The sequence below is a fragment of the Sphingobacterium sp. GQ94 genome (genome assembly GCF_059758715.1).
In genome coordinates, this window is sequence record NZ_JCAXEC010000004.1 from 115,344 (window position 1) to 173,014 (window position 57,671).

Consider the following 57,671-nt stretch of genomic DNA (forward strand, 5'->3'; position numbering starts at 1 on the left):
TAGTCTCTTTTTTCGCAGGGAAATTAAAATCACATAGTTCAATAACTTATCCATCATAAGGTTATACACTTTTTAAACGATAAAACCGATCAACGAAATTTAAGGGAAATTATTAATTTTATCTTTAAAGCACAAAATCCAGGATATTAATCAGTAATAGACACATATAATGAACAAATCAACACTTGCTTCCCTATTCTTATTGATCTTTTTGAGTCTTGGAGGATTTGTACGCGCATTTCCCCAAGCGCGGACCTCCTCCCCTAAACCAAATGTTATTCTAATCGTTGGCGAGAGTCACCGTCACGATGCGTTGGGAATCGCTGGGAATCCATTTATACAGACACGCAATCTGGATCAGCTGGCTAGGTCTGGAATTCAATTTAAAAATGCCTATGTAACTACAGCGATTTGTACGGTCAGCAGGGCTTCCATATTAAGTGGTCAACACCGGTTCAAACATGGCATAAATGACTTTTCAACTGGATTCACAGATTCTGCTTTTCAAAACACGTTGCCTATGGTCCTTGGTGAGAATGGTTATCAGTTAGCTTGGATTGGCTCTTTTGGTGTAGGTAAGAATCCCAGCATTTCCTCATTTGATTTATGGGATCCAAATATTCCTTGGATGGAAAATGGAATTCATCAGACAGACAATGTGGCGTTGAAAGCAAACTCTTGGCTGGAAAATTATGATTCGGAATCTCCTTTCTTTATGCAATTGAACTTTTATTCTGCTCATGAGATCGATCCTACAGAAGATAAACCTGCATACTATTTAGTTCAAGATAGGTTTAAGAATCTTTACGAAGAGGTAGAGGTACCTTTTCCTGCCTCTGGGGATTCAGGAGTTTGGAATTCATTTCCAGATTTTTTCAGAAACGATGAGAATATTGCCCGTAAAAGATGGTATGGATTTTTCTCTAATCAGGAGCTGTTTCAGAAAAGCAGCAAGGATTATTACCGATCACTTACCGGGGTAGACCAGGCGATAGGGGAAATATTGAACAAGCTAAAAAAATTAGGTATCGATAAAAACACCATTATCATCTATACCAGTGATCATGGTTTTTCCTTAGGTGAACATGGGATTATGGGAAAATGGTATCCTTTTCAACCCAGCATTAGAGTTCCTTTAATTATTTATAATCCATTTGATGAACATACGAAAGGAAGACAAGACAGTAACTCATTTGCATTGAACATCGATATTGCCCCCACGATCTTAAGCATGGTAGGATTGCAAGCACCACAATCGATGCAAGGGGTTAATCTGATAGATCAATTCAAAGGAAAAATCGATAAACGTGAACAATATTTTTATGAGCATTCGGTCATAGGTTCACCGGGTCTACCAGCTAGCGAGGCTTTGGTAATGAAAGATTATAAATACATTAAGTTCACAGAGCATGATTTTGAGATTTTGTATGATTTAAAAAACGATCCCCAGGAGATTATAAATGAAATCGATAATCCCAGATACAAATCTGTGCTCAATACGCTTAGAGCAGAATTTAAAAAAGAAAGAAAATTATCTGGCGAAATTATAGTAAAGCTAAAAAATAAATAGTCTTTGGCAATCAAAAAAGAAACCCATCTATGTGCAAATGGGTTTCTTTTTGTGTATGGATAATAGGTCTATTGCAGACCTTAATTATCAGTTTATCGAAATTCGTTATGAGAAATCACCCTTGTTAAATCTATGGTTTTTCCTTTAGCACTCCAGATCACCAATTTATTATCGTTCAACATCTTTAATTTTAACGTCTTGTGAACTTTGAACTCATCACTTGTTAACTCCTTTTGAAGAAACTCCACAGATAGAGTTTTGCTATCCTTAGTATAATCCACAATTCTATAATGCAAGTGGTATGCCTCATCTATAGTTTTACCACTTCTGGTTAATCTCACCATGTTATTATCCATAAATGTGATATTTTTCAACATTCCGTTATTCGCTTTCCAGGAGCCTAGCAAAAACTTTTCATAATTTTTAAGACTATCCATATTGCCTGCAAATGCCCACGTGGAAATTAAAAATATCAGTGTACCTAAGATCGTTTTCATAATAATGAGGATTTATATAGTTGATAATAAATTATTTAATATATACCGAATATTTTCACAAACGCGATCGTTGCTTATTATTCTATTCATTTTTAGCGCTAGAGCCAATACATAAAAATAAGAAATTAAAACAAAAATTCACTTATCCGCTTTATGATTAAAAACAAATCATCCTAAATTTAGTTTCGCTCCCTATCGCTTTCCAACTAACTTTTATTTTGAATTAAACTGATTCTCAAATATATCCAGTATAGATTAATCAGGTCTTACTACCAGATAAATCCAGTTAATTTTATCGGAAATTCATGAGGCGATTTCTTGGGGTAAAATGAACATGGTATAGTGTTTCAGCATCTGCTATAACTTTTTCCTAAAATATCCCTGAAAATTATCTTGAAATTTTATCCCATTTTTCAATTTGTATTTACTCAATTTATTATGCAAAGTTAATCCTCAGAAACCAAAGTGTATGTCTGGTCCTATTTTTTGCAGCAAAAGCATAATTTATATTTGGTTTAATCATCTCTTTTTAGATATGATTATCAAAATACAACGTTGAACTCATATTTTCTTTGGCCAAAATTTATTTTAAAAGAAGCCATCTTTCAAGGCTTAATTTTTATTTTACTAGCAATGCCCTTAAGCTGATTTCGGCTTTAAGAACATTACCTACTGGACACATTCCTTTTGCTTTTATTGCCAGTTCCTGAAATTGCTCCTCTGCAATACCAGGTATCTTAGCTTTTAATGAAAGGTCTGAATTTGTAATACTATTGTTTTCTAATAATAATTCAACGGATGTTTCCAGTCTTTCCGCATTAAACCCCGCCTGTGAAAGAATAAAACTTAGGGTAAGGTTGAAACAGGCAGCATGTGCAGAGCCCAAAAGTTCTTCAGGATTAGTCAGTGCCGTTTCTTCGCTTTTTTTTGCAAAAACAGGTTTGAACGCTACATTATGCAATGAGGAATGTTCGGCATCTATCTGTCCTACGCCCTCTTTAAAACTTCCTTGCCATACGGCCGTGATCTTTGATTTCATAAAGCTGTTTATTTAAATGATGATATGGATATAAGGAACTCCGGGGCAATTGGCGGACGATGTAGAGACCTCCCAATGTATTGGAAATTTTTTCCCATTTTTAATTTATGTTTATTGCTTTTCTAAATTCCGCAAGGGGGCGCCCCAACTAAAAAGCTAAACACATTCTGGGATATTGTAAAATCAAACTTTAACCCGACTTTTCTTCTTGCGTGATCTATTCAGACTGATAGAAATTCTTCAGTATTCTTTATTTCAGCGTAAAAGAATGCGAGTGCAGCAAGGAATGCATTGTGCACATCTTCTGCTTTTATATTTTTTCCGTGGATTTCAAGGTCACGCGAAGCACAGGCATCACCAATTACAGTACACTTGTATTCAAAATCAAATGCGGCTCTGGTGGTTGCATCAACACACATATGTGTCATCATCCCAGTGATGACCACTTCGGTTACTTCATTTTCTTTTAAAAAATCTAAAAGACCTGTTCCTCTGAAACTATTTGGATAGCTTTTTTGAAATACTTTTTCTCCATTAAGTGGTTTTACATTTTGATGGATTTCCACACCATGTGTCCCCAAAGCCATAAATGGTGCGCCATCGGGACTTACGTGTTGAATGTGTGCAATCGGAAGGTTCTTCGCTCTAAAGTGTTCGAGCACTTTATGTGCGTTAACGCTCGCTTGTATTGGATTGACTAACGGTAAAGCTCCATTTTCAAAATAATCATTCTGAATATCGATTACGATTAATGCTTGTTTTCTCATAATATTTTACATTATTGTTATAACACAAAATTACAAGGATACCCGAAATTAGATACTACCAAAAAGTATATAAGAGATACCATTTTGATAACCTAAGAGCATTTCATTTGAAATTGAAGCTAAAAAAACTAAGCGATAAATTTTAGATTACTGGAATTACGGAACATCTAAAGTATGCTTGCTTATTTCAAGTTTTCCAATCCGAAAGAAGCTAGTTTATCCACAATAGGCAATGTCTTTAAACCCAATTCAGTCAAGCGGTATTCGACTCTGGGCGGAATTTCGGGATAGGCCTTTTTAGATACGAACTTGTTTTCTACTAAAAAGTTTAATTCTTGGATTAGCATTTTTTCACTAATATTAGGAATGCACCGTTTAAGTTCCCCATATCTCAAAACTCTTTCATTTATTTGAAATAATATTAGTAATGTCCATTTACCACCTAATAATACCAATGATTTTCTGACAGGACAGTTCTCGTCTGACTTGTTAATTATTTTTTGAGTTTTTTTCATCTGATAATCACTATTTCTAACCTCTTGGTAAGTACACCACTAATAGGTAAGTACTTGTACAAAGGTAAGTAATGTTCTAATTTTACACAATAAACATTTAAAAACAGAATATTATGACTGCTAAAAAAGTAATAATGGCTTATGCTGAAGCCTTATCAAAAGGCGATATTGCGACCGCATTTTCATTTTTCAGCGAAGAAGTTCAATGGCATCAACCCGGAAATAATCAATTTTCGGGGTCGAAAAAAGGTGCGGACGAAATCGGTAAGATGATTCGTGGCATGATTGAGGTTTCTACTGGAACATTTACCTTAACGCCCAATGGACAATTAATGGTAAATGGTAATTTGGTAGCAATGCCCCTGCGCTTCAGTGGTACTATTGATGAACGTAAAATGGATATGGCGGGTATTGATTTGTTTAAAGTTGAAGCTGAAAAAATTACAGAGGTCTGGTTATTTTCCGAAGACCAAGAAGCCGAAGATATCTTTTGGGGGAAATAATCATTAAATTGTTTGATACAAAAAAAAACAAATAGCACTCATTCCGGAGTGCTATATACCTCATATTGTTTCAGCACATGCTAAATATTATTCCTAAGATATCCCTGAAAATTATCCTGAAATTCTAGCCCGTTTTCCAATTTATATTTACTCAATTTATTATGCAAAGTTAATCCCCACAAAACAAACTCGCTGAGAAAATAAATGTCTTCTTTTTTTGTATCCGGATGATACTTTTGGATTAAGCTCTGGATGGGATCTACCTGTCCCAAGGTATTTTGATATTCTAAATCCCCTATTTCATCGGGTAGCTGAATTCCATCTGAATTCAAAAACCATTGTACAATTTCATCGTAGGGATATCGCTCATTTTCCTTTTCCAATTTTTCTATTTTGGGAAATAAGGTTGGGAACAAGGTTTTGATCGCACTTTCAATTAAATGTATTGCTACACTGGAGGCACCCTGTTGTTCTCCTTCATAGACCAGTTCTACCTTTCCCGTAATGGAAGGAACAATTCCTGCAAAATCGCTCAACCGCACCGAGGTAACTGAATCTCCATTTTTTAGCATGCGTAATTCAGCGGTACTTAATAAGTTTTGAAATGCTGTAATTCCCATTCTCGCACTAACTCCGCTTTTTTCATCGATGTACTCACTAGCGCGCGCTTCGAAACTGATTTGCTCCAAGATATCACGAGCTAGCTCTGGCACGTAAATCTGCTCCTTTTGCTGGACTTCCAGGCCTGCTTCCTGCTCGGTGATCGTTCTGGCTACCGCCACTGAAGTGGGGTAATGTGTAAGAATCTGAGAACCTATACGGTCTTTCAAGGGTGTCACAATACTCCCTCTGTTGGTATAATCCTCAGGATTGGCCGTAAAGACAAACTGTAAGTCCAAAGGCAACCGCAATTTAAACCCGCGGATTTGTATATCTCCCTCTTGTAGTATATTAAATAGAGCAACCTGTATTCGCGCCTGTAAATCAGGTAATTCATTAATCACAAATATGGAGCGGTTGGCACGCGGAATCATCCCGAAATGGATCACCCGGTCGTCCGCATAACTGAGTCTCAAATTCGCCGCTTTGATGGGATCTACATCTCCGATCAGATCCGCTACCGTTACATCAGGTGTCGCCAATTTCTCGGAGAAACGTTCGTCCCTATGCAGCCAACCAATGGGCGTGTTATCGCCTTGCTCTTTGATTAACTCCACAGCATAACGGGAAATTGGTCGATACGGATCATCATTGATTTCAGAACCTTCAACGATCGGTATATATTCATCCAATAGATTCACCATCAGTCTTGCCAATCTCGTTTTTGCTTGACCACGAAGTCCTAATAAATTGATGTTATGTTTGGATAGGATGGCTCTTTCCAATTCAGGAATCACCGTATCCTGGTAACCATGCACCCCTTCAAAAACCGTTTCACCCTTACGAATTTTCTCAATCAGGTTTTGACGTAATTCTTCTTTTATGCTTCTAGGCGTATAATCTGCACGTTTTAGCTCTCCAAAAGTTTTAATCTTCGTATAATCCATTTATTGTTTGTTATTATAATTCAATAGTTTATCGTATTCTCTTTTTTCGATTATTCTCATAATCTTCAAAAATCATTTCGCCTAGACCACCCAACCCCGTATAGTATGCTTTGCCACGATTGGAAGCCGTAAATTCATCAACAAACTCCTGAAGATATGGATCCGAGGTGATCATAAAAGTTGTGATTGGAATTCCCAGTTTCCTGGCCTGTCCAGCCATGCTGTAGCATTTACTGGTGATTAGAGGATCTAAACCCATAGGGTTCTTGTAATACGTTCCATCTGGCATTTTCAAGCAGCTAGGTTTTCCATCGGTAATCATGAAGATCTGCTTGTTTGCATGACGTTTACCTCGCAGTATATCCAAAGCCAGTTGCACACCAGCAACGGTATTTGTGTGAAATGGTCCTACTTGCAGGTACGGTAAATCTTTGACCGCTATAGGCCAGGCATCGTTACCAAAAACGATCACATCGAGCGAATCTTTTGGGTAGCGTGTCAGAATTAGCTCGGACAATGCCATAGCTACTTTCTTGGCAGGCGTGATCCGGTCTTCTCCATATAAGATCATACTGTGGCTGATATCAATCATTAGCACAGTACTCATTTGCGATTTAAATTGCGTGTCCTCTACGACCAAATCATTCTCTAACAAACTGAAATCACCAATCCCATGGTTGACCTGCGCATTTTTCAAGCTCTCAGTCATGGATATTTTTTCCAGACCATCACCATATTGATAACTTCTAAAGTCTCCTGTATTCTCATCACTTCTTCCAGTGTACTTGGTGTTGTGATTGCCAGATTTCCCTTTATGCATTTTCCCGAAAATCTGATCCAATGCAGTTTTGCGCAATGCTTTCTCCATTTTCGAGCTGATCTCCATGCCCGCATTTCCACTAAAATCCAAACGTTCTTGAATATAGCCCTTGGCCTTGAGATCTTCTATGAAATCGTCTATTGTATACTCAGGAGTGGTCAACTGATACTCTTTGTCCACCTGTCTTAACCAATCGATAGCCTCCTCAAAATCACCTGAAGTATAAGTTATAAGCTCTTTGAATATCTCAAACAACTTATCAAAAGGACTCTGAAAAGGTTTTTCATATTGCTTGAAGACAAATCCTTTATTTCTCTGCGTATTGTTCATCTTTTTTGTTCATTGATGAGCCTAATTTTATCTTCATGAACCCGACTGTTCGAACTCAGGACAATCACGACAAGCTCATATCTTAAATCTACGATATAAAAATCTTTATTTCAGAAGGAAATATCATAATACAATCATTTCTTCATCTGTTAATAAGGTATGACAAGCAAAAAATAGCGCGATTTAGGATTAAAGGATTGGAATTATCGCTTGAAAATTAGGATCGGTATATAACCAGATCATGCTAAAAAATTATTTAAATTACATCTTTTGTATAGAGAAAAATTATGATAATCTTCAAAACAATACAAAGATTCAACGGTTGCAATTGTTAACTTTTTTAGTATTTTTACACTAAATATATTAGTATGGAAAGACTGGAAGAGAAACTCAAGATCTTAGCCGATGCTGCAAAATACGACGTAAGTTGCAGTTCATCAGGATCAAAAAGAAAAAACACTGGAGGTATAGGCGATGCTTCATTTTCTGGTATTTGCCACACCTACACCGAGGACGGACGTTGCGTCTCCTTACTAAAAATATTATTAACCAACCATTGTATATACGATTGTGCATTTTGTGTAAGCCGTCGCAACAATGATGTCCAACGGGCAGCATTCACCGTAGAGGAAGTCGTGGAATTGACCATGAATTTCTACCGGCGCAATTATATTGAAGGACTATTTCTAAGTTCCGGTATTTTTAAAAATGCAGATTATACGATGGAAAGATTACTACGCATCGTCAAGAAATTACGAAACCAGGAACGCTACAATGGATATATACACCTTAAAACAATTCCTGGAGCTAGTGAAGAACTCATTCAAGAAGCCGGTCTATATGTAGACCGGATGAGTATCAATCTGGAGCTACCGACCGAGGCCGGTCTTAAACTAATGGCACCTGAAAAAGACCATGCCTCAGTGAAACGTCCATTAGCATTTATAAATAACAAGTTGATACAATTCAAAGACGAAAAAAAACTTATTAAACATACACCAAGTTTCGTACCTGCAGGGCAAAGTACTCAAATGGTTATTGGGGCGACACCGGAAAACGATTATGAAATAATGCGGGTCGCCAATGATTTTTATAAAAATTATAATTTGAAGCGCGTTTATTATTCAGGTTATATACCCATAACCAATGACCATAAGTCACTACCACAAATTGGTAGTGCTCCACCTCTTGTTCGTGAAAACAGACTGTATCAGACCGATTGGCTACTGAGATTTTATGGTTTCAATATTCACGAAATTTTAAATACCTCTTTTCAACATCTGGATTTACAGATCGATCCCAAGCTAAGCTGGGCCCTACGTAATCCACAATTTTTTCCTATCGACATCAATACTTCTGACTACTGGATGATCATCCGTATTCCTGGCCTAGGAAGACAAACTGCTATGAAGATCATTCAGGCCCGAAAATTTGGTAAGCTTAGGGAGTATCAGGTCAAAAGAATGGGTATTGCATTTAACCGGGCCAAGCACTTTATGGTTTGCGCGGACACCGTAGCTCCTTTTGGAAGCATTGAAATGAATAAGGTGAGACAACACATATTGAGCAGTTCTAAATCTCCAGCTATTACGACACAGCAGTTATCATTATTTTAAGATGGTCTATATTTATGATGGTACTTATTCGGGTCTTTTAAGCGCCGTGTTTACAGCATTTGAATTCAGAGAATTGAAGGTAAACATCGCTACAAAAACGGATTACCAAGATAGTTTATTTGAGGCCTCAAGAGAAATCCTTACCGATCGTAAAAAATCCGACCGCGTTCACAAAGGACTTCTCAAGCTCCTCCCTACGGACAAAGCCTTAGATTTTTGGAGAGGATTCCTTTATGAGGATATAAAGATGAATCAAATTCTATTTAAACTCATTATATCTGTTTTCCAAGGTTCAACGCATATTCTTCAGAATTTTGGGGATGAATCTGTTTTGCAATTTAAACAGGCCGTGAAAAAAGTGAATAGAGAAAAACACAGGATGAAGGCATTTGTTCGTTTTCGGAAAAGCGCAGATGGTATGTTTGTATCGGTCGTTGAGCCTGACTTCAATGTATTACCCTTGGTCGTTCCATTTTTTAAAAACAGATATACTGACCAATCCTGGCTCATTTATGACAATAAGCGGAAATATGGGATCTATTATAATCTTCATCAGGTGAGCGAGGTCACCTTGAGCGAGGGTGAAAAGGCGCTACAAAGCGCCACGGAGGCCATTGAACTTGATGCAAAAGACAAACGCTATGAGAAAATGTGGGAGAGTTATTTCCAGAGCACAAATATTGAAGCTCGAAAAAATTTAAAACTACATCTAAGGCACGTCCCTAAGAGATATTGGAAATATCTTCCTGAAAAAATGAGTAATCTCGACATCTCATAAAGTTGTCGATAATGCTGTAAATTGAGTTATAATCATGTTCTCAATGGTATTCAAGGAATTCGGCTCCAAAGTTACGCTGGAAAGCTACCTTTTTGTCCTTCCATTTGACATTTGTTGGGATGAATTCAGCTCATCCTCCATTCGACAATAATTATTCGTTACAGCTTTAGGAAGGTTTAGCCTTAATTTTGTAAATTTGGCGCATGGAACAGCAGGCAAACAATCCATTACATGGCAAAAGACTAGATACTATTCTCGAAGAACTACTTGAATATTATGGTGGATGGAAAGGATTAGCTCAACAGGTGAGAATAAATTGCTTTGCTGAGAATCCAAGTATTAATTCGTCACTAAAATTTTTGCGTAAAACACCTTGGGCCCGTAAAAAAGTAGAGGATTTATATATTGAAGTAATTGCCAAGTAATGCGTTGTGTACTGGAATAAATCCATCGCATACCATTTTTCTGAGTAAGTTTTTATGTTTACTGGTAAGCTATATTCTCTACTACTTTTTAAATTCAGATCAGTATGAATGATTGATATGTCAATCAAAAACATCCGATATGATTGAAATATCAATCATATCGTGTTCGCAATCTCACAATTAAATCATACTTAAATTAACAAAAATCTAAACCCAGGGAATCGATGCGATTTGTAATCCTTTTTTTAGATATACCTTTCTTTAATCATATTTATATGGTGAATCTCATGTCCAATAATAGACTTAAGAAAGTCATTAAGTGAGAGATCATACTGTTTGGCCTTGCCTTTTACTGCCAGTTGACTTCTCGATAATGACTCAATAAAACTAATCGACGCCCTCCTTACATTCTCAAAGTCAGTGAGTAGTTGTTGGAATGGCAACTCTTCAAAACGGCTGTTATCGACCAAGAAGTTTTGGTCATAACCCCATAGCTCCACGGACTCATTTCTACTGAGCAGAAATGCTCGATACATCTTTATCCGCTCATGATCCGTAATGTGACCAACGATCTGTTTGATACTCCATTTCTCTGGTGCATAACGATAAGCTGCTTTATGTTCACTGATTGATTTTAGAAAAGCAAAGGTAGATGGTGAAGAAAAGAGTAGCCTGCAATCCATTTCCTTAACAAGGTTAAAATAATATGGAAAGCCATCTTTTGGTGTATAGTCCATTGAGTTCTAAATTGTTTGAGATGTACTCTAAATTACTTTTTTACTCTGGAAAGATCATATTTCTACACAGAATTTTATTGATACCACCATAAACGATGCTTCTGGAGTACAGAGTAGTTACATGCGCAAATCTCCAAAATAAGGTTGCCTTTATTTTGGAGATTCATTTGCAGTCTATAAGAAACCAAAAATGATCGACTATAAATCAATTGGAAAAGGATCCACGAACCGCAGCTTTTTATCAAACATGTAATATTCATCCTCCTTTAGCAAACACCTTTGTAACTCGCCAACCATTTTCTCTTGATCAATATCTTGCCCAATAAACACAAGCTCGTTCATCCGATCGCCCCACTGTGTGCTCCGACTCTCCAGGTAAACCTGATTGTCAACAAAACTTTCATAACGTATCCGTTCGGAATAAGGCATGCTTACCCACCACAGACCAGAGTTCTCTAGCCTGGAAGAACCGCCTGCCTGTGAAAAGTTTAAAGCTTCATTGGGTCTGGAAGCTAGCCAGAAAAGGCCTTTCGCGCGAATAACACCAGCCGGGTACTCATTGTTTAGATAGTTCCAAAACCGCTCCGGATGGAAGGGCCGCTGATCTCTGAAGACAAAAGAACTGATTCCATATTCTTCAGTTTCTGGGGTATGACTTTCCGCTTCCAGCTCCTTTTGCCATCCCGTCGAGCTCTGGGCCTGTTCAAAATCAAAAAGCTTCGTATCCAGGATCTCTTGAAGCTCTACTTTTCCAAAACAGGTATCGAGTATTTTTGCACCTGGGTTTAATTTTTGAATAGCAGCCTTTAAAACACCAAGAGTTCCAGGCTCTACCAAATCCGTCTTATTCAGGACAATGACATTCGCAAATTCTATCTGGTCGGTAAGCAAATTCACAATCGTCCGCTCATCACCTTCCATATCGGTCAGATTTCGGTCCTGCAACAACTCATTGGTGCCAAAATCTTTAAAAAAATTGAAACAATCCACCACCGTAACCATCGTATCAATGTAACTGAAGCGGGACAAATCTATCCCGTTATCCTGATCAATATAGGAAAAGGTTTGTGCAACAGGGATTGGCTCACTGATACCTGTACTTTCTATTAGCAGATAATCGAATCGACCTTCACTCGCTAGCTTTTCTACCTCGATCATTAGATCTTCCCTCAGGGTACAGCAAATACATCCATTACTCATTTCCACGAGTTTCTCTTGGGTACGCGATAATGTTTCTTGCTCCTCAATCAATCGTGCATCTACATTCACTTCACTCATATCGTTCACGATTACCGCGACCTTTAGACCCTTTTTGTTGTGTAATATATGGTTGAGAAGTGTGGTTTTTCCTGCACCAAGAAAACCGCTTAAAACTGTAACGGGAAGTTTTTTTGTCCCAACCTTCCGTTTATTTTCCAATAGTAGTGTCTGTGACTCCATATATTTTAGTATTGATAAATTTATTTACGACCTTTCAACCATCTGCAAATAATACACTGGCCATCACCAGTACTGTCTTTTTTCACCAGCTATTTTTTACTACAAGCATAAAGCAGCCTAATATGATGAACTTTTGTGTTTGGGTCAGTTTTGGGAATTTATTGTTCACACAATCATGTGTAAATTCCTGGTCAAATTATTATCTCAATCAAGCAAAATGCAATTCTCAACTTCTCAAAATGCTTGTGGACTCGTTAATTATGTGTAATTTTATAGCAACACTGTTGCAAGATAATAAAAATAGCTTTTTAATGCAACATTGTTGCTTTAAATATTTAAGGATATGAGAAATACGCAGGCCAGGACAGAAATATTAAAAATGATAAGCGATTCGAAAATCGCCTTATCCCATGCTGAAATAGAAAAGAGATTAGATGGATTGTGTAATAGAGTCACGACTTACAGAGTATTAGAGCGCCTGGAAGAACAGGGATATATCCATAAATTTGTCAACATCGACGGTCGTCTTAATTTTGCCGCCTGCCATAATTGCAACGATCAGCATCATCATGATCACGCTCATTTTAGTTGCGTGGAATGTGGTTCTGTGACTTGTCTTGAAAAGGTGGAGCCTATTTATCAGTTACCACCTCAATATCAGGTACAGGAATTTAATTTTACCTTATCAGGAGTATGCCCCAGTTGTAAATGAAGAGCTAAATTACGCTCTTTTATACTTAAAATGCCGGATGTTTATCCATATCCGGCATTTTGTTTAATTGCATATTCTTTTTTTATTCCTAAAAAAAAGAAACAATACCTTCCCTTGAGCAACGCAGATTACTTAAGAGCGGCCATTATCCCCTTGCCCATCTTGCTAGGAAACCAAGACCAAACACAGCGATCAACATAAGGATAATTTCCCAATCTAATTCTTCCTGAACAAGGTAGTTCACATCGGCCTTTGATAAAACTTCTTCTTCCATTTTATACCCCTTGAGTAGTAAAGGTTCAGCATTTCGCGCAACCTTATCAAGCTGTTTATCAATAACCTTTGGAGTTTTACCTGAATCATGTTCTCTAGCTCCGCTTACCGGAGTTGACGTTTCTAACCTTTGGGCCGGCTGGTTTGGCTTTCTCGCGAGCTTCTGTATGTGCCCGAGCTGTTCATACAGACCATCGAGAGTCCCCTGGCTATCCATAATACGTGTCCGCTGCTCTAGATAGGAAAGTAACTTATCGTTACCACAGATGAGATCCGAGCAGGAAAGCCCGGTTTGTTCCACTGTTTCCAGGTAAGCCCTGGTCAATTCATTTATCGTTTTCTCATCTGGCTTCCAATAGTCTTTACGTACTACCTCCAACATTCTGGCTAACATGTTCTGATAAGCATATACATTGTCCGCATCTGCAAAACGTTGCTTGATATCCAACGCGTATTTGTCTTCTACATATACCTGGTGCCAATCTTGCCAGTCCTGCGCGCTTATGGCCTGATCCGTTGTGGCCTGCCATCCCCACATATTATCTGCGATTTGCCCTACCATCCTAGCCCCTGCATAGCCTTCATCCAACATCCCTTTTATCCAGGTTGGATTCAGGTACCGTGTATTCATTTCCCTTCCTATAAATTTATCCAATGACTCTTGACGCATACTTGAGGGATCTGTTAGGTTGCTTACCATCACGTCAGGCTCTGTACCATCCAGTGTTTTTATAGCCAAAGTCATCCCTCCTAGATATTGAAAGAAGTCGTCGTTATCAAGAACACCATACACATTGCTTGAGCGGCTATGAACTACGGTCTTTGTACCCGATAGCGCTTTCTTAAAAAGCGAGAGAGCAAGCTCTTTTCCTGTTATTTGTTGCACTTCGCTTTCATCAGCACCCCAAAATCCCTGCCCGTAAAGATGTCCCGACCGGTTGAAATAAACCTGCGCGACTTCCTGGCTACTTTCCCATTTCTCAGAGGCCTGCACAGCGTTGTCAACACCAATTCCATAGGTACCGCTGGCCGCTCCAAATAGCCTGACCAAAGCGAGACGCTTGCGCAGACCCGCATCTTGCACACCTAAGATTTCCAGCTGGTTTTGGGTTGAATCCGCGTGTTTACGAATGAAATTGTCTGCTTCTGGAGATTCATAAGCCATCGATACCGCTTGATCCAACAGATTCATCATCTGGCCAAACATATCCCGATACAATCCAGAAGGCGTTATCACTATATCTAGGCGAGGTCTGCCCAGAGTCTCCCGAGGAATCAACTCCAATCCCTTCACTTTTCCAAATCCGTCATAGCTTGGCCGAACTCCGAGCAAGTTCAGGATCTGCGATTCCATTATACCCTCATGACGTATAGTTTCCACCGACCAAAGATTAAAGGCTACCTTGTCCGGATAGTTACCCTGATGCTTCTCAGTATATTGTTTTATTAACTGCTCGGCAAGTATCTTTCCAGCTTCATATATTTCAGGAGTGGGTATACGTGAAGGATCAAAAGCATAAAAGTTCTTTCCAGTTGGTAAAGCATCAGGATTTCGCAAAGGATCATTTCCTAAAGCCGGTTCAATATATTTACCATTCAATGCATCGAGTAAAGCTTGCATTTCCGCAGGACCGCTCATCGTGATACGGTTGTAAAACTCTCCTACTAATGCCTCCCGCTGCCCGTTCGTCAGGTTTTTTTCTCGACTGGCCATGGCCAAAGCTGTCATGTGGGCCTTTTCAGGGCCCGGCGAAACCCCAAATGTATGCATACCCATTGGTGTTAGCTTTTCATTCAATTCCTGCAGATAGTGCTCCAATCGTTGTATATCGGTATCCCTAACCGCTATGGTGATACCGAGATCACCTAATATATTGGCTTGCTTTGCCCAGCGATTTATGGCTTTCAAATGTGCATCTGCCAAAAGCGGACTCTTTCCAAGGGCTGTCGTATAATCGTTTATCGCACCAGAGAGCTCTCGCAATTCAGGGCGTAAACCGGCTTGTTGAAAAGGAGGTGTTAAGTGATCAATAATTACCGCCCCACCTCTCCGTTTAGCTTGTGTGCCTTCACCCACGTTATCCATGATATATGGATAAATGTTTATCATAGCCCCTAATAGTGCATCGGGTGCATCATCTGCATCAAGGCCTGCCTCACGTCCTGAAAGCCATTCCAAAGTACCATGTGTTCCCAAATGAATAAGGGCGTTGGCCTGTTGTTGTCTTTGCAGGTATAAATAGAAGGCGATGTATTGGTGATGAGGTGGCAGGCTGACATCATGGAAAAGCGCCTCCTCATTTTCATCCCATCCCCTGGCCGGTTGAGGCATCAGGTGTACTTTCCCGAAGGTTACTTGTGGAAGCACAAAATAGCGCTGATGCTGCTCATTTGTCCAAACCATAATATTTGCTGAATCCGGCTCTCCCCATCTTGCTACTACTTGCCGCTGGAGCCGTGGGTGTAATTCAGCAAACCATTCTTTATACTTTTCTATAGAAATCAATACGGGGTTGTCTTCTTCAACCATGCGCGAGAGTTCGCCAGGTGCCCAGGTACCTATGTTGCGCCCACCTGCCATGATGCGTTCAAAAATCACCTCTTCGGTTATCTGCTTGGGTCCCAAATCATATTTCGATTTCTGTAAAGCGCTTATAATGCTGTGCATACTCTTAGGGAGCACGTTTAAATAGCTTGCACCAATGTTATGCTTTCCCGGGTGTCCATTGTAATAGATAAGTGTTATCTCTTTTTCCGCGTTGGGTTTAGTTCGCAAAGTTGTCCACGCTTTTACCTTTTCCACCAAATGGTTTATTCGTCCAGGGAGAACCGTTTTTTGTTTAAAATGGTTGCCTAAGCTATCCACTACTGTTTCCTGAGTGGCCATTACGGTAGGCTGAACCTGCCCCATGATTTCGGGCCGGACCAAGGCTAAACTGCGCTCTGCTATAGTAATCCCTGTCTTTGAGGCTTCCCATTCTGTTTTACTTTGCGAGAAGGTGATTCCGTTGATGACCGGAACACCCAATTGGGCAAATGCCTTTGCCAATTTCTCAGGCGAACCTCCTGGAAGGGAGGAAAAATTAACCAACACTTCTATTTGTGCCTTTGAATCCGTATCCATACAGAACTCAATAATAGCCTTTTCAAGTGGAAAACCATAGAACAGCATAACGTTGAATCCAGCATCGGAAAGCCCTTGCGCATAGGATCTGATATAATCATCCTGCTGCGTTACGAACTCGTACCGAAAGCCATATAAGCCGATCCAAGGCCCATCAGGTGACGCGCTAGCATAGGCTTCTCGGAAGGTTTCCAAATCTCGATGAAGCTCGTCCGTTCTCCAGTCGATGATGGCATAATCCGGATATACTAACGGATCCCGAAGTACAAAAGAAGTACCCAAATGTCTGTTGCAAAGGAGCTGGACCATTCGTGCAATATTTTCAGGGCTGGGATTCTCAAAATACGAATCCAATAACGGATCGAAACGCATGCCTAAGGCCTTATAATGGGCTGCCTCTGGTGTAGAACCAACGGCATAAACTGCCCCTTGGCCAGCAACTACGGCCTCCAACTGCGGTGAAAAGCGTTGCATCAATTGTGCTGTATGGACATAGCAGACTACAATATCGGAAGAGGCTATAGCAGCTTGTCTGCTTTGTGCAGTTAGGATTTCAAAGCTATCCGTAAAACCCGGTGTGCTTTTCAAAAGCCCGATCGCCCGAGCCACCGGCTTACTGTAGTTATCCGAGACCAGCAGAGCAATGCGTTTAGGTGCTCCTTGCTGCTGCGCCATAGCGGGCATTTGCAACAGCCAAGAGAACACCAGCAACCACATGAACAAACGATAAAGTCTTTTCATTTAATTTTCTGGGATATAAATCACCTGGCCATCGTCTAGCTGATAAGCCGTACCAAGACGTTCGCCTTGCCCAGCAGCTTCCTCAGGTGATATTTTTTTAACCTTAATTTCTTTGCCTTTCTTGCTAATGATCTCGATTTGCCCTTCCCTATTTTTCTGGGTCAAGGTCAGTTCGGTTTCTGGATTAAATAGATCCAGTACATTCAAGGCGGACATCAAAGCAACAATCATCGCTACAATAAGCACGACGCTGATGTCAAATAAATTCGCAACACCACTAATGGGATCCTCAAGCGGTGTATGCGCGTTACCTACTTTACTTCTATTCAATAATCTCATCTTTATCCTTTCCTTTCGATTTGTGTTGCATATGTTTTTTGCTTGGAAACTGCGGACCTCAGCTTTCGCTCCACCATGGCCTCACAAACCAAAAAGTCGCGTGATAACCACTGCTCACGCTTTAAGGAAATCAAATAGGAGACAATACCACAGAGCAGACCAATAATTGTTGCTGTGAAGGCTGTTACCATGTGGTTGGCCATGGCAGACATATCACCGGATGATAGCGTAGAGAGAGATTGTCCCATTGGGATCAATGTTCCCACCAAACCAAGCGATGGTGCAATTTTAACTAGAAATCGGATTCGGTCCAACTTGGCATTTTCAGCCTTCTCCCACCCTTGCACCAGTTCGGTAAGGTTAATATCTGCTTGTTCCTCATCAGCAAGCAGTTGGGATATTTCTGTTTCATAATTTCTTAAAAACGTCTGCGATCTATTTTGCGTCTTGCGTGAGCAGTACTCCCAAGTGAAAGCTCCCAGAGACCACACCACCCACAGCACCATAAGCAAAAGGCCTAAAAAAACCGGTAAATGCAATAAATTTCCGATCTGGAACAAAAATTCTTCAATAAATTCTATCATGATTTTTATATTTTTTTTACAATTGATAATTAACACCCAAAAATAACGTACGACCAGGCGCATAGTAATAGCTCGTAGGGGACGTATAACTGCCATAATACAGCTTGTTGAATAGGTTGTTAATGGTGAAGTTTACCCCTATTGGTCCAATATGCTTTGCCAGTTTCAGATCGAGTATACTAACCGTTTCCATCTTCTTCTCTGCAGTGTTTTCCAGATCGCCAAAAAATGATCCCGTATGTCTTCCCCAGATACTGATATGTCCAATACGAGGGTTGTCGTATATAAGAGCACCCGAATAAATATTACGAGGATTATCGCTCATTTGCTTGCCTTCATACTGTGGGTTTATCTCGTATTTTTTGATTTCTGACTGGTTGTGAAAGTAGCTCGCCTGTAGGGATACAAAAGGCAAGAAATTATATTTCGCAGAACTTTCAAGTCCCCAAAGATTTACTTTACCAATATTGATATACTGTCTTACCGGCAAATTTCCCGGATCAAAGTAATCAGGAACTTGTGAGGCGTCAATCAGCACGGCTGCCAAAAAATCACTATACTGTGAGCTGTAAATCGTGGCTGAGAGCTCCAAATAATCCGAGAACTGGAAATCTACACCAAAATCTATGGAGTAACGCATACGTTCTGGTTTAAGGTCCGGATTACCTAAACGAAACGAGGACCCCAGTGGAGTAGCATTGTACATATAATATGCGCTAGGTGCCCTGAAACCTGTTGCATAAACTGATCGCAGACGCAGCTTATCAAGCAAATCGTAAGTCAACCCCACTTTGGGTGTAAACACAGAAGAGCTTGCATCATCGTAATTGATAACAACCTTATCACCTGACATGTCATCCATAAAATGTCCGTTACGGTTCGCCCAGTGGTCAAATCGCAAGCCCAGATTGGCGTGTAATTTGGGGGTGAAACTGAGGTCATCGTTCAGGAAAAATGAGATAAAATCCTGTCTTCCACTAAAATTTTGATTTCCTTTCTGCGGATAATGTTTACTGGATACTACTTCCGTAAATCGAAGCTCAGCACCTAAAGTAATATCGTTATGCCATACACGGTGGCTCAATTTAGCAATCATACCATAGGTATCCAGAGGAACACGTGAGGTGTAATTTGTATTGTTAAAGGCGTCCTCCCCTGTATTCCAGCTCAATGCTTGTGAAGAACGATTCTGAAGGTTATAATAAACCAGGATATCCGGTGCAAAATTAGCTTGGGTGTTTTGATAACGTAATTGATAGTTTCCCGTCATGGTGCGATCTTCGTAAATAGTTGCCGTTCCAGATATTGGTTCCTGCTGATTAAAATCGGCTGTTGCTACCATAGTTGCTCCACTGTTAAAATCATACCTCAACTTCGTATTCACATTTAGAAGTGTCATTTTTGGCTTTTGATAATAATCATTCCATAGGCTATCGTTCAGGTATTTATAACCATCAGTATGCTTGTATTCTGCAAACACAATAGCACCCCATCGCTTAGCGAAACGTTTTCCAAGCTTTATACTCGCCTGGTAGGTGTTCATCGATCCATAACGAAAATCAGCACCCAGGACAGGCTTGTCCTCAGGTAGCTGAGTCACCAAATTTATAGTTCCACCCATGGAACTAGAGCCATAAATAGAGGAACCTGGACCGCGCACCACTTCCACACGTTCGATACTATTGGCCGCTAAACTATTCCATTCAGAGACCCCACCAGTATACGCATCGTTAATGGGTACGCCATCTTTAAGTACTAAAGTGCGGTTGGCCGATCCAGTACCGCGCAGGATAACACCGGTATGCGTACCTGTCGTTGTTAAGCCGCGATTCCGCTCTACCATCACACCGGGGATAAAGGCCAACGCATCATCAATGGATTGTATTTGCCGCAATTCAGGAGAGCCCTTTTGCAGCACCGATACACTGGAAGAAATTTGTCGAAGCTCTTTAGGTAAGGTAGATGCTGTTACTGTGACTGCATCCAAAAACTGAGGCTTTCTTTTAAGTAACCAATATAGCGTTTGCCCTTCACTGGCCGAAGGTTTCACGGATTCTGTTAAATGCATGTAGCTCATGTGCCGCACTTCGATGTCGATCAGCTTGGTAGGCCGTAGTCTGAACTCACCTTGCTTATTGCTGATAGCAATTATGCCTTTACCACGCTGAATTATGGATGCTCCTTCAACAGGTGTTCCTAGAGAATCTTTGAGTTGAACGATAATGTCAAGAGACGATTTTTTTTGATCCACTTGAGCGGATCCGACAAGAGCTGATAACAGCCCGATCAAAAGACAAGTAAATTGCCGAAAACGGAGTACGGCGACAGAATTGGTAAGGTATGCGTTATACATAAAAAGATTATAAATTATTAATGCAATTATGTTGCAATAATAAGTATAATAATTTTTAAACGCAACAATGATGCATTATAAAAACTTGCTGTTTCATATAAAAAATATATAAGGAACTATAGCGATCAAAGGTGCATTCACAAAAGCAGACGATCAGTAGATCTAAGAATAAATTTTTCCGTACTCTCGCTATTATTGGTGAGACTGCCAAACTCAGCAACCATCTCTCAAACATAGCAAGAGATATCGGTAAGTTGGATCCCGATCCTGACACAAGTTTAATCACCGCTAGCGTGGCTACTGTCCTGACGCTAATCAATGGCGGCCTGCAATAGACAGAAGCTTATATGGCGACTTAACACGGCTGTTCATGCAACAAACAAAACATCCCGCTTGAAAGAACGGGATGTTTAATGTAAAAGCTTTTCTTTAATTTTTATAAGATTAGTTTAAAATGTTTATCTGTAAATAGGATAACAACTGCTGCAATACATCCAAACAGTGCCCCATAAAAATAATTGTAATCCTGGTGGGCAAAATGAGCCGTTAAGGCCCCTACAGCAAAAAGGAATAGCCAGATTACTGCGGCATTCTTGAGTTTATGATTAAAAATGCCGAGGATTAAGAGAATCAATCCGAGAAGTTCTCCAATTCCTATCATAATCGTCCATATTTCATTGAAGCCCAGAACTTTCATTCCATCCATCATATTTTTTTCTTTAAACACTTTAAAAAGACTTGCATATCCAAATAGATACACATAATAAGCAAACGCTAACCAGTGAACTCCTTGTAAAATCATAATACTTTTGTTTTTTTAACAAATCTATTATGTACTTTTACTTTTAACAAGTACATACAAAATAATTAGGTACTAACAAAAATGTATGAAATGAGAAAAAACAACTCTAGCAATACTATTAATAAAAATTTATTAGCCGCCAATTGTGGTATGGCATACACAATTTCGGTATTGAGCGGCCGATGGAAGCTAAGCATTTTAGGTTTTCTACTGAATGGCGATAAACTTCGGTATAGTGAATTAAAACGAAAAATGGAGGGAATTTCCGAACGGATGTTAATTAACCAATTAAAGGAATTGGAGAAGGATGGGTTAATCAACCGGATATCACATCCTGAGGTTCCGCCACGGGTTGAATACCAATTATCAGACAAGGGTAAAACCTTAGAAAATATACTCATCCAATTGAGTACCTGGGGAGAGCAATATGTAGAATAAAAAAAGTACAATTGATCGCAAACTCTCCTGTATATCCGAGCATTTCAGTTCGGGCTTCTCGAATATTCATATCGTAAGATTTATTTTCTCGGCTTCTATTTTTTAATGACCGAACTCGCTTTAAAACCACTAGTGCAAGTAATAGAGTTGTTCTACTTTTACTATACTTTTGACAACCAACTCTATGGGTGCCATATGTATCATTCCCAACCCTACTCCGTTTTTTAGGGAAATTCAGGAGTATGCCTATACTTGATTGTTAGCCAATATTAACTGTCAAATCATAAATTTCCATTAATTAAATTCTTCTAGTATATCGTTAAAGACATGAATAAAAAATCTAGAATTGCTTATTCTCTTAAATATGGTCTCTGTTAATGCATTTTACAAGCTTATGTAGTATTTGTTTTAAATCTCTGCTATAACAAGTTAGTTTGCTGTTAAAATTATTATATTCATACAATCCTAAGAAAATCAAATTTATGAAACCAATATTTTCAATTTCAAAAATCAAATTATCAACACTCTGTCTTAGCGCTATGCTTTTCGCTGGGGCATCAATTTCATATGCGCAAGAAGCACAAGTGAAGCTTTTTGCGCATAGAGGTGGCGCTCATGAGTATGATGAAAACACCCTTTCAGCTTTTGAAGAGACTTACAAGAAAGGAATAAGAGGGTATGAAACTGATATTAGAAGAACCAAAGATGGTAAACTTGTAATTTTTCATGATGATACCTTTAAGCGTATCGTTGGCATTGAAGGTGGAATCGAAGACCTTACTTTGGAAGAAGTGAGAAAGCTAAAAACCAAGAAAGGAAATACGATTCCGACTTTGGATGAATTTGTAGCATTCTTTAAAGATAAACCGGGCGTTTACATTGAGTTTGAAATGAAAACCAATAAGCCTATGTATAGCGAAGCTGAGTTGTATACATACTGTGATGAGATTTATCAGAAAGCCTATTCAAATAAACCAAAGGGGTCAGATTATGTATTAACTTCTTTTGATAAAAGACCTTTGCAATATTTGAAGAAAACTTACCCTGATGTAGATTTGTTATTTATCAAAGGTGAGGCACTCTCACAAAGTGTGATTGACGAAGCCAAGGAAATGGGCATTAACAGAATTGGAGCTAGTGTTCATGGTACCAGTCGAAATATGGTATTAGATGCCAAAAAACAAGGGATAACGGTAAGTCTATGGCCAGGAAGATCTGTTCATGATTTTCTCTTAGGTGTTTATCTGGGTAGTGATTATCTCTGTTCTGATGTACCTATTGCAGTTGCGGACTGGGTAAAAGCAAATGCTCCTCATATAAAAATCAATTAGTGCTTTTTGGCTTGTGTTAGGAAGTTTTTATCTAATAAGAAAAAATATAAAACACTATTTTCAATATGTTACTAACAAAAGGCTGATTTTCTGTGTTATTTTCAATCGTCGATATTACCATTCCAAGTTCCGAAATTCACTGGTTTAACTGGAATCATTCCTAGTTCTTTGTCGATCATGGCGCATCAGTCCGTCGATTTTTAATTCCTAATACCAGTCCCAAACTTCTTTCTTTACCTAGCTCCTGCATATCCCCGTTCTTTGGTAATAAAATCTCTAAAACTTTAGATTTTATTTTTCAGGGTCCTCCTCTTCTTTTATGCATTAGATACATTCAATTTCTTTCTGGTCTTTCGAGCTGTTTTTTGAAAGTCATTGCAACTATAGAACTTTAATGTGATCAAAAAAGGCTGAAGTTCGTCTAAAAAAAATAAAATCTAAACGTGAAAAAAAAGTAAAATAATATAAGAACAAACGTTTGTTCTTGTATTATTTTCATTACTTTAGAGGAACCATAAAAATCAGATTTATTCAATCTTGGTTTATAAATTATAAACACATGCCAATCCTTAGTAATGTATCAAGTAGAACATTTAAGATTTTAGAATTTAAAATCGCTTGGTCAATCCCTTACCCAATCGTTTATTATCAACGACTAAAAACACTTGAAATTTGCAAACAGATCCGCCAAAAACCACCTGATTAAAAAGTACATCACAAACATTAAACATGAAATAAACAAGTATCATTGACATTCATTAACCCAACTAACAAACCGAACGTATGAATATTAACTTGCTTGCACGATATATGATCGTGCTGACATTATTACTTGCATCCATTACATCTTTCGCCCAAACAAAGACTGTTTCGGGAAAGATAACAGATGAAATGGGCAGTCCCGTTGTTGGGGCTACCATAAAAATTAAAGGAAGCTCAGCTGCCACTTCTTCTGGAAGTGATGGCACATTTACGTTGGATCATTCCCTTGATTCTGCTGTATTAGAAGTGTCTTATATTGGTTATATCACCCAGGAGGTACCGGTAACTTCTAACGAATTATCCATTACCCTGCAACCAAGCTCTGGACAAGATTTAGATGAGGTGGTAGTTGTAGGATACGGTACAGTCCGTAAAAAAGACTTAACCGGATCTATTGTATCCATTAATGAAAAGAATTTTAATAAAGGAATCGTAACCAATCCTGATCAATTAATTCAAGGGAAAACCCCTGGTGTTATGGTTATTAATAACACGGGACAACCCGGAGGATCAGTAACTGTTCGGATACGCGGAAACTCATCGATTCGAGCCGGAAATAATCCGTTGTTCGTTCTAGACGGAGTACCTATGTCTGGGAATTCTCCCTTACCGAGTGGTAGAGGCGATTTTTCTTCAGATCGTGGGAATCCACTAACCTACCTAAATCCTGGAGACATTACCAGCATGGATATTTTAAAAGATGCTTCAGCAACAGCTATATATGGCTCACGCGGGGGTAATGGCGTAATACTTATCACAACAAAAAGAGGTAAACCTGGTGAGCCAGCCATATCAGTAGGCGTATCCACGGGAACTTCCAGAATGCGCGAATATCCTCAGATACTGGATGCTAATCAGTTCAGAGATGCCGTGAATTTCTACACACCGGATGAAATTGATGATGTCGATTTTGGCGGTAATGAAGATGCGTTTAAAGCAATCTCCCGACATGCTATTACCCAGAACTATTATGCAGATATAGCTGGAGGAACAGAAAACGGTAGGTATCGCTTGTCAGGGGGGTACATGGATCAACAAGGTATTATTATAGGATCACAGTTGAAAAAATACACGACAAATTTCACGGGAAATTTCCGTTTTCTAGAAAGCAAAAAACTGGGATTAGACTTCGCCTTGTTTGCTACGCAAATGAACAATAAATATGCGCCAGTGAATGCGATGGTAGGTTCTCAAGGGAATCTGATCTCACAAGCATTGCAATGGAATCCAACCCGTCCCTTGAGAGACGAAAATGGTGAATTGACATTCGTTAGTACTACCACTAGGAATCCGCTAGCGAGTATTGAGGCCTTCAAAGACCAAGCTGTGACAAACACCATTGTCGCTAATATCGCTCCATTCTATAAAATTACCAACGAGTTGGAGTACAAGTTTATGTACAGTATAATGAGGCAAATAGGAAATCGAAAAGGTATGTATCGGGCTGGAATAATTAATCCAAGCAATGCAAACAATGAAGAAGCTTTTATCTCGAACAATGCGGAGACAAACCTACAAATGACTCATACCCTGACGTACAACAAACAAGTTACGGACAAATTGAGCATCAATGCGGTTGCGGGTTATGAGTACCTGAACTACGATTTTGAAAATAACATGAGTTACGGTCGGGGATTTCAATATTTAGGACTGGATTACTGGGATTATATGCAGTATACCGCTATAAATACGCGCGATATTGCTTCATACCGAAGCCCAACCAACCAATTGCAGTCACAATTTTTAAGAGGTGCATTCAATTATATGGATCGTTACCTGCTTACAGCAACAGTAAGACGGGATGGTTCCACAAAATTCGGAAAAAACAATAAATATGCTATTTTCCCATCCCTAGCTTTTGCTTGGAATATAGCTGAAGAAGATTTTTTAAAAGGCAACGAGAATATCAATCAACTTAAGCTGCGCTTAGGTTGGGGGAAAACAGGTAATCAGGAATTCCCTTCCGGAGCCGCGTTGAATCGATTTGTTTTTGGAACTGGAGTTTACAACCAAACTAACATCAAAAATGATGATTTAAAATGGGAAACCTCTACCACATTCAATGCTGGCCTAGATTTCTCTTTATTTCAAAACCGGGTTTACGGATCGGTAGATTATTTCCATAAAAGCACAACAGACGCCTTGTTTGAACAGACCCTGGCTCCCCCTGGTCCAAGTGGACGAATCTGGGTGAATTTAGATGGTGAGATTATCAATAAAGGTGTCGAGGTCGCTGTAACGGGAAACATTATAAATCAAAATGATTGGAATTGGGATCTTTCGGCAAATGCTACTTTTCTAAAAAATAGTGTGACTGGTTTATTAGGATATTACGAGACAGCTGCGTTACGAGGTCAGGGGTTCTCTGGTGTGACAGGCCAACGGATGGTAAACAACCAACCGTTAAATGTTTGGTACCTTGCTCAATATGAAGGAATTGATCCGACAACTGGAACCAGTTTATACAAAGGCTTAGATGGTAGCATCAGTACAGAAAATGATCCAGCAACCAATAAATTCTACGTGAATAGCCCTAACCCTGGTACTTTGGTTGGTATTTCTACGAACGTAACTTATAAGAAAATTAGCCTGGGGGTTAATATGAATGGTGCATTTGGTCATTATTTATTTAATAATACTGCGGCAACCACTTTGGGAATTAGCAATCTGTCTTCCAGAAATATTGGGCAATCATTCTTCGACACCAGCGTAAAAGAATCGACCTCCAATTCCGCAGCTCCATCTACTCGATATCTTGAAAAAGGAGATTATATGAAACTCGCTAATATGACTTTGGGGTATAAGATTGGGAATATTGGAAATGCATTTAAAGATGTAAACATTTCCCTAACTGGACAAAATCTATTCATTTTGACCAAATATACAGGCTTTGATCCGGAAGTAAATACTGATGGAGCCTCAGGAGGAATAGCTTCTTTAGGTATCGAATACCTGCCTTATCCGCCTGCTAGAAGCATTTTATTAGGTGTTAACTTTTCGCTTTAAATAAAAAAGAATGACTATGAAATCAAAATATTTAATATACACAACGATAGTAGGTGCCTTGATCTTGACCACATCCTGCACCAAGCTTGAGGAAGAATTCAGAGGAGAATTGGAAGAAGGAAGCGGCGAGGTTGTAGATCCGGCAGCCCTTTTAACCTCCTCCTATACAGCTTTTAATGTTCCATATCAACAAGAACAAAGATGGGTACTTCAGGAAATATCGACAGATGCAGCCATGGCACCTACACGTGGTGGGGATTGGGACGATAATGGTATGCACCGGTCAATTCATCTGCATACTTGGAATGCGGATAACGGCTATATGAATAATACATTTGTCAGCTTGGGAACTTTAGTTTTCAATGCAACAAATGTGTTGAGGTTTGATCCCGACGAGAAACAACAGGCTGAAGCTCGATTTATCCGCGCAGTAGGCATATTTGACTTTATAGATTTATTTGGTGTAGCCCCTATTCGAGAAGGTGAATCCCTGGAAGATTACCGGATTCCACCAAAAGTCATGCAACCCGAAGAGGCTATGGAATATATCATTAGTGAGATAACAGATATATTACCTGACCTTGAAGAAGGGAGTACGAAATCTGCTTATGTAGCCAACAAAAATGCAGCTAGAACCTTACTCATGAAAGTGTACTTAAATAGAGGTGCATTTGCAAACCGGCAATCCCCTACCTTTGACCCTGCCCACATGAACCGCGTAGTCGAACTGGCCAAAGAAATTACTGCATCAGGGGTATACAAAATTTCTCCTGCAGGAAAATATTTCGATAATTTCGCGCCCGATAACGATCAGAAGTCTACCGAAAATATCTTCACGCTATATAATCAAAATGGAGTACGTGGCGGTAATGTGGATCGCACCTGGAATACGATTGCCCACTATAACATGAACCCAGGTGGTTGGAATGGCTGGTGTACATTATCAGATTATTACGACAAGTTTTCTGCTGCGGATGAAAGAAGAGGTATCTATTATAATTATCCTGCAGATACAACCTCCAACAGAACCAAAAGCTTTAAGCGACAAAATGTTGGTTTCTTTGAAGGTCAACAATATAACTGGTCAACAAACAAACCTTTGATGGCAAGAAATCCAGCTAATTCGCCATTGGTATTCACCAGAGAAGTAACTATAAGAACTTCAGGTGCCACTTTAGAGACAGCTGGAATCCGTCCAATGAAATACGCTTTTGATTATGCCAGCAACGGACAACGTAATAACGATTGGGTGGTATATCGTTATTCAGATGTGTTGTTAATGCAAGCTGAAGCAATATTGAGAGGAGCAACAGGAACTCCAGCTGAAGCTTTACTTTTAGTGAATTCCATTCGCGCGGAGCGTGTTGGGACTCTACTACCCTCGCTTACATTGGAAAGTTTACTTGATGAACGTGCTAGAGAACTCTACTGGGAAGGTTGGAGACGTCAAGACTTAATCCGCTTTGGAATGTTCTTGCAAGCATGGCAGGAAAAAGATGCAGATCCAGATCCAAAAACCTTGGTCTATCCTATTCCGAGTCAACAAATTGCTGTAAACCCGAACTTAACACAACATCAAGGTTATTAAAAAGCATCAATAAAAATGAAAAAGTCTCCCTTGCTGGAGACTTTTTTACTCAGTTAATTTTGATCGAGTAGATAAAAGGGAACCTCATCCCTAAATGCAACAAAAAATCGAGTTAAACCCAAAGAAAATGAACCAAAGAAAAAGTAGTTAAAAACCGACCGAAGAATGAGTAATTACTAGACCCTTATACATTAGAATTTCTTGGTCCCAAAAACTGATCTTGGCAAAAACTAGGTAATGAATGGTGGGAACTATTTGAGACAATGAAGATGCTAAGCACGCTGGAAGTTCAGTAGGAAGTACAGTAGGAAGTACAGAAGGTGAGTTTTAAGTAACATTTTTATATGAATTATCTTTTGCAAGTTTTTTTACGTTTTCTTTTTATACTATTCGAAATTTAAGAATGAAGTACCTTGGTTTGGAGCATTAAGTGTTTTAACTGTCTGTAGTTCAACTATTATTCTCGCAATTTACAAGCGTTGGGTTTACGTAAAATATGGACAAATATATTGGATTTCCCTGGACGTCATAAAAAATCGGGGCGAACGAGTAACAGCCAACCCGAAGGTTCCGTTGTTTCTTCGTTGTCAAGCATTTCCACGCCAAAAACTTGCCTCGGAGCAATAAAAGACAGTAAGCCTTCGTCAAAATCATATTCCTGCTGACCATATCTGAACATTCCACATACATTTCTTTTTAAGCCTATGGTGTAAAAATCCTGAATCCAGGTTACCTGATTATTTTCAATCGAATTTACCCAAAAACACGCTAAAAGTGGAGCGAGAAGTCTACGAACAGCTCATTCTTTTTTTAAAGACCTTCGAAAACATATTTTATACTGTTTTAAGCCCCCTAATTTTAACGTATAACTTAATTAGATGGTAAAATAAAAGCCCTTAAAAGGGCTTAAATCTATCTTGTTTTTATAAAATTACAGAGTTGTGCAACGGTTACCGGTGTTCTCAATAGTTCTTTTGCTGTTTTATTAAAGGCCATCTTAATTCATTAAATGTTTGACAGAAAATCTTCCAAGGTCATCTCTTTGTCCAATCCAAATTTTTGTTTTAACCGATACTTAAACATCCGTACGCTTTGAGGTTCAATGTGCAGCGCTTGAGCGATTTGTTTGGTGGTCATTTTGAGATACAAGTAAGTGCAGTACTTCAGATCGAGCAGTGTGAGTTTTTGAACGGCTTGGTCACTTAGCCGCTTAAAAAAATCGGGATGAAGTTCCTGTATCTGCATTTTGATCTCTTCAAAATCGGAATGTAACAACATTTCCTCTTTGATCAATTTCTGTATATGGCCAGCCTCACCGCTTTGTATCTTATCATGAATCTGTTTGAGGGTATCGTTCTTTCGATCTATGATCAATGTATTAGCCAATACTTCCTTTTCCAGCTGTTGGCGTCTTAAGTCCAATAATTCCTGCTCCACGGTCATACGTGCCTGCTCTTCTTTTTCCAACATCAGTTGTATATGTGCCTTTTGTTCGGCATCTTCCTTTTCCCTTGCTAATTTCTTTTCACGTTCTATCGAATACCGTAGCCTGAAATGATACGACACAAACATAAAAACCAATCCGAATAACAAAGCAATGGCAATTCCGCCATAAAGATAATTCTGTTTCCTGCGAAAATCCTCACGTTCTTTCAACAGTTCAAGCTCTTGATCTTTCTTCTCAGTTTCATATTGCACTTCTAGCTTTTGTGCATTGAAAAGCTGTTGTTCGTTGAATGACTTTTTTAGTAAGTCTTCGGCTCTTAACTGATAGGTTAAAGACGCCTTTATATCATTTCTCTTTTGGACAAGAGCAGCCAGCTCTTTATTCACTACATATTCCAATTTGTAATGGTTTGAATTATCATCCATCAATAGATTCAATCCCTGTAATAGATAGTGCTCTGCAAGGTCCAGATTGCCCTTTTGGTGGGCAAAACTGCTTTTAATACCATATACATTGATCCACTTCTCGGAAGATGCCTCCTTGTTTTTTAGTTTCTCTTCGGCAAGCGCCAAATATTCAATAGCCTTCTGTTCACGTTCTTTTATATCCTCAGTTGAATGATCCAGATAATAATTGGCTAAATTAATGCAAGTGATTGCGAACGTATTGCCACTAACTTTCCCCGGATTTTCATACTGGAGGAGGAAAGACTTATTCAAATAGTAGTAACTGCTATCGAGCGACGACTGTTCTTTGTTTTTTCGATACCTCGCCAGATACATACTCGAAATACCGTTATTTGCATTTGCCTGAAGATTTATATTGCCTACCTCGATTGCATATTTCTGTGAATTTCGGATATATTTCTCCATCTTTTCAGCAGCATCCCATTTACTGTAGGCGCCATATAACAGGTAATTGAGGTGGTATTTCGTGACCAGATCTTCTTGGCTGTCTTCTACATATTGGAGACCTGCAAGTGCGTCTTTTACTACAGCATCAGGAATACCCATCGTGTTGTTTAAGTAGGCTTTGGCCCTGTATGCAGCAGCCAATGAAACATCGCATTTTGATTTTCTGGCACTTTCCATACTTAAATCGATCAGGCGCTTTGCCGTCAGCAGGCTGTCCATAGCGACATATATACTGCTTTTATAAGCATACAGATAAGCAAGGTCAGCGGGAGCAATGGTCGATTTAATTCCTTCATTCAAAACTTTAATCGCCTCACGCGTTTGGTTTTGTAATTGGAATTGCTCCAATTTAGTCAATGTCACTTTTGTCGAGGGCAAGATATGCTGCGCTTTTACGGACGAACAAAGCAAAAAAATAATTAATGGGTATAGTATATAGTTCATTTTCGCGCTGCTTTATCTACAATAAGAAACAAAGTAATGAAAAAAGCAGTACATATCCGAACAATACCCTCTTAAAACAGTCATCATGAATATTTATAATCAACTGATAATCAATAACAAATAACACATGTAGATACTTTGTATATACAATTATAAAAGCTGTAGATGGTTTGTTAAGGGTGAAGAGAATGATTGTTTGTTTCTTTATACCGATTTTTGTTCAAACAAAATTTATATAATTATGACTCCCAAAGTTCAATCTATTTTAAGCTACATTGGCATTTTATGGCTGGTCGCCTATTTTGGTGGAAAACAAGAAAGAAATGACTTGAGCAAGTACCATTTAAAACAAGGTCTTGGACTGTGGATAATCGCTGTAATTTTTAATATCGCAATATACATTGTTGTACTAATCATCCCTTCTCTGGTTACAGTACTTAGTAGTTTTAGTATTATTTTTTTGATCTTGATGATATTCGGGATCATCAATGCCGCGAATGTGGTCAAAAAACCTTTGCCCGTCATCGGTAAGATGTTTGAAGAAAAATTTGATTTTATTAATCAGTAAAACAGTTTAGTGCCTTTCAAATGGAAAAGAGAATGATGAATCAACAACAAACTCTGGATCTAAAATTTATTCCGAATGTCAATAAAGAAGAATTTGAGGATGTACTTTTAGATTGCAAACAATCCTTAAAAGGGAACCTGTGGGTAAGGATCCCGGCACTCTTATTGTTTTTAACTATTGCCGGCTATAATTTTTTTATTGCAGGAAAAAGCTATTCCATTTCAGATTACAATAACATAAAAAACACAATGGTTGTTATCCTCGGTTTTATTGTTATTGTCTTGATTATAGCTGCTATTATGATGATAAAACGTCAGCTTTCCGCATCAGGAGTTTAAAAAAGAAGTTAATTTCGTACTGAAATCCTTTGTCGGCGGACGTGGAATTTAAAGGTTATTTATAGAGAACAATTACTACAAACTTGTAATATCAACAAAAAAATTATGTGGATAAAAGTAGCAGACATCAGCCTTAAACAAGTAGACGCAAACCATTTGGAAAATCCGAAAAACCCCGACACTCCAATGGTGCTCGATTTATTCCAGCGGCAAATCGGAACTGCATTTTGGATTGTTTATAACAAGAAAGTTTTTCCTCAATTTTTAGATACACAGTACGGAAAAGTTATTCCAAAAAGAAAGTGGACGGATAAAATGAAAACTTTTGCCCAAAGCGAAATTGAAAAAATGCCTCCACAAAAAGGTCGGATTAAAGTAACCGTTTTTGGTTGGCTGTTGCTTTTGTTCGCCTTTGGCACAATGGGATACCTTGCTTACGAAGGCTTGCAGGCTCCTGCAAAAGCTGCAAAATTTAAACAAAGAATAGCCGAAGCATCCACTGTTCACGAAGGTGATATTTATATGGGCCGTATAGGAGTGTATAAAGAAAAAGGAAACCCACTGGGGATGAAAGGTGCTTTTGGTTTTTTTAAAGTGGTGAAAATCAACGGAGATACCTACCAGATTGCAAGAAGCGTGGAAATGAGCAAAACCGCTAAGCCTAAAGAACAATTGAACAGTACCGATTTTGAACAGGAAACGATTGCTGTTAAAGCAAAAGAATTGGAGGCTTATCATAAATCATTTGTTTCACAGGATGGGCTTGTAGAAATTTATTTTAACGAAAAAAAAGAATAAAATGTGAGCGATTTCAAATGATAGACATATGAAATATATAGCGAAGACATTAGGGTAGACTTCCCCGTTTTGGTAGACTTCCCCGTTTTTCAGACCAATTAAAAATGTTAAATTAGTTGTGTTAAACATTATGAAGAAGAGCAAATTTTCGGAACATCAAATTGTCAATATTCTAAAAGAATATGAATCAGGAAAGTCTACAAAGGATATCTGCAGAGAGTACAGCATATCCGCACCAACATTCTATCAATGGAAGCAAAAATATGGTGGTATGGATGCCCAACATTTGAAAGAGTTAAAAGCATTACAAGAAGAAAACAGCCGTTTGAAGCGTATGTTTGCAGATTTAAGCTTGGATCATCGTATTTTAAAAGATATAATCGAAAAAAAGCTCTAAAGCTTTGTGAACGTAAAGAGCTGGCAGATAGTGTTATTGAATCAGAGGGGATCAGTATTCATAGAGCTTGTAAAATTGTATGTATGAGTCGCAGTATGTATTACTATACTCACAAAAAAGACGATCAAATAGTCATCGACAAACTTATGGATTTATCATCGAGGTATCCTACGTTTTGAGACGTATTTTGGTAAGATCCGAATGGAAGGTATTCTCTGGAATCGTAAAAGAGTTCTTCGAGTGTATCGAAATATTAATTTAAAGCTTAGAGTGAAACGCAAACGCCGTCTTCCAACAAGAATTAAAGAGCGATTATTTGTCCCAGGCGCGGCTAATGATACATGGTCGATTGACTTTATGAGCGATTCTTTGGCTAATGGAAGAAGGTTTCGAGTAATCAATATTATTGATGATTATAATCGAGAAGCATTACTCAATGAAGCTTATTATTCTATTCCTGCAACTAGGTTGGTGCAAAAAATAAGAGAAGTATTACTTCATCGAACCAAACCAAAACGTATACGAACAGATAATGGCCCAGAATTCATCTCTAAAGTATTTAAAGACTTTTGCGAGGAACAAGATATTGAAATACAATATATACAACCAGGTAAACCTGCTCAAAATGCATATATCGAACGTTTCAACCGTACATTTAGAGAAGACGTTTTGGATGCGTATCTATTTGAATCTATAAATCACGTTAACGCATTAGCGTATGAGTGGCAAATTGATTACAACAGTAACCATCCACATAAAGCTCTAAATGGATTAAGTCCTTGGTTATTTGCTAATGAAGCTTTGGTTTCTTAAAGCGTATTTTTATATTTATTCACTGTTTGAAAAAGGGAAAGGCTACAGCATAATAAAGATCTTTCCACCATTTTGTATCATTTAGGAATATTATAATTGCTGCCAATGGCAAAATCAAAAGCAAAATGTAATATATGTTATTACAACACATAATCTAGGTTTATAAATAATTGAATCAGTTAGTTAATAATAAAAAAACATAAAAAACTAGCAAGAGCTAGTTTCGCTATGCTATTGCTGCTAATAAGTAATTTCATCTATGGGGTTATTTTTGTGTCGTAACTTTGTGCTATAAAAGTATATGATCTGTTTGTACTTGGATTGTTTGCAAAATAAAGAACGTATATACTGTCTCCCACTTCATATTCTTCATTTGTTGTGTGTCCTGCGAATCCCGTGTCGTTTACCTGAAACTTATAATCTATATTTATAGTTCCTTTCGCGCCTACCTTCTTCCTGGAAGTAACAATGCCTTTACCAAGCTTACCTTTATTAGCTAATTGATAATTTTCGATTGTTTTTTCGCTCGCTCCATAAATAAAACGTCCTATTAAAAATAACATCAATAATGTCAGGAGATGTATCTTTCGTGTTTTGATATATAGGTACCAATTAGATATTTTAAAAAAAGAGCTATGCTTACTATACTCGTTATTATTCATCTTCAATCTTACTTATTTATATCAAGCAAAGTCCAGCAAATATCCACACAATAAATAATGCAGAGAAGTTTGAAAAATCACTTATTAGCGAGTGTTTAGGGAAGTTGTATCTGCATAAATCGACCAATGGTTTCTTTCATTTAACTTTATCCGATAATTACCAATCTGATAATAATCTACTTCCATAAGGGATATAAAATTTTCCTTCGGATAAATCTTTTTTAGCTCAAATCCATAAGCATGGCCTTTTTTGATTTCATCATTATCATTCACTCCTCCTACTCTTGGATAAATTATCGTGAATATAGAATCATTCCGGGCTGCTTCTATAACATATACACTATTAAGCTTAGTAATTTTCGATACTTTTAGATTGCCGTTATTTACTATTTTGATATTATCAGCTTGCTTTATACTACTACACGCAGATAATATTATTAAAACGATTGGTATATTTTTTTTTATCCACATAATTGATAATTTTAATCAGCGGATGCTATCCGTATGAAAAACCTTTCCCTTGATCGAATACTGGCTACGTGTGTTGCCAAACCGATCCAAAGTTATAACTCTTGAGGTAATTGTTGGTTGCAGGGTTGCTCGATTATGTGCATCAATATAAACTTGATTAGTCACGTTTCCAAATTTGTCTATTGAAGCATGTGGTGTACTCATACCACTATTCAACGCGATTTTTCCACCTTCGAAGCTTTCTGTAACTTCGTGCATCATTAGTTGACCGATATTTCCAGTTATTGCATCACCACGTCCAAGGATATCGGGATTTACTTCTTGTCTAGTGTCCACTCTAACAACATTTCCTTGACTATCTTTAATTACGTTGTTTCCCATAAAGGCTCCTCCAATATGCATATGATTTGTAGATGTCGAATTTCCAGGGTTAGCGAACACGGAGACGTTAATCTTATCACTATTTCTTGGAACCACAATAATTTCTTGCTCACCTCCATTACAACTAAACATCATGAACAAAACTATAAAAACCGAAATTATTTTCATCATTTAAAGTACTCTTATTCTTTCTTATTCCATTCCTCTACGGGATAATTATTTTTTCCTTGTTTAACACCTGTAAAGGTACCGTCATTATTAAACTGAACATTCACGTTCACTTTGAATAATGGTTTTTTATTATCGCTGTATAAATCTAATAAACCTTCTCCATTTGAGCACCCAAAAAGAGCTTCGTTATACTTGATTAATCAGTTAAGTCAAATAGCTTTGGTAAACGGCTCACAGAAGTGAGAAAAGATAAAAAGATGTCGCAAGACGAAGTGAGCAAACTCGCAAAGGTTCACGGTGCTGTGATTGGCAGATATGAAAGGGACGAGGTAAAACCGTCCATTGAGATGGCCACGCAGTTGGCCGAAGCTCTCGAAGTGTCTCTGGGTTATCTGGTGGGTTCTACAGATGTGCTTTTGGAAAGAAGTATCGTAAACCGTGTACTCGACATCCAGAAACTGAAAAAGACCGAAAACAACACGTCTTCACCCTTCTTGATGCTTTTATCAAGCAGACCAAGATGCAGGCTATTATGTAATATGCAAAAAGCGGAAAGATTTACTGGACGGAAAAGTAGTTTCTATAAAACAATAAATGCCCAATAGAACATTTAACCCAACCCCAAAATAAATTATAAAATATTGCTCTTTGGACAAACAGGGAGGACAATTGCTATTATCTAAACAAGGCTCGCACAAAGGTTGAAAGTACTTGTATAGAAAGAATAGTACTGCGTTAATTATAAAAAATTTGAATAAACAACTGTTAATCACTTTATTTATTTGGCCTGTTTGTGTCAATTTCATACTTAAATTCTTTACCTGCGTTATTCTTATCTTTTGACCACACGTCATAGGCTTTCATTGCGTCTCCAACAATTCCATAAGGTGAAATTAAGTTAAATTCTCCACAAGCTTATCAACCACATTCCATCGTCCGTTCTCTGCGTCATTGGACCTTGTACGTAGTCGTACAGTTATTTCACTCCATATACTCTTTTGCTACTTCTACTAAATTATTATTATCATGCACTCCACCATTTATGTGAATAAAACCTCCTGTAAAAAAAACATACAAAACACTGTACTTTATTAAATCTTGATCTGATTCATAAAATTGTAACGGGTTCTCACCATACGAGTACTTATCCTTAAATTTAGGAAACCCAAACTTCAGGTTGTATTGCCAAACAGACCGGTCTAACTCAAAAATAAATTCAGACTGATCTTTCAGCTCATCATAATCGAACAAGATTTCTCTATTAATAGCTTTATTTATTAAATGACCTATTGAGTCGCTAAATTTAAACTTCTTATCTAAGACAAGACAAAGCCTCCTCAACGTAATACATGCTAATCTATCATCGTTCAACACAACATAGATTTCTTCTCTACCTAAAAAATCATGCTCATAATCTCTCTCATTATTAAAGGTATGTAAGATCTCATCATTTACAGATCCTAGCTTTTTGTCACAGTTCTTACCTTTCGACCCACAGCTGGTAATTCCAAAACTAATAAATATAAAAAGAGACAGAATTGTTATTAATCTCATCATTTCTTGAAGCTTTTATCATTTGTTGAATTTTCTAGATTTTTCCTTAAAAACATTTTTCCTTCGTATGTCAATCTTTCAGGAATATTGTATATCCGTCAAAAATACATTTTCATTATGTAGTGCCTCATTTCAGCGGGAATACCTTCTTAATTAGACGAGATATTCCAGCCAAGTGTTGTCTAGATATATTGTAAGGGAATAATTTGTGTAATTTTCTTTTATAAATGTACATGTCTATTTACTTTAGGTCTTTTTGGTAGGTATACAATGTATAAGCTATCACCAGTTTCATACTCTTCATATATAGTTTCGCCCATAATTTCCATATTATCAACTTGAAACTTATAATCATACTTATAGTCCATTTGGGTCCCACTTTCATCCTAAATTAAGGAACTTCAACATAGACGATCTCTCCCTCCATACACTTGATCGTGACCAATGAAGATTCTGAAATGATTTCTTCAAAAAAGCTTGGAAGTAATATTTTTTTAACAATTCTATAATCAACATAATTAACTACAAGTATTTCTAACTCTGTAATGATCCAAATCCCTCCCTTAATGAATCTAATATCATATAAAAGATAATCTAGTTTAACAACCGATCTGAAAGCTTTTTCCCCAAATTTAATAATTGAAAACATCTGATCAATACCTAAACAGTAAAAGCTATTATCATAACCTTTTACAACAGGATCTATAGTATCGCTTTGCCATGAAAATTTAAAGCTTATTGATCCATTTGTAATAACACCAAAGCGTCTCGCTGATTTTTCCTCGTGAAATAATGTAACGCAGTCTAGTTCGCTAAACTCAACAAATGAAATTTCTTTGTATATTATGCTCATCCTTATTTAAAAATTCTTGGAATAATAGTAGAAACTGACGGCTTACCCACCATTTTCCCTACTTCCTAAAAAAAACCAACCATTATCTCGTCCTGAAAAAACTTTACAGATTTAACAATCCTTAAAAAATATTTATAGTTTTTTCATAGAAATTATTTTTTCTGTCCCTTGTTATTATCTTTCTGTCAACCTCTGTAAACCTAATTTACGGGAACTCCTAAGCTACCTGCTTGTATGGTTTGTTGTCAGATAGAATTGAATATATGATTTTTTATCCCGACAAAAAAAAGTATAATACTTTAAATATTAGTAAGTTATATGACAAAAAAATACAAATTAAAAACAAAGATTATTTTAAAAAAATAATTTAGGTAGTTTTATTGAGTTAGTTTATTTCTGTCCAAAGATTCTAAGTTAGTTAGGACTTCAATTATACAACTAATTTCCTTTATTTTCGAACATTAAAATCGTTAATATTATTTAACTTTAATTCTGCTATTTCCTTCTTACATAATTCAAAAGATGTAAATCAAAACAGGCAAGGCCACCACGAGGGTTAGAGGAATAAGTTGTAAATTAGTTTCACTAAACCAATTGTTATAGGCCTAATTAGAACAGGACAAACAAAGTATTCTCTACGCCCTCGATGCAATGATTAATAACGTGAAGCTAAAAGCTATTCAATAAAAAAGCCCGGAATTAGCGGGCTTCTGTTTTTATAGTTCGACTACTTTCATAAGAATTTATGTAATAGCCACAAGAATCATTGGTAAAATGAAGTCCATTATTGGTTATTCCATCAATCGAACGGATAGGATACAAATTGATCTGTGAATCTTCCGAGATATTTTTTATTCTCAGTTGCTCATAATGTAAATCAATTGCCCATCTACCTTGTAAAAGTTTTAGTTTGTCAATATATTTCACATCCTATATTTACATCAAACACAATAATTATGTCAGGATCAGTAAGAAAAAGTAAAATATTCGGAATCACTACAGCTGAGACAGAAAAGCAAGATAAAAGACGATGGAATAGAACTTTCAGGAAAGTTTGTAAAAAACTAATCCGTCTCGAGAAAAACGCCACAGTTAAAATTCAAGGCGTTACTGACGTTTGAGATGGAGCAAAAGAAGGAAAGCAATATTTTCACGGGGCTACAAAAAAGGATATGAGAAAATAGCTGACAACTTAAATCTTGGTATATCCTGATAGTATTGCGAGATATCTTCCCAGGCTTAGCATTTCTTTTGATTAGTTAGTGTTGTTTCACTATTTATGATTTATGTGTTTTTTAATTATCACTATACAATTCACTTGTATAATTTAAAGGATTTGCACGGTAAATCCTCAATAGAAAGGGATTGGTAAAAGATTTTGTATATTAGTTTGCCAATACAATTATTACTAACAATTTAAACCAAATACTCTAAATGTCAAAATTTAATGAACTAACTCTAACTAATTGGACAAAGTCACCAAGTGAAAGCGAACAGACTAAACTTGAAAATTCGGAAAGAATGGTTAGAGAAGCAATTAGCTATAATGAAAAGCTTAAACATAAATCTTCAGAGACGTTTGGACAGGGATCTTATGCCAATAACACAAACGTTCGTCTAAATAGTGATATAGATATTAACGTTCAGTATACAGGCGGTTTTTACTACGACTTACCTACAGAAAAAACCAAAGAGGACGTTGGAATAACACCTATTTCATACACGTTTACAGAATTTAAAAACGATTATAGAAAATGCTTTAATAGAAAAATTTGGGCGTAATGAAATTGTATGAAATGATAAGTGTATAACAATCAAAGGAAATAGTTACCGAATAGAAACAGATGTTGTACCGAATTGGAACTATCGAAAGTATTCAACTGACGGCTCCTACGTCCTTGGAGCTAAATTCTTTTCAAACAAAGGATGTGGGGTTACTAATTATCCAAAACAACATATTCAGAATGGAATAAATAAGAACAACAATACATCGAGAAGATTTAAAAAATTAAGGGTTCAAAAGGAAGTCAAGGTTCTATAACATAGATTCTTTATTGAATAATTTTTTCGAACTATAAACCAAATAACAAGTATGAAAAAGCAAAGGTTAAAAGAAATTTCATTCGATGAAATTCTTAATCGAGAGGAGATGCAGGAAATCTTTTTTGGGTTTGGATCTGGGTCTGGATCTGGAAAAGGTTCTGGATCCGGAACAACTCCACCCAATTCAATCTGTATAGCTACCTGTCCCTGTCCTGATGAAAGTACTTATCAAATAATGATAGGATGCCTTCATGATTGTAGGGCCGTAGATAACCAAGGAGTGGAATGTCTGGATGCAGAAGGTCAACCAAGTGGTTCCACAACCTGTCATGGAACAAAATCGAGGTGTTTCCAATCTTATAGCACCTAACCATTGGTTTGAAAAATTTTGGAATTATGAGGATAAAAATTATCTGGATTTCGTTTTTGATCGCTTTTACTTATGGAACCCGTTGTTCCGGCCAGGTGATACAGGTTCAACTTCATCAGAGGACGGGAGCTGAAAATGGAAGGACTATCATTAAGGCATACCCATCCAAAGGATATCATAAGATTGATGGGCTCGATTCAAGTAGATTTGATCTTTGGCAGCTATATAGCTTCTCATTCAATTCAGATCAGGCAGCAGTCGAAAGGGTTGGATTGGATTACCTGTCCGAGATTGGCGAAAAGATCGATAATAGATTGATCTATATCGACGGAATCCCTAAAAACAACGTACTGGCATTCGTTGGTATCGGAAAGGACAGCATGATACACGTTGCTGTCGATAAAAACAACAACAGTGACTTGTTGGATGAAGAATGGCATACGTTTAAGAAAAATGCGGATAAAGAGAAATTTGAATCCGATTACATACCTTTAACCTGTGATATTTCATATTTTGATGGGAACAAAATACGGGATACCATCCTGTCCTTTGAACTCAATGTGGTCAGACCTCCACAAGGTTATAGCGGTATTCCGGGAATCAGTGATAAAGATACTTTAAAAAAGTTATGCGAAATCCAGCTGATGAAGATCTCATACAAAGAAGGAAAACTGGATTATAGGGGAAAGACCTACAGAGTAAGGATATCAGACCCTACCTATAACCTCTATCCGTTTGATCAGGAATATTCCCTAGTGGTAGAGGAGCTGTCTTCTGATGGAAAATCATCAAGTTATACCTATCAATCCGTTTCGGACGATCCGGTACGTATCGGCCTTGGTCTCTTTAAAGTTCCTGACAGGGTCAAAGACAGGATCAGCTTTACCTATTTGAGGGATGCTCCTCCAGAGAATGGCCAAATTGGGAGAAAATTACCTTCAAGTTCATTCATTGACTTGGCCAATGGAAAAAAAATCAAAACTATCCAAGCAGACGGGAACCGTTATCTGATTCTGGACCTGTGGGCGAGTTGGTGCGGCCCCTGTATTTCGGCAATGCCCGAACTTCTATCGGTCAGCAAGAAGTTTCCTTCCGAAAAAGTTCGGGTTGTTAGCCTGGCCATTGACAAGCCTGAAAACATTGAAAAGATCCAGACTATAATCACAGAAAACGGTTTAACCTGGCCACAGTACTATCTGGATTCAGAAGGAACTGGTTCCGTTTTCCTCAAAGACATTGAGATACAATTCTTCCCGGCAACATTCTTGATTTCCCCGGAAGGACTTGTCCTCTATAGGGGTGTATCCGTCAAAGCGCTCGAAGAAGTCGTTAAAGAGCTAGAATCAATAATGACAGAAAAGTATAATAAAGACAATTGGAAATGAAAATTAAAACCTTCATAATAAATCTCGAAAAGAGAACCGATTGAAAAGCTCACATTCTCAATTAATTTATTGGAAGAAGTGATTTTGTTATAAATGTAATTCCAGCTATCGAAGATGTTAAAGGGAGTAGTGGCTTGTGGTCGACTATTACTGAAATTGTAAGGAACAGGATCGAGGAAAGTGACGATCTTATCCTTTTGGTTGAAGATGATCATCAGTTTACGGTCCATTATGACCTCGAACAGTTTTTCTACAATATTCAACGGGCCGATGAACTGCAAGGACGTCCTGCTCGGAGGAATATCTTGGTTCGATGACGCAATCAAATTATCCGAATCCCTTTTTCATATCAATACTTTCAATGCAACCCAATTTGTAATCATTTACAGACGATTTTTTGATAGATTAAAGGCAGGACTGGACACTTCAAAAGGCACCGAAGATATCAATTTTTCAAAACTAGCTAAAAAAAGGCTGTCATCTATCCTTTTATTTCCCATCAGGCCGAATTTGGTTATTCGGACTCCACCCCGACGAAAAGCGAAGAGGGTTACGTCAGCCAATTGTTCGTCCATTCCGAAAAAAGGATCGGCATGAACAAAAAGATAATGCAACATTTTAAACAACTGTTCCACGAAAACAAATGATCATGAAAACAACTGGTTCTAATGAATCTTCCGGTACCTCAACTTATATTATGAACTTTGGCTCTTTTGATCCCGAAAAGGAGAGGAAAAATATCGAGGAACAATTCGGGTCAAGGCAAGAGTTCAAAATGCACGGATTTCCCACATATAGAAAGATGGGGGCTCTTGTTGACATCTGCAGGAGGTCTATGGACAACGAGGAAGATTTTGTTATTGTCTCGAAAAGTTCCTTTCAATTTAACGAATCGTATTCTTTTGGAGAACCCACTGATCATATTCAAAACGCGTATACGTTGGGAGCAAAATTGCTTTTGGGGCCGATTGAAAGGTACAGGGATGCAATTTATCTGAAACAGGGGCTATTTTGCGTCCATACCATTGGAAAAACTCCATTTTTGTTCTCTTTAGGGAAATATTTGAAGATATGATTGCCACATTGGAATATGAATTTGTTTATACATTTGACGTGATGCTGTCATTAATTACGAGCAACAAATTTATCATGGCCCCAAATTTTGGTCTAGATTCGTCTGGGGTAGGAAAATATGACTTAGAGAGCACAAAAAATAGCCTCATAAAATTGAGGGAGGACACCATACTTTTTCGAAAGTCATCTCGAATGTTTCAAGACTGATTAAAGACAATTCCGATTCAATAAAACTTCCATATACGATGATAATAGTAATGTTACGTGGCGTATTGGGAAATCAGATGTTCCAATATGCTTTTGGCAGATATCTTGTCTCAGATTCAGTACAATTCAGTATTTTTTTTGATCGAGAGAGCATTTGAATTCGATGCGGAAATACACAAAAAGATAGAAGATATCCAGAACAAAATATCTACGAATACGGAGTTTCTCATCGTGGTTTCCGGTTATTGGCAATCACCTAAATATTTTGAAGCAATCTCCGAATCTTTGGTCCATGAATTCAGGTTGGATATTGACATGAACGGACATATCCTGGAAACCACCAAATTGAGCCGATACAAAAAGTAATTACAACTGATTTATAGACAGTTAATTCATACAAGGCACAAATCAAGTACAATTATTAAAAATAAGTCTTTACGGCAAACTCGAATTGAGAAATAAAGATACGTTTAAACGCACTAATATTATTTAGCTCATAAAAGATAAGCATAGCCTCTTTGTATTCAATAGAATCTACAGTCCGAAAAGAAATTGGACAATAACCCTCAGCAATTAAAATAGCATTACTTACAATTCTAGCCGTTCTCTTATTCCCATCAACAAATGCTTGAATGTATGAAAGCAAGGCAAGTGACAACAAAGATTTCTCCAAAGGATTTTGCTTTTTATTAATCAAATTACACATCGCTTCCAAGGCTTCTCGAATCTGATATTCGTTATCTAAAGGGACATAGTTTGTACCTAAAATACCAACTCTATTTTGCCTAATATTTCGGTCTACGTCTAAATCCTTGATCAAGATGCTATGGATATCTTCAATACTTCTTATGTTTAAGGGAACAACATAATCGGGATGTTCAATGATGAAATTTAATGCCTCCTTATGATTAAGCAACATTGCTGCATCATCTTTCGGCTTACCAGATGCTGTTTCTTTTTCTTTGAGCAACCGCTCCGTTTCCAATAACGAATAAGTATTCCCCTCGATTTGAGAAGATTTCCAACTGAAATCAATAGCCAAACGCTCTAATTCTTTATTGTATGCTGAAGGAGATAATTTTGAAATATTTTCTAAAAACTTCTCGTGTAAGCTATTTAGATACTTATCCTCTTCAGGAGTGAATAAACTAACATCAGCCAAAACATCTAAAATGCCAAAATCAAACGCATCTTTTATCTCTCTTTGATCCTGCTCATTTTTAAAATACTCATTGATATCTAAAGGATAGAAAAGATCATAAGGTGTACTCAGGGCATAGTTTGTACCTTTTCTCTTACCGTCACTAACAATAAGTCCCTTATCATACAGCTTCTTTAAACAACGCTTAACGGTCGCATAACTAAAAGATTCTTGTAGTCCAAGATGAATATCCTTTGAAGAAGTTAACGGATTCTTCCTAATATAATCTAATATAATCTCTTCTTTCATTCTTATAGCTCATTTGATAAGTAAATATAGCTCATTTAATTGAAAAAATGAGCCATAAAATCAATAAGAATGAGCTATAAAACAATTGGCAATTAGATTTGGGTCATAAAAAATAGATATACAGGTCAATTATCCTCTTAAATGAGCCACAAACTGCACCTAATTGAGCTTCAAATAAAAAAAAAATCGAAACACAACGATTCTATTTGCACGACACAAAAAGTGTTAAACATTGATTTTAAACTATTTAAAGTTTAAAAAAATACAAATATTATTCGAAAAAATAAGTTTAAAAATCTTCCATTATCTGATTAAATGTTATTAAAGTTGGCATTAAGTGTAAGTAATGAGATTATCAAAATCTCTTGAAATATACTGAAATTTACTTACCATTCTAGCTCTTTTTTTCGTCGTCTAAATTCCGTTTGTATTTGCCCTGTTGCAATTACTATTATTTAAAATCACCGTGTATTTTTTCATATCTCAGGAAGTCAAAGTACATATCTTCATATCCTTCAGTTTTCAAATTTTTAATTAAAAACTCTCTAAAACGACTTTTATTAATTTCTTTTTTAAGAACATACTCATTTTTAGCGAATTGGATTATAGCTGTTTCGTGCAATACTTGAAAAATAATCCAAGTAATTAAATCTTCCCAATCTCCTGCCGAGGAAGCAATCTCGTCTGCTTTCTCATAACTTGATATTAAATTACGAGAATCAAAACCAGCTGTCTCAGTTTCCATTTTCCCATCTGAAATATCTATAAAACTTGGATAATATTCCAAAACATCTTTATATATTTTTTCAAATTCCATTTTAATTCCCAATTACTTTACCATTTTGATCTATTGTGGTCCTTCCTCCTGACTTTTTGGAATTATTACCCATAGTTCCTTTTGGTCATGCTTTCCATTGATTTCCTTCATTATTTTTATTCCCATAGGATGTATGACTCTTTTTATATATTTCACCAGTTTTAATTCTTATCCAGTCCTGCTTGTATAGTGAAAGCTCATAATACCCCTCTGTTGCGAATTATTGGATAGTTTTATACCATGGCTTATCCTAATATAGGTTTACAGTTTTTGGAATAAATTTATTTCAAATAAATGAACACATCCAAAATTTACTAACGCAAAGACGGTACAATGAATATATGAAAAAAGAGGCAATAGTACGAGTCCTTTTTATCGGGGAGAGTGCTATTGATGTCGTTGAAACCATGGGAATCTACAGTGTGTCAACAGTTAACCTTTGTGTAAATACATATTGCAGAAAAATAGAAGAAGGATTAATAACTTTATCTATATGACTGAGAAACAGAAACAAGATTTGAATGTCCTATCCGCTTCCATTTGGACGGTTTTTTAGTTCTGCGGAGCATAACAGGACGGAAAAAAGCCTGAAATTTTGGAGTGCTTTTATATTATCTTTCTCTAATTCTTATCATTTGTCCTTGTGAAGTTTCTAAATCAAAAGTATAATTTTTGTCTTTTGATAAGGGTTCTAATCTTTTCCTATACTTCTTTTTGTCCAAATTGTAAATTTTAAGAATAACAAAGGTCTGTTCAAACCAATTCTTTCCTATTTCAATTTCGTAATTATAAGTTTCCTGTTTCCCTTTAGATGAATATTGGTAATAATCAAATTGAAGAAATAAGGTAATTTCTTGTTCTGAAAAAATCATATTATAGTCTTTTGAACTCAATGATAGATTTCCAGCGTGGTAGCTTACTTCTATTCTTTTTAAAACATTCGTACCTTGTTTAGCTATAATTAAAGGTCTTGATAATGATGTTGCAATTTCCTCATCAACACTAATTATAAAATCAAAATTCTTTCTATTTTCTTGTGCCATAGAAAACTGATATACAAATAGGCATAAAACCCAAAACACACACTTTTTCATAATCTTTAATTTTTTAGTACATTTTGAATAGCTTTCCTGTAAGCTCTTCTTGAGTCATTGTATTCCTATCATAAATAACTGCTACATTTGTTCTGTTTGGAACATTTAACTGATTTTTACCTTTGATATAAATCAATTACTGATTATAAGGCTCAACCTCAAAAAAGCATCTGTCAAAATTGGGCAAGCTAATAGTCAAAAGGTTAAACTTCTCGGTGTCTATTGATTCCTCAAAAATTTTAAATAATATCCTGCTTTTGTAAAGTTCCGTTCCTGATACATCAACATTCAGACTAAAACTGATTTGGTTTATAGCAGTTCTTTTATCCCACAAGTGCTTTGATTTAGGCAACACGATATCCTATATGTAACTAAGCGTATATATACAGCCTATTAGATAAGCAGCAAAGCCCAACCTTTCCTGATGGGCTTTGCTGGCATTTTATTAGTACTTTCTGGCGTACCCTTCCCAGTTTTTTGGGTATTTCTTTTTGATTTCTCTTAATATGTAATCCGGGATCGGATCTTTATAATAATCCTGTTTCTGCACGATCGCAGAGGTCGTATCCGTCGATCCCTTCCTGATCACAGCTCGTACATTCCCCAGATGGTCCGTCAGATTGTAATGGAACACATAGGTTCCGTTGCTGTTCTGCAGGTATCCCTCTTCCGTTGCGATCAGATCAATGACCTGAGTACATGTTCCCTCCTTCTTGTATTCAATACCACGGACATAGTCGCGGGTCGTCTGGATACCATTGACATTCGAGAACTTCTGAAGTTTAGTACCCACAGCATCATACTGGTAGGATACCGAGACCCCTGTCCTGGTAGCTGTCTTTGGCAAGTTCAAGTGGCTATAGGTAAAGGCTGTTCCCATCCGGTCCGTTGTCGAATTGCCGTTCACATCATAGCTGTAGCTGAACAGGCTCAAACTAATATCTGACATATTAAAATAACAATAAAGTAAATTTATATTTACGTCATAGGGAGAATTATTTTTCCTTTCTTTATATCTCGTTCAAATATTTTTAAATTTTTTTTTCCATTAGATGAGCCTAATTCGGCAGCTTTCTTGTATAAGCTATAACTTATACCAAGATTTTTTTTTACGCCAACTCCTCGTTCATAAAAATCTGCCAAGTTATTACTTGCTTCAGCAAACCCAGCTACAGCAGCTTTTGAGTACCAAAATATGCACTTTTTAACATTATAAAGAGGATTATTTACCCCCAAGAAACTCATCGAATCAAAGGTTTGAGCATATCTGAATTGACCTTCAGGATTTCCCGCATAAGCAGATCGACGAATTAGTTCAAAATAATTTCGATACACATTATGCTTTTCCTCAGAAGAAAGTTGATTTGGGTATTCGCTGATTTTATCAAGTAACTTTAGAGCTTCTTGTAAAAGTTTACTTCCTTTCATAATTTATTTTTTTGAATTCCACCACTCCCAAAAACCTTCCGGTGCCAATTTTGACTTTGTTCTACCTGTATGGCTATCTTTTTCTAATAGGTTACCGGGATTGTTTGGATCGGGCCATAATTTTTTATACGGGTTGTTTATTGCACTTATAGTCTTATTCCGTTCTCCTTTACTATTAACCATCCCATCTATAATTTCAGAAAGAGATAAGGTCCCATAAGATGTCGTAGAAATGGTTGCTGGTGACACATCTAATTCGTCTCTTTTAATAGCTAAATATGCAGTGGAAAATGCAACCGGACCTAGTGTTACATCTGCATATGGTAAAGGACCGTCTATCATTACTCCAATTGTCCCAGTTGCCATCCCAATTGTTAAAGCTTTAGAATAAGCAGGTAGAGAAGTTTCTTCTTTCTTCTTCACTTACTTAACCTGTTATTACTACTTCTTCAATCGCTAAAACATCCTTTTGTGGATTATAATTATTTGGCAGCTTATCTGTGGCCGCAATGGTATCAAGACCCAATGGATCTATATATTTTAAAGGATCATTCAATACGTATGCAAAAGTGTTAACGTTATAGTGATTATCCACCAGTGGATCGATCACGTTCCACCTTCCTGTCTCCGCATCATAGAACCTTGCCCCGTAATCCAACTGATCTCCAAGCTCAGCCTGTCTCTCCTTACCATTGTAAAAATAGTTATTTATCCCGCAAGTAACAATACCCTTGGTCTTTCTGAATGGATAATAGTTTTGTTTCTGCACCACTATTGTGGTCGTCGGCTAGGACCCCTTCTTAATCACTGTCCGCACGTTGCCAAGGTGATCCGTTAGATTATAGTGGAACACGTAGGTTCCGCTGTTGTTCTGAAGGTATACTTCCTCCGTTGCAATCCGCTCGATAACCTGAGCTCCTGTACCCTCCTTCTTGTATTCAATGCCTGCAACATAATCCCGTGTTGTCGCTATTCCATTGATCGTCGATCTCTTCTGAAGCTTTGTGCCCATCACATCATAAACATAGGTAACAGAAGTGCCTGACTTGCTTTCCGTTCTTGGAAGGTTCAAATGATTATAGCTAAAGGTCATCCCTGTTCGATCCTTGGTTGCACTGCCATTAGCATCATAGACCACATAAGTCATGAAATTGCTATTATCGATCTCATTGTGGAGACTCTTGCGCTTCAACTGTCCAATCTGATTGTATTCATTGCTGCTCAGGACCACCTCGGTCTGATTGTTCATCTTCTTGATCGTCTGCAACAGCCTACCCACATGGTCATATTTATTCTTGGTCAGTAAAGTAGTTGTCGGCCCGCTGACAGATGGCTTATGCACATGCGTGCTGCTTAGCAGTTCTCCCGGGAAACTGTATGTATTGGTCACCACATCGGTACCATTAAGATGGTTCTGGGAGGCCGATTTAATCAGCCTGGCGCGATCATCATAGTAATTGATCGTCAGTAGTGAATCTCTTCCCTCAAGAGGGTCCTAGTATACCAACGATCCCGTCAAAAGGGTTCTTGTTTTTGTAGATTTGGTTATTCCTGTTGGTTGAAGGGTAGTTGTATAATCTGTTACACTCCGCTTCTCTCACAAAGGTCCAGTGTGGCCATTGACAAGTGTTTGCATCTGTACCCGGGATACCTGCACTGTATTAACGTGCAAACCAGAGGTGGAAACTCTGCCGAAGGCATAGTATTTCGTAAAAATCCATTCCATTCTGCTTCGCTGCAGGGCATCTTGGCTCAGAATGGCTTGGTCATTCTTATTGTATACGATGTACTCCCATCCCTTGCCTGGTATCTTCTTCTCTACCAATCTTCGCCTTTCATCATAGCGGTAGGCGTAGATCAGTTTTCCAAAGTTTGTATTGATATCCTTTAATGAGGTTCCTTTGATCCCCAGAGGATTACGTAGCGTAAGGTCCCCGAAATCATCGTAAATACAATACGTATCCAGAAACTTACTAGAGTTATTCCACACCCCTTGAGCACCACACGGTCTTGAAAGTTCTTATATTCATCAACAGTATCTCCTCTACCGACAGAGGATACCCAGTTCTCGTCCTTAACATTTATTTTATAGAGCGTACCTGCAGGGGATATTAACAGTAGGTAACATGGAAAATTTTTGGAGATATATCCAGTAATATCAAGCTCATCTATACCAGATGAATTATAGGGTTGTCTAAACTTCTGGGGACTCTCAATTGAACAGATTTGGTTTATTATAAATTCTGCACTAACTTTTCTTTAAAACATATTATAAAAGATTAAAAAGAGGCCAAATGTTATACCCAATATTAGAGATAAAATGACCTGAAGTTTACTTAGTGACAAAGAGCGACTATCATCTGATCTCCTCCTAATTCTTCTAAAAAAGAAAAAAAGCTGTAAACTTGAAACTATCACAAAGGCGAGACCAAACAGCAGTCGAAAAAGATTATTATCGTTCATTTTGTAGTATTTTTATTTTTTCTTGTATTGCCTTATCATAAACTTTCCCTACTTCTCCCGCCATATTGCTAATGATAAACTCTGAAACTTCATTACTATCTCCATGTTACACTTTCCTTGTTCCCTCAGCTCCCCAATTTCCCAGGGATGATGGGCAAGTTCCAGTGCGACTGTTTCCTTTATCGAAGCGGCAAAGAAGATCACTTTGGCACTGGGTATAACCCTCGACTATCTCGCAGGTGAGACCCAGCAGCTTGGCTTTCAACCGCCGAAGGTGGAATAGGATACACGATAAACAGCTTGACAAAGGCGAAAAATAGCACGTGATCGCACCATTCGACGCATTCCTCGTCAAGAACAAGATGCAGATGAGATACTAAGAGACCTATACAGAACGTCCTTTATTCCTCTTATTCCAAATAACCTATATCAATGGCCTTATTTAGATCAAACAAAGTAAGTGGCTTATATTCCTTCTTCTTTTTATACATTATTAAACGAAAAAGACTTGGTAATATCCGATCGCCTTCACTAGGAAAGTAATCGTTAAAACGGAACTTGGAAAGATCTACTTTAAACTGCTCTTCGAAACAATTCAACAATTCAATTGCATCATCGCCATAGATATTTAGATCATGGTATAGTCTCACGTTTTCGTCGAGAACCATATCAGTGGAATTATACTCTTCCAATAAATTAATCAGCCTCGTATTCATTATTTGAACCATTTTTTATCATCCTTTCCATACCATTTACTTGGATCATAATGTTAACCAAGCTCATAACTTAATTCTGTAATAGTGATTTCCCATCCGGCATAAGGTACCGCACGACCTGCTGCACCCACTCCTCTGGTTCCAAGCATTCAATACAATAGGCCTTTCGCGGCAACTTATAATTAGTTCTCAAAGCACCCTGAACAACCCGATCGTCCATCTCAACGACTTCGAATCCAGATGTCCATGCCCTAGCTCCTCCTCCAACATCACCGAATTTAGGAACCAATCGGTTTTCCAAAACAATCAAGGAAGGTGCTACTGGATTTACCCTAAACCTCCGCCTTTTCTGGTTGCATTCTCTGATTAACCAGGAATAGCATCTTGAACTCCTTTGCCCGTGAGAGCCGTAACTGCCCAATCTTGAACCCATGTCTCCGCATTTCCTCCGCAAACGGACCCACCATGTTCCAACGTCTTAGCCCCCACAATATAGAGCCAAGCCCCGTAATCGTATTGGATACCACCACCTAACTCATCCTGCTTCTTCTTACCATCGTAAGATACTTATTATCGGCCCCAAATGCAAAAGATCGCTGCTTACCAAATGGATAATTATCATCCTTCTAAATCGTCTCCATCACATCGTTCGTTATGCCATTGACGGATAACTGCAAAATGTAACTACCAAACAGGTGTTTGGATAAAACAAATATCCCTGGCTTACAGCTTGGGATATTTGTTTTTTTTGTTTTCTCTTTAAAACAACATTATCGAGTTTTAATTTATTTCTTTTTTTTATCACACCCTTAAATTCTCGTTGGTTCATGTAACCATTGGAGAGCATAATGCCAATGTCTTTTACTTCGTTACATTTTAAAAATATAGTATCATCTTTATGTTCCCATACTCCAATACATTCTGGTCGATAATCGTGTCCTTGTATTTTAAGTGTAAACGCATTATCTGTTTTTAATTCCAAAGAATATTGGATTGATGTATTTGGCATAGAACCATTAGACACACCATAAAAACTACCAATCAAATCACTGCTAGCAAACTTTTTGCTTACAGAACAAGAGAAGATAAATCCGCTCAATAATGTCAATAAAATATTCAATTTCATAATTATTAGTTATTTAGAATATATGGTTGGGACTATACTTCTTAATGTTGATCTTGCAGGTAATGATTGCAAAGTACCTCTTAAATGTGATCAATTGATTGTAGGCTCTTTTTGCAAGTATATAACGTATAAGCTATCACCAGTTTCATACCTTTCATTTGTGGTTTCCCCTGTATATTCTACATTATCTACGTGAAACTTATAATCAATACTTAAAGTCCCTTTCGCCCCTACTTTCTTCCTGGAAGTTACTAGACCTTTGGTAAGTTTACTATTATTAGCTAGGCGATAATCCTCAATTGTTTCGGTTGTTCCATAAATAAATTACCCTACTAATAGCAGTATCAATACCGTTCCTAAATGAACTTTCCAGGTTTTAATATGTAAATATCAGTTTGATATTTTAAAAAGTGGTGTATCTTCATTCCCATTCTTTTTGCTCATATAACCTTGTTAATTTATTTTCTTATCGATTTTCCGTTTGGCCACTTCACGAACTCCTCCTACGGCAACTCCCCCTTGCACCTTTGTTAATCGTTGAATTAATTCCTTTTGGTGTCTTCTATTTTGCCTTTCCTGAGCACAAAACCCAGCAATTGTAAAAAAGTTACCAGGCTTATTGAGCTTTAAGTTTTAAAAGTTGGATTAAGCTTTATAAAGTCATTTAACATATCTCCATAATCATCTTCTTGTAGATTTTCTATAAGATCCTGTTTGATTTTATCTATGTTCAGTTCTGTTTTTTTTATCTTATTTCTGCCTTCGTGAAACTGATGTTTGGCTATATCATGAAGATTTCCAAAAACTATCCAAGCCATTAAATCATACCATTCACCTTTTAATTTTGATATAATTTCGACCTCATTCCAAATTAAAGACAAGTTCTTAAACAAAACTCCATTTCCAGTTATTTCTCCATCAGAGATATCAATTACCTCTGGCCATAGTTCCATGGATTTTTTATATAATTCTTCGAATTTCATATTCTTATTAATTTCCAACTACAATTCCTTTTTGATCAAGAGTAGTCCTTTCTCCCGATTTTTTAGAGTTCGGGCCAAAATCAGAGGTACCTTTAAGCCAGACTTTCCACTGATTCCCTTCGTTCTTTTTATTGCCATGAGAGGAATGGCTTTTCTGATATATCTCACTCATTTCCTTATTCTTCCATCCTTGATCTCTTCGTTTTTTCTTAATCTTTTCTATTTCAGTGTCGGGTGTTGGTAATTTCTCCCCTTTCTCGTGTTTATTAGAATTGACAGCATGTCTATTATTGTAATTATAAATCTTGTTTGCAATAAGCACTATTAAGAGCAGTGCCAATAGTCAGAATAGTTTTAGCAACAGGGTCCGGATCTGCCCAAGCCAAATCCCATGTCGCACCTGTTATTGCGCTCGTAGTCAACAAAATCTTTCCAGCCGCCTTTGTAAAAGTTTTAGTTTGTAAATATTGGAATTTTCACATGAAATAATAAAATAAACGATAATAATCGCAAAAATTTGCTTGAATGTGTTATTCATGTTTACTCAAATCTAGATAACTATTTCCAAGTTTTATTAAAAAAAACAATCTTCCATCGATTGGTTTCCTTATTCAAGTTAACAAAATCCATGACAAAGATTAACTGGCTGGAGAAGGTAAAAAAACAGGTTTTAACAAGTAGACACTCAAACTTATCGATGAGATCGAAGAACTCGAACCATCCATTAAAGATTGACTCCTGGACATGACCAATGCAATTATTCGCGATGCCAAAACAGGTAAAGCATATTCATAGTAAAACAACAAAGCCCTCAATCGAGGGCTTTATTTGTGTAATCATTTCTATAATTGACTAAAAGACTTAAAACTCTCTATTAGGTACTTGAGTTTACTAGCATCACCATAGCCTATAAAACGCTTCCCGTCTGAACAAAATTTGATCCAATCGTTTTCAGACTTATTTACTAATACTTCAGCAAGCTGTTTACCTTCCAATGGAGTACTAATCAAATCAATTTTAATAGACCAACCAGGATTATCTAATGTTTCTATTAAAACACCAGATGTATGTTCCCAATCTCCATCGGAATTATCAATATACCATTTTGATACCCAATCTATTAATTCCATATTAATTATTCTTTTTCGGTAATTATTCTGGTTTTGGAACATCAACCAAATCACTGTGTTCGTCAATGAATTTTTCAATTTCTTTTAAAGACAAAAGAGGGTAATCTTTCTTGAAAACATAATCTGGCCAATTGGTAGCCTTCACTTTGATTTCTTGTGCTCGAATATTGCCTTTAACAGCAAGTTTTTCTAACAGATTCTCAACACCAATTCCAACCTTATCAAATATAATCATATTCTTTGCTTTCCAATCAGATGTTGAATTATTGGAGTTGGCAGAAGTGAAAAAGGTTTGCCATTCTGACCCCCCTTGATTATTATACAGGCCCCCAAAACTTGTTGAATAGGGAAAATATAATTGGAAAACACCACCATCTTGAGCATCTAAATAGGCACTCTCCAGACAATAGAGTTCCAAAATTCGGGAATCCATTATTTCATTTACAAATGAAAATTGAAGCTTCCCATTGAATTCTTTTGGACCCTGGGACGCACTCCAGGTATATTGAGACTTCGGCAATAAAACATTTTGGGATCTTGATTCTAAAAATGAATAAATAAATGTCAAAATAGTCAATATGATTTTTAATAAGTTATATTAATTAGCTAATCTATTTCTCTTTGACTACAAAAGGAAGGGATATCCTTCTCGGAATGGTAAATCGTTATAGGTTTTTCAATTTTCTACATCATCTGGATTAATCCCGTCCTTACTCGAATATGGAACTTTAAATCAATGCAAGGCGAATTTAACAGTTGCTATCCATCCTTTCTGATTTCTAAAAATTAACAAATAATTTATTATCAAAATTTAAGTAAATGTATAATAATTTGGTTAGGCTGCATAAACACTTATGCAATCTATCAGATAAGCAATAAAGTACCAGAATGACCCGAATTTCACTCTCGTTACCTAAACAACACTTCTTCTATTAGGATTCAGATAATCGAATTCATTAGCATCGAATTTAACTTCTAATGCCTCCAAACCAAACACTTTTTTATATTCTACTTCTGCTTTTGTTACTGGTATAAGCCAATAAAAATGAATATCCTTGTTCTTACAACGCATAATCTCCAAATTTGGTCCATCTAAATATGGCAGAGAAAGCAATCCAAATGATAATTCAGAAGAGCCTTGCCAGGAACGGCCCAAATTCACAGTATGCCCCAAATCAAGATTAGACTCTACATTATGATAATAACAAATAACGCTGAGAAGTTCAATAATTGAATCATCTTGTATAGATGAAAATATATGCAACTCAATGGGGGATTTATGCGTATGAGTAGACATGCCACAAGTAGCATACATCCACATTTCTCTAGATGAATAAGGCTTATATTCTAGTATAGAAAAGTGTGGTACAGTTTGCATGATTGGTCCGTTTAACCATTTCCTTTCTTGAAAGTCTCCATTCCAAACACTTGAGTAATGACTTATAATTTTACTCTTATAATCTTCAGCACTATAATTCATATTTCTTCTTTTGATCCATTGAATATTTTTTTGCTTTACCACCTTGACTGTTAGATTCAGCTCTATCTTGATTTTTCATCCTCGTTCTATCATTTGCACTAGCTTTTCTTTCCTCTGGTGACATTTGATGACCTGGCTTCTCTCCAGTACTTCGGTCACCATCATAGTATCTTTTAATTAATTCAGGTTCATGGTCGACCACCTCCATTAATTGCACAATTATCATACATCTTACTATGAGAAAAATTCGCCTTCTGTATTTATTTGCTTATTCAATGCTGAACCTTCCCTATTGGTACTTTGCATTCCGTATGTAGATAACCCGATAGCAACCAGTTTTTGTTCTCTAGTATATTTAGAATGAATCCCTAATGCAAAATTAACATCTAATTCAATGCAGGGAATCTCTTCAAATGATATCTGAATATCATTAAAAAAATAATGAACAAAACCATTTATTATACATTAATCCCTTTTTTCATAATTAACTTTTCCTTTTCTCACTCAATTCATCATCCTATTGATTAAAAATCTATTAACTTCACTTCCGGATATCCCCTTGCAATAATAATTATTATTCCATCATCATGCCTAAAAACGAAACTAAAAAAATCCTGATTATCAATTATATTATAACTACCTTTAATAATGATTTCATCCGTATAGACGGATTGATTTAGTAAAAAAAAGGGATTTTGAAATATTTCAAGACTATAATCGTCTAAAAATTTTAGCGCAACAGTTTCTGTCAATTTTTGATAAAATATTACACCATATCCAAAATTAAACTCCAAATACTTCTCCTCAGATTCCAATGAGAATTTAAGCATTAATTTCTCGGACTCATCAATCAAACTCTGAAAATAAATTTCTTTTATTGGTACTTCTAATGGGTACCACTTCTTCAATTTCGAGTTATCGTTCATATCTAAATTTTATTTTTGATCCATCAGGATTAACAACCTCAAGTGTTGATGCATTATCTTTTGAACTACCATTTCTTAAATATATCTTTTAATCAATCTGATAGTTTTCCAGCGCGACCATCTTTATCTGGAATTGTTCTTTGAGTTTTAGCCCCTAGCGAATCATAATCTTTATTTGCTTGGTTAATTCCTCCTTTTCGTTTATATTGAACATCCTTTTTCTGATTTCTGATTTTAATTTTTTCTGAATCGTTCGCCAAATCGTCTACAGTCTATCTATATTGACTTTATATCTATCGGGCATTATATCTGGAGAATATAAACTATATGGATCTGCACCTAACCATATTAGCCCAACAGTTATTCCTTGGATATTTTTTGCCATTAAATCGCCTGCTTGCCAACCTGTCCAAGCAGCAAAACCTATAGGATTGACTTTTGCTATTGAACTTAAGTTTGATACTTATCTAATTCTTATTTTTACAACGGTTTCTATAACTCCTTGAAGAGTATCTTATGCTGATTTCCCAT

The 57,671-nt window shown here is 37.1% G+C and carries 62 protein-coding genes and 1 pseudogene; 21 read left to right on the forward strand and 42 right to left on the reverse strand.

Annotated elements, in window-relative coordinates:
• Positions 1 to 169: 169 nt before the first annotated feature.
• A complete protein-coding gene (locus AC6CHH_RS05555) occupies positions 170 to 1,570 on the forward strand; it encodes a sulfatase-like hydrolase/transferase (RefSeq protein WP_498280570.1) in 1,401 nt (466 codons plus the stop codon).
• Between the two features lie 92 nt (positions 1,571 to 1,662).
• Here AC6CHH_RS05555 and AC6CHH_RS05560 read toward each other — a convergent pair whose 3' ends face one another.
• From AC6CHH_RS05560 to AC6CHH_RS05575, 4 genes are all read right to left on the reverse strand, one after another.
• Positions 1,663 to 2,067: a hypothetical protein gene (locus AC6CHH_RS05560; RefSeq protein ID WP_498280572.1), complete on the reverse strand. Its 405-nt coding sequence runs from the start codon at positions 2,065 to 2,067 to the stop codon at positions 1,663 to 1,665.
• Positions 2,068 to 2,686: 619 nt separating this feature from the next.
• Positions 2,687 to 3,106: an OsmC family peroxiredoxin gene (locus AC6CHH_RS05565; protein ID WP_498280574.1), complete on the reverse strand. Its 420-nt coding sequence runs from the start codon at positions 3,104 to 3,106 to the stop codon at positions 2,687 to 2,689.
• A 221-nt stretch (positions 3,107 to 3,327) separates the two neighbouring features.
• Positions 3,328 to 3,873 (reverse strand): cysteine hydrolase family protein, encoded by a 546-nt coding sequence (locus AC6CHH_RS05570; protein WP_498280576.1) that lies wholly within the window; start codon positions 3,871 to 3,873, stop codon positions 3,328 to 3,330.
• A gap of 182 nt (positions 3,874 to 4,055) precedes the next feature.
• A complete protein-coding gene (locus AC6CHH_RS05575) occupies positions 4,056 to 4,388 on the reverse strand; it encodes a winged helix-turn-helix transcriptional regulator (protein ID WP_498280579.1) in 333 nt (110 codons plus the stop codon).
• Positions 4,389 to 4,501: 113 nt separating this feature from the next.
• On the opposite strand from AC6CHH_RS05575, the gene AC6CHH_RS05580 reads away from it, so the two are divergent.
• The gene (locus AC6CHH_RS05580) at positions 4,502 to 4,891 is read left to right on the forward strand and encodes a nuclear transport factor 2 family protein (protein WP_498280581.1); all 390 of its coding nucleotides are present in this window, start codon (positions 4,502 to 4,504) and stop codon (positions 4,889 to 4,891) included.
• Between the two features lie 80 nt (positions 4,892 to 4,971).
• Here AC6CHH_RS05580 and AC6CHH_RS05585 read toward each other — a convergent pair whose 3' ends face one another.
• Both AC6CHH_RS05585 and AC6CHH_RS05590 read right to left on the reverse strand, forming a co-directional pair.
• Positions 4,972 to 6,438, reverse strand: coding sequence for a magnesium chelatase (locus AC6CHH_RS05585; protein WP_498280583.1), 1,467 nt, complete (start codon positions 6,436 to 6,438; stop codon positions 4,972 to 4,974).
• Between the two features lie 28 nt (positions 6,439 to 6,466).
• Positions 6,467 to 7,588, reverse strand: a complete 1,122-nt coding sequence (locus tag AC6CHH_RS05590; RefSeq protein WP_498280586.1) for a vWA domain-containing protein — start codon at positions 7,586 to 7,588, stop codon at positions 6,467 to 6,469.
• A gap of 368 nt (positions 7,589 to 7,956) precedes the next feature.
• Here AC6CHH_RS05590 and AC6CHH_RS05595 point away from each other — a divergent pair, with 368 nt between their 5' ends.
• From AC6CHH_RS05595 to AC6CHH_RS05605, 3 genes are all read left to right on the forward strand, one after another.
• Positions 7,957 to 9,204 carry a putative DNA modification/repair radical SAM protein gene (locus AC6CHH_RS05595; RefSeq protein WP_498280588.1) on the forward strand — a complete coding sequence of 416 codons (1,248 nt, stop codon included), beginning with the start codon at positions 7,957 to 7,959 and terminating at the stop codon, positions 9,202 to 9,204.
• A 1-nt stretch (position 9,205) separates the two neighbouring features.
• Positions 9,206 to 9,982: a TIGR03915 family putative DNA repair protein gene (locus tag AC6CHH_RS05600; RefSeq protein ID WP_498280590.1), complete on the forward strand. Its 777-nt coding sequence runs from the start codon at positions 9,206 to 9,208 to the stop codon at positions 9,980 to 9,982.
• A gap of 203 nt (positions 9,983 to 10,185) precedes the next feature.
• On the forward strand, positions 10,186 to 10,407 hold the full coding sequence (locus tag AC6CHH_RS05605) for a VF530 family protein (protein ID WP_498280591.1): 222 nt from the start codon (positions 10,186 to 10,188) through the stop codon (positions 10,405 to 10,407).
• A gap of 245 nt (positions 10,408 to 10,652) precedes the next feature.
• Here AC6CHH_RS05605 and AC6CHH_RS05610 read toward each other — a convergent pair whose 3' ends face one another.
• Together AC6CHH_RS05610 and AC6CHH_RS05615 are read right to left on the reverse strand one after the other, a co-directional pair.
• Entirely contained in the window at positions 10,653 to 11,144 is a 492-nt protein-coding gene (locus tag AC6CHH_RS05610; protein ID WP_498280592.1) for a DinB family protein, read from the reverse strand.
• 198 nt (positions 11,145 to 11,342) lie between these two features.
• The gene (locus AC6CHH_RS05615) at positions 11,343 to 12,584 is read right to left on the reverse strand and encodes a GTP-binding protein (protein ID WP_498280594.1); all 1,242 of its coding nucleotides are present in this window, start codon (positions 12,582 to 12,584) and stop codon (positions 11,343 to 11,345) included.
• Positions 12,585 to 12,927: 343 nt separating this feature from the next.
• On the opposite strand from AC6CHH_RS05615, the gene AC6CHH_RS05620 reads away from it, so the two are divergent.
• Complete coding sequence (locus tag AC6CHH_RS05620) at positions 12,928 to 13,296, forward strand: Fur family transcriptional regulator (protein WP_498280596.1); 369 nt, start codon at positions 12,928 to 12,930, stop codon at positions 13,294 to 13,296.
• Positions 13,297 to 13,441: 145 nt separating this feature from the next.
• On the opposite strand, the gene AC6CHH_RS05625 is transcribed toward AC6CHH_RS05620, so the two are convergent.
• The 5 genes from AC6CHH_RS05625 to AC6CHH_RS05645 form a co-directional block, all read right to left on the reverse strand.
• Positions 13,442 to 17,434 carry a cobaltochelatase subunit CobN gene (locus AC6CHH_RS05625; protein ID WP_498280599.1) on the reverse strand — a complete coding sequence of 1,331 codons (3,993 nt, stop codon included), beginning with the start codon at positions 17,432 to 17,434 and terminating at the stop codon, positions 13,442 to 13,444.
• Positions 17,435 to 17,764 carry a DUF2149 domain-containing protein gene (locus tag AC6CHH_RS05630; protein ID WP_498280601.1) on the reverse strand — a complete coding sequence of 110 codons (330 nt, stop codon included), beginning with the start codon at positions 17,762 to 17,764 and terminating at the stop codon, positions 17,435 to 17,437.
• Between the two features lie 11 nt (positions 17,765 to 17,775).
• A complete protein-coding gene (locus tag AC6CHH_RS05635; protein WP_498280603.1) occupies positions 17,776 to 18,357 on the reverse strand; it encodes a MotA/TolQ/ExbB proton channel family protein in 582 nt (193 codons plus the stop codon).
• A 16-nt stretch (positions 18,358 to 18,373) separates the two neighbouring features.
• Positions 18,374 to 20,710 carry a TonB-dependent receptor gene (locus AC6CHH_RS05640; protein WP_498280605.1) on the reverse strand — a complete coding sequence of 779 codons (2,337 nt, stop codon included), beginning with the start codon at positions 20,708 to 20,710 and terminating at the stop codon, positions 18,374 to 18,376.
• Between the two features lie 436 nt (positions 20,711 to 21,146).
• On the reverse strand, positions 21,147 to 21,512 hold the full coding sequence (locus AC6CHH_RS05645; protein WP_498280607.1) for a DoxX family protein: 366 nt from the start codon (positions 21,510 to 21,512) through the stop codon (positions 21,147 to 21,149).
• Positions 21,513 to 21,602: 90 nt separating this feature from the next.
• On the opposite strand from AC6CHH_RS05645, the gene AC6CHH_RS05650 reads away from it, so the two are divergent.
• The 4 genes from AC6CHH_RS05650 (at position 21,603) to AC6CHH_RS05665 (ending at position 28,637) form a co-directional block, all read left to right on the forward strand.
• Positions 21,603 to 21,950, forward strand: coding sequence for a winged helix-turn-helix transcriptional regulator (locus AC6CHH_RS05650; RefSeq protein WP_498280609.1), 348 nt, complete (start codon positions 21,603 to 21,605; stop codon positions 21,948 to 21,950).
• Positions 21,951 to 22,432: 482 nt separating this feature from the next.
• Positions 22,433 to 23,281 carry a glycerophosphodiester phosphodiesterase gene (locus tag AC6CHH_RS05655; protein WP_498280611.1) on the forward strand — a complete coding sequence of 283 codons (849 nt, stop codon included), beginning with the start codon at positions 22,433 to 22,435 and terminating at the stop codon, positions 23,279 to 23,281.
• Between the two features lie 783 nt (positions 23,282 to 24,064).
• Positions 24,065 to 27,049, forward strand: coding sequence for a SusC/RagA family TonB-linked outer membrane protein (locus AC6CHH_RS05660; RefSeq protein WP_498280613.1), 2,985 nt, complete (start codon positions 24,065 to 24,067; stop codon positions 27,047 to 27,049).
• A gap of 16 nt (positions 27,050 to 27,065) precedes the next feature.
• The gene (locus AC6CHH_RS05665) at positions 27,066 to 28,637 is read left to right on the forward strand and encodes a RagB/SusD family nutrient uptake outer membrane protein (RefSeq protein WP_498280615.1); all 1,572 of its coding nucleotides are present in this window, start codon (positions 27,066 to 27,068) and stop codon (positions 28,635 to 28,637) included.
• A gap of 1,005 nt (positions 28,638 to 29,642) precedes the next feature.
• Here AC6CHH_RS05665 and AC6CHH_RS05670 read toward each other — a convergent pair.
• On the reverse strand, positions 29,643 to 31,442 hold the full coding sequence (locus AC6CHH_RS05670; protein ID WP_498280617.1) for a helix-turn-helix transcriptional regulator: 1,800 nt from the start codon (positions 31,440 to 31,442) through the stop codon (positions 29,643 to 29,645).
• A 241-nt stretch (positions 31,443 to 31,683) separates the two neighbouring features.
• Between AC6CHH_RS05670 and AC6CHH_RS05675 the strand changes: the two genes are divergently transcribed.
• From AC6CHH_RS05675 to AC6CHH_RS05695, 5 genes are all read left to right on the forward strand, one after another.
• The gene (locus AC6CHH_RS05675; protein WP_498280619.1) at positions 31,684 to 32,010 is read left to right on the forward strand and encodes a DUF4870 domain-containing protein; all 327 of its coding nucleotides are present in this window, start codon (positions 31,684 to 31,686) and stop codon (positions 32,008 to 32,010) included.
• 20 nt (positions 32,011 to 32,030) lie between these two features.
• The gene (locus AC6CHH_RS05680) at positions 32,031 to 32,348 is read left to right on the forward strand and encodes a hypothetical protein (protein ID WP_498280621.1); all 318 of its coding nucleotides are present in this window, start codon (positions 32,031 to 32,033) and stop codon (positions 32,346 to 32,348) included.
• 105 nt (positions 32,349 to 32,453) lie between these two features.
• Positions 32,454 to 33,146, forward strand: a complete 693-nt coding sequence (locus AC6CHH_RS05685; protein WP_498280623.1) for a hypothetical protein — start codon at positions 32,454 to 32,456, stop codon at positions 33,144 to 33,146.
• Between the two features lie 130 nt (positions 33,147 to 33,276).
• The gene (locus AC6CHH_RS05690) at positions 33,277 to 33,543 is read left to right on the forward strand and encodes a transposase (RefSeq protein WP_498280625.1); all 267 of its coding nucleotides are present in this window, start codon (positions 33,277 to 33,279) and stop codon (positions 33,541 to 33,543) included.
• Between the two features lie 270 nt (positions 33,544 to 33,813).
• Positions 33,814 to 34,356: a transposase gene (locus AC6CHH_RS05695; protein ID WP_498280627.1), complete on the forward strand. Its 543-nt coding sequence runs from the start codon at positions 33,814 to 33,816 to the stop codon at positions 34,354 to 34,356.
• A gap of 257 nt (positions 34,357 to 34,613) precedes the next feature.
• Here the strand turns inward: AC6CHH_RS05695 and AC6CHH_RS05700 are convergent, their stop codons facing one another.
• The 3 genes from AC6CHH_RS05700 to AC6CHH_RS05710 form a co-directional block, all read right to left on the reverse strand.
• Positions 34,614 to 35,018 (reverse strand): hypothetical protein, encoded by a 405-nt coding sequence (locus AC6CHH_RS05700; RefSeq protein WP_498280629.1) that lies wholly within the window; start codon positions 35,016 to 35,018, stop codon positions 34,614 to 34,616.
• A gap of 84 nt (positions 35,019 to 35,102) precedes the next feature.
• Complete coding sequence (locus AC6CHH_RS05705; protein ID WP_498280632.1) at positions 35,103 to 35,489, reverse strand: hypothetical protein; 387 nt, start codon at positions 35,487 to 35,489, stop codon at positions 35,103 to 35,105.
• A 15-nt stretch (positions 35,490 to 35,504) separates the two neighbouring features.
• Positions 35,505 to 36,041 (reverse strand): hypothetical protein, encoded by a 537-nt coding sequence (locus tag AC6CHH_RS05710; RefSeq protein ID WP_498280635.1) that lies wholly within the window; start codon positions 36,039 to 36,041, stop codon positions 35,505 to 35,507.
• A 230-nt stretch (positions 36,042 to 36,271) separates the two neighbouring features.
• On the opposite strand from AC6CHH_RS05710, the pseudogene AC6CHH_RS05715 reads away from it, so the two are divergent.
• Positions 36,272 to 36,646 (forward strand): annotated as a pseudogene (locus tag AC6CHH_RS05715) (helix-turn-helix domain-containing protein); the annotation flags it as partial.
• Between the two features lie 376 nt (positions 36,647 to 37,022).
• Here AC6CHH_RS05715 and AC6CHH_RS05720 read toward each other — a convergent pair.
• The 3 genes from AC6CHH_RS05720 to AC6CHH_RS05730 all read right to left on the reverse strand — a co-directional run bounded on the left by AC6CHH_RS05720 (position 37,023) and on the right by AC6CHH_RS05730 (position 39,375).
• Entirely contained in the window at positions 37,023 to 37,598 is a 576-nt protein-coding gene (locus tag AC6CHH_RS05720) for a hypothetical protein (RefSeq protein ID WP_498280637.1), read from the reverse strand.
• 388 nt (positions 37,599 to 37,986) lie between these two features.
• Positions 37,987 to 38,448 carry a hypothetical protein gene (locus AC6CHH_RS05725; RefSeq protein ID WP_498280639.1) on the reverse strand — a complete coding sequence of 154 codons (462 nt, stop codon included), beginning with the start codon at positions 38,446 to 38,448 and terminating at the stop codon, positions 37,987 to 37,989.
• 699 nt (positions 38,449 to 39,147) lie between these two features.
• Positions 39,148 to 39,375, reverse strand: coding sequence for a hypothetical protein (locus AC6CHH_RS05730; protein ID WP_498280641.1), 228 nt, complete (start codon positions 39,373 to 39,375; stop codon positions 39,148 to 39,150).
• 507 nt (positions 39,376 to 39,882) lie between these two features.
• On the opposite strand from AC6CHH_RS05730, the gene AC6CHH_RS05735 reads away from it, so the two are divergent.
• From AC6CHH_RS05735 to AC6CHH_RS05745, 3 genes are all read left to right on the forward strand, one after another.
• Positions 39,883 to 40,230 carry a nucleotidyltransferase family protein gene (locus AC6CHH_RS05735; protein ID WP_498280643.1) on the forward strand — a complete coding sequence of 116 codons (348 nt, stop codon included), beginning with the start codon at positions 39,883 to 39,885 and terminating at the stop codon, positions 40,228 to 40,230.
• Positions 40,231 to 40,540: 310 nt separating this feature from the next.
• A complete protein-coding gene (locus AC6CHH_RS05740) occupies positions 40,541 to 40,861 on the forward strand; it encodes a hypothetical protein (protein ID WP_498280645.1) in 321 nt (106 codons plus the stop codon).
• Positions 40,862 to 40,887: 26 nt separating this feature from the next.
• Positions 40,888 to 42,246 (forward strand): TlpA family protein disulfide reductase, encoded by a 1,359-nt coding sequence (locus AC6CHH_RS05745; protein WP_498280647.1) that lies wholly within the window; start codon positions 40,888 to 40,890, stop codon positions 42,244 to 42,246.
• A gap of 383 nt (positions 42,247 to 42,629) precedes the next feature.
• On the opposite strand, the gene AC6CHH_RS05750 is transcribed toward AC6CHH_RS05745, so the two are convergent.
• Positions 42,630 to 42,863 carry a hypothetical protein gene (locus AC6CHH_RS05750; protein ID WP_498280650.1) on the reverse strand — a complete coding sequence of 78 codons (234 nt, stop codon included), beginning with the start codon at positions 42,861 to 42,863 and terminating at the stop codon, positions 42,630 to 42,632.
• Between the two features lie 32 nt (positions 42,864 to 42,895).
• On the opposite strand from AC6CHH_RS05750, the gene AC6CHH_RS05755 reads away from it, so the two are divergent.
• Together AC6CHH_RS05755 and AC6CHH_RS05760 are read left to right on the forward strand one after the other, a co-directional pair.
• Positions 42,896 to 43,321, forward strand: a complete 426-nt coding sequence (locus tag AC6CHH_RS05755) for a hypothetical protein (protein WP_498280653.1) — start codon at positions 42,896 to 42,898, stop codon at positions 43,319 to 43,321.
• A gap of 299 nt (positions 43,322 to 43,620) precedes the next feature.
• Entirely contained in the window at positions 43,621 to 43,893 is a 273-nt protein-coding gene (locus tag AC6CHH_RS05760) for a hypothetical protein (RefSeq protein WP_498280656.1), read from the forward strand.
• Between the two features lie 55 nt (positions 43,894 to 43,948).
• Here AC6CHH_RS05760 and AC6CHH_RS05765 read toward each other — a convergent pair whose 3' ends face one another.
• The 21 genes from AC6CHH_RS05765 to AC6CHH_RS05865 all read right to left on the reverse strand — a co-directional run bounded on the left by AC6CHH_RS05765 (position 43,949) and on the right by AC6CHH_RS05865 (position 57,400).
• Positions 43,949 to 44,977, reverse strand: coding sequence for a Fic family protein (locus AC6CHH_RS05765; RefSeq protein WP_498280658.1), 1,029 nt, complete (start codon positions 44,975 to 44,977; stop codon positions 43,949 to 43,951).
• A gap of 451 nt (positions 44,978 to 45,428) precedes the next feature.
• Positions 45,429 to 45,794 (reverse strand): hypothetical protein, encoded by a 366-nt coding sequence (locus AC6CHH_RS05770; RefSeq protein ID WP_498280661.1) that lies wholly within the window; start codon positions 45,792 to 45,794, stop codon positions 45,429 to 45,431.
• 611 nt (positions 45,795 to 46,405) lie between these two features.
• Positions 46,406 to 46,837, reverse strand: coding sequence for a hypothetical protein (locus AC6CHH_RS05775; RefSeq protein WP_498280664.1), 432 nt, complete (start codon positions 46,835 to 46,837; stop codon positions 46,406 to 46,408).
• A 496-nt stretch (positions 46,838 to 47,333) separates the two neighbouring features.
• The gene (locus AC6CHH_RS05780) at positions 47,334 to 47,822 is read right to left on the reverse strand and encodes a hypothetical protein (protein WP_498280667.1); all 489 of its coding nucleotides are present in this window, start codon (positions 47,820 to 47,822) and stop codon (positions 47,334 to 47,336) included.
• Between the two features lie 44 nt (positions 47,823 to 47,866).
• Positions 47,867 to 48,316, reverse strand: coding sequence for a tetratricopeptide repeat protein (locus tag AC6CHH_RS05785; RefSeq protein WP_498280669.1), 450 nt, complete (start codon positions 48,314 to 48,316; stop codon positions 47,867 to 47,869).
• A 3-nt stretch (positions 48,317 to 48,319) separates the two neighbouring features.
• Positions 48,320 to 48,739 (reverse strand): hypothetical protein, encoded by a 420-nt coding sequence (locus tag AC6CHH_RS05790; RefSeq protein WP_498280671.1) that lies wholly within the window; start codon positions 48,737 to 48,739, stop codon positions 48,320 to 48,322.
• A 4-nt stretch (positions 48,740 to 48,743) separates the two neighbouring features.
• Complete coding sequence (locus AC6CHH_RS05795) at positions 48,744 to 49,085, reverse strand: RHS repeat-associated core domain-containing protein (protein ID WP_498280673.1); 342 nt, start codon at positions 49,083 to 49,085, stop codon at positions 48,744 to 48,746.
• Between the two features lie 18 nt (positions 49,086 to 49,103).
• Positions 49,104 to 49,565 (reverse strand): hypothetical protein, encoded by a 462-nt coding sequence (locus AC6CHH_RS05800; protein ID WP_498280675.1) that lies wholly within the window; start codon positions 49,563 to 49,565, stop codon positions 49,104 to 49,106.
• A 348-nt stretch (positions 49,566 to 49,913) separates the two neighbouring features.
• A complete protein-coding gene (locus AC6CHH_RS05805) occupies positions 49,914 to 50,306 on the reverse strand; it encodes a hypothetical protein (protein ID WP_498280677.1) in 393 nt (130 codons plus the stop codon).
• An 883-nt stretch (positions 50,307 to 51,189) separates the two neighbouring features.
• Positions 51,190 to 51,495, reverse strand: a complete 306-nt coding sequence (locus tag AC6CHH_RS05810) for a DUF1493 family protein (protein ID WP_498280679.1) — start codon at positions 51,493 to 51,495, stop codon at positions 51,190 to 51,192.
• Between the two features lie 70 nt (positions 51,496 to 51,565).
• Complete coding sequence (locus AC6CHH_RS05815; protein WP_498280681.1) at positions 51,566 to 51,805, reverse strand: hypothetical protein; 240 nt, start codon at positions 51,803 to 51,805, stop codon at positions 51,566 to 51,568.
• Between the two features lie 56 nt (positions 51,806 to 51,861).
• A complete protein-coding gene (locus tag AC6CHH_RS05820; protein WP_498280683.1) occupies positions 51,862 to 51,984 on the reverse strand; it encodes a hypothetical protein in 123 nt (40 codons plus the stop codon).
• A 163-nt stretch (positions 51,985 to 52,147) separates the two neighbouring features.
• Entirely contained in the window at positions 52,148 to 52,621 is a 474-nt protein-coding gene (locus tag AC6CHH_RS05825) for a hypothetical protein (RefSeq protein WP_498280685.1), read from the reverse strand.
• A 626-nt stretch (positions 52,622 to 53,247) separates the two neighbouring features.
• Positions 53,248 to 53,604 (reverse strand): hypothetical protein, encoded by a 357-nt coding sequence (locus tag AC6CHH_RS05830; protein WP_498280687.1) that lies wholly within the window; start codon positions 53,602 to 53,604, stop codon positions 53,248 to 53,250.
• Positions 53,605 to 53,611: 7 nt separating this feature from the next.
• Complete coding sequence (locus tag AC6CHH_RS05835; RefSeq protein ID WP_498280689.1) at positions 53,612 to 53,944, reverse strand: hypothetical protein; 333 nt, start codon at positions 53,942 to 53,944, stop codon at positions 53,612 to 53,614.
• Between the two features lie 502 nt (positions 53,945 to 54,446).
• Positions 54,447 to 54,734, reverse strand: a complete 288-nt coding sequence (locus AC6CHH_RS05840) for an immunity 53 family protein (RefSeq protein ID WP_498280691.1) — start codon at positions 54,732 to 54,734, stop codon at positions 54,447 to 54,449.
• 22 nt (positions 54,735 to 54,756) lie between these two features.
• Entirely contained in the window at positions 54,757 to 55,254 is a 498-nt protein-coding gene (locus tag AC6CHH_RS05845; protein WP_498280693.1) for a hypothetical protein, read from the reverse strand.
• Positions 55,255 to 55,647: 393 nt separating this feature from the next.
• Complete coding sequence (locus tag AC6CHH_RS05850; RefSeq protein ID WP_498280695.1) at positions 55,648 to 56,214, reverse strand: suppressor of fused domain protein; 567 nt, start codon at positions 56,212 to 56,214, stop codon at positions 55,648 to 55,650.
• Positions 56,204 to 56,440 carry a hypothetical protein gene (locus tag AC6CHH_RS05855; protein WP_498280697.1) on the reverse strand — a complete coding sequence of 79 codons (237 nt, stop codon included), beginning with the start codon at positions 56,438 to 56,440 and terminating at the stop codon, positions 56,204 to 56,206. The genes AC6CHH_RS05850 and AC6CHH_RS05855 overlap by 11 nt, the downstream gene beginning before the upstream one ends.
• Positions 56,441 to 56,738: 298 nt before the next feature.
• Positions 56,739 to 57,140 (reverse strand): hypothetical protein, encoded by a 402-nt coding sequence (locus tag AC6CHH_RS05860; RefSeq protein WP_498280699.1) that lies wholly within the window; start codon positions 57,138 to 57,140, stop codon positions 56,739 to 56,741.
• Between the two features lie 92 nt (positions 57,141 to 57,232).
• Positions 57,233 to 57,400 carry a hypothetical protein gene (locus AC6CHH_RS05865; RefSeq protein WP_498280701.1) on the reverse strand — a complete coding sequence of 56 codons (168 nt, stop codon included), beginning with the start codon at positions 57,398 to 57,400 and terminating at the stop codon, positions 57,233 to 57,235.
• Positions 57,401 to 57,671: the final 271 nt, after the last annotated feature.

Excerpts from the sequence above, each read along its gene's own strand:
- AC6CHH_RS05555 (WP_498280570.1), top strand. The coding sequence starts at position 170 with ATGAACAAATCAACACTTGCTTCCCTATTCTTATTGATCTTTTTGAGT.
- AC6CHH_RS05560 (WP_498280572.1), bottom strand. The coding sequence starts at position 2,067 with ATGAAAACGATCTTAGGTACACTGATATTTTTAATTTCCACGTGGGCA.
- AC6CHH_RS05565 (WP_498280574.1), bottom strand. The coding sequence starts at position 3,106 with ATGAAATCAAAGATCACGGCCGTATGGCAAGGAAGTTTTAAAGAGGGC.
- AC6CHH_RS05570 (WP_498280576.1), bottom strand. The coding sequence starts at position 3,873 with ATGAGAAAACAAGCATTAATCGTAATCGATATTCAGAATGATTATTTT.
- AC6CHH_RS05575 (WP_498280579.1), bottom strand. The coding sequence starts at position 4,388 with ATGAAAAAAACTCAAAAAATAATTAACAAGTCAGACGAGAACTGTCCT.
- AC6CHH_RS05580 (WP_498280581.1), top strand. The coding sequence starts at position 4,502 with ATGACTGCTAAAAAAGTAATAATGGCTTATGCTGAAGCCTTATCAAAA.
- AC6CHH_RS05585 (WP_498280583.1), bottom strand. The coding sequence starts at position 6,438 with ATGGATTATACGAAGATTAAAACTTTTGGAGAGCTAAAACGTGCAGAT.
- AC6CHH_RS05590 (WP_498280586.1), bottom strand. The coding sequence starts at position 7,588 with ATGAACAATACGCAGAGAAATAAAGGATTTGTCTTCAAGCAATATGAA.
- AC6CHH_RS05595 (WP_498280588.1), top strand. The coding sequence starts at position 7,957 with ATGGAAAGACTGGAAGAGAAACTCAAGATCTTAGCCGATGCTGCAAAA.
- AC6CHH_RS05600 (WP_498280590.1), top strand. The coding sequence starts at position 9,206 with ATGGTCTATATTTATGATGGTACTTATTCGGGTCTTTTAAGCGCCGTG.
- AC6CHH_RS05605 (WP_498280591.1), top strand. The coding sequence starts at position 10,186 with ATGGAACAGCAGGCAAACAATCCATTACATGGCAAAAGACTAGATACT.
- AC6CHH_RS05610 (WP_498280592.1), bottom strand. The coding sequence starts at position 11,144 with ATGGACTATACACCAAAAGATGGCTTTCCATATTATTTTAACCTTGTT.
- AC6CHH_RS05615 (WP_498280594.1), bottom strand. The coding sequence starts at position 12,584 with ATGGAGTCACAGACACTACTATTGGAAAATAAACGGAAGGTTGGGACA.
- AC6CHH_RS05620 (WP_498280596.1), top strand. The coding sequence starts at position 12,928 with ATGAGAAATACGCAGGCCAGGACAGAAATATTAAAAATGATAAGCGAT.
- AC6CHH_RS05625 (WP_498280599.1), bottom strand. The coding sequence starts at position 17,434 with ATGAAAAGACTTTATCGTTTGTTCATGTGGTTGCTGGTGTTCTCTTGG.
- AC6CHH_RS05635 (WP_498280603.1), bottom strand. The coding sequence starts at position 18,357 with ATGATAGAATTTATTGAAGAATTTTTGTTCCAGATCGGAAATTTATTG.
- AC6CHH_RS05640 (WP_498280605.1), bottom strand. The coding sequence starts at position 20,710 with ATGTATAACGCATACCTTACCAATTCTGTCGCCGTACTCCGTTTTCGG.
- AC6CHH_RS05645 (WP_498280607.1), bottom strand. The coding sequence starts at position 21,512 with ATGATTTTACAAGGAGTTCACTGGTTAGCGTTTGCTTATTATGTGTAT.
- AC6CHH_RS05650 (WP_498280609.1), top strand. The coding sequence starts at position 21,603 with ATGAGAAAAAACAACTCTAGCAATACTATTAATAAAAATTTATTAGCC.
- AC6CHH_RS05655 (WP_498280611.1), top strand. The coding sequence starts at position 22,433 with ATGAAACCAATATTTTCAATTTCAAAAATCAAATTATCAACACTCTGT.
- AC6CHH_RS05660 (WP_498280613.1), top strand. The coding sequence starts at position 24,065 with ATGAATATTAACTTGCTTGCACGATATATGATCGTGCTGACATTATTA.
- AC6CHH_RS05665 (WP_498280615.1), top strand. The coding sequence starts at position 27,066 with ATGAAATCAAAATATTTAATATACACAACGATAGTAGGTGCCTTGATC.
- AC6CHH_RS05670 (WP_498280617.1), bottom strand. The coding sequence starts at position 31,442 with ATGAACTATATACTATACCCATTAATTATTTTTTTGCTTTGTTCGTCC.
- AC6CHH_RS05675 (WP_498280619.1), top strand. The coding sequence starts at position 31,684 with ATGACTCCCAAAGTTCAATCTATTTTAAGCTACATTGGCATTTTATGG.
- AC6CHH_RS05680 (WP_498280621.1), top strand. The coding sequence starts at position 32,031 with ATGGAAAAGAGAATGATGAATCAACAACAAACTCTGGATCTAAAATTT.
- AC6CHH_RS05685 (WP_498280623.1), top strand. The coding sequence starts at position 32,454 with ATGTGGATAAAAGTAGCAGACATCAGCCTTAAACAAGTAGACGCAAAC.
- AC6CHH_RS05690 (WP_498280625.1), top strand. The coding sequence starts at position 33,277 with ATGAAGAAGAGCAAATTTTCGGAACATCAAATTGTCAATATTCTAAAA.
- AC6CHH_RS05700 (WP_498280629.1), bottom strand. The coding sequence starts at position 35,018 with ATGAATAATAACGAGTATAGTAAGCATAGCTCTTTTTTTAAAATATCT.
- AC6CHH_RS05705 (WP_498280632.1), bottom strand. The coding sequence starts at position 35,489 with ATGTGGATAAAAAAAAATATACCAATCGTTTTAATAATATTATCTGCG.
- AC6CHH_RS05710 (WP_498280635.1), bottom strand. The coding sequence starts at position 36,041 with ATGATGAAAATAATTTCGGTTTTTATAGTTTTGTTCATGATGTTTAGT.
- AC6CHH_RS05720 (WP_498280637.1), bottom strand. The coding sequence starts at position 37,598 with ATGATGAGATTAATAACAATTCTGTCTCTTTTTATATTTATTAGTTTT.
- AC6CHH_RS05725 (WP_498280639.1), bottom strand. The coding sequence starts at position 38,448 with ATGAGCATAATATACAAAGAAATTTCATTTGTTGAGTTTAGCGAACTA.
- AC6CHH_RS05735 (WP_498280643.1), top strand. The coding sequence starts at position 39,883 with ATGTCAAAATTTAATGAACTAACTCTAACTAATTGGACAAAGTCACCA.
- AC6CHH_RS05740 (WP_498280645.1), top strand. The coding sequence starts at position 40,541 with ATGAAAAAGCAAAGGTTAAAAGAAATTTCATTCGATGAAATTCTTAAT.
- AC6CHH_RS05745 (WP_498280647.1), top strand. The coding sequence starts at position 40,888 with ATGAGGATAAAAATTATCTGGATTTCGTTTTTGATCGCTTTTACTTAT.
- AC6CHH_RS05750 (WP_498280650.1), bottom strand. The coding sequence starts at position 42,863 with ATGTTGCATTATCTTTTTGTTCATGCCGATCCTTTTTTCGGAATGGAC.
- AC6CHH_RS05755 (WP_498280653.1), top strand. The coding sequence starts at position 42,896 with ATGAAAACAACTGGTTCTAATGAATCTTCCGGTACCTCAACTTATATT.
- AC6CHH_RS05765 (WP_498280658.1), bottom strand. The coding sequence starts at position 44,977 with ATGAAAGAAGAGATTATATTAGATTATATTAGGAAGAATCCGTTAACT.
- AC6CHH_RS05770 (WP_498280661.1), bottom strand. The coding sequence starts at position 45,794 with ATGGAATTTGAAAAAATATATAAAGATGTTTTGGAATATTATCCAAGT.
- AC6CHH_RS05775 (WP_498280664.1), bottom strand. The coding sequence starts at position 46,837 with ATGGCACAAGAAAATAGAAAGAATTTTGATTTTATAATTAGTGTTGAT.
- AC6CHH_RS05785 (WP_498280669.1), bottom strand. The coding sequence starts at position 48,316 with ATGAAAGGAAGTAAACTTTTACAAGAAGCTCTAAAGTTACTTGATAAA.
- AC6CHH_RS05800 (WP_498280675.1), bottom strand. The coding sequence starts at position 49,565 with ATGAACAATCAGACCGAGGTGGTCCTGAGCAGCAATGAATACAATCAG.
- AC6CHH_RS05810 (WP_498280679.1), bottom strand. The coding sequence starts at position 51,495 with ATGAATACGAGGCTGATTAATTTATTGGAAGAGTATAATTCCACTGAT.
- AC6CHH_RS05825 (WP_498280685.1), bottom strand. The coding sequence starts at position 52,621 with ATGAAATTGAATATTTTATTGACATTATTGAGCGGATTTATCTTCTCT.
- AC6CHH_RS05830 (WP_498280687.1), bottom strand. The coding sequence starts at position 53,604 with ATGAAATTCGAAGAATTATATAAAAAATCCATGGAACTATGGCCAGAG.
- AC6CHH_RS05840 (WP_498280691.1), bottom strand. The coding sequence starts at position 54,734 with ATGGAATTAATAGATTGGGTATCAAAATGGTATATTGATAATTCCGAT.
- AC6CHH_RS05850 (WP_498280695.1), bottom strand. The coding sequence starts at position 56,214 with ATGAATTATAGTGCTGAAGATTATAAGAGTAAAATTATAAGTCATTAC.
- AC6CHH_RS05855 (WP_498280697.1), bottom strand. The coding sequence starts at position 56,440 with ATGATAATTGTGCAATTAATGGAGGTGGTCGACCATGAACCTGAATTA.
- AC6CHH_RS05860 (WP_498280699.1), bottom strand. The coding sequence starts at position 57,140 with ATGAACGATAACTCGAAATTGAAGAAGTGGTACCCATTAGAAGTACCA.